This is a genomic window from Streptococcus sp. DTU_2020_1001019_1_SI_AUS_MUR_006, assembly GCF_032340315.1.
Taxonomy (GTDB): Bacteria; Bacillota; Bacilli; order Lactobacillales; family Streptococcaceae; genus Streptococcus.
In genome coordinates, this window is record NZ_CP135436.1 from 1288874 (window position 1) to 1346544 (window position 57671).

51 protein-coding genes, 1 tRNA gene, 1 pseudogene and 1 other annotated feature (2 of these 54 running past the window's edge) are annotated in these 57671 nt (G+C 39.1%); of the genes and pseudogenes, 44 read left to right on the top strand and 9 right to left on the bottom strand.

Annotation, left to right across the window (positions count from 1 at the left end; translation table 11 throughout):
• Together atpD and RRU92_RS06215 are read left to right on the top strand one after the other, a co-directional pair.
• Positions 1-1000: the 3' portion of a F0F1 ATP synthase subunit beta gene (atpD, locus tag RRU92_RS06210; RefSeq protein ID WP_000094353.1), read on the top strand. It extends 407 nt beyond the left edge of the window; only the last 1000 of its 1407 coding nucleotides appear in the window; its start codon lies off the left edge, out of view; its stop codon occupies positions 998-1000.
• A gap of 10 nt (positions 1001-1010) precedes the next feature.
• Positions 1011-1430 (top strand): F0F1 ATP synthase subunit epsilon, encoded by a 420-nt coding sequence (locus tag RRU92_RS06215; protein WP_049503620.1) that lies wholly within the window; start codon positions 1011-1013, stop codon positions 1428-1430.
• A gap of 41 nt (positions 1431-1471) precedes the next feature.
• Here RRU92_RS06215 and RRU92_RS06220 read toward each other — a convergent pair whose 3' ends face one another.
• Positions 1472-2479 carry a lactonase family protein gene (locus RRU92_RS06220; RefSeq protein ID WP_315638981.1) on the bottom strand — a complete coding sequence of 336 codons (1008 nt, stop codon included), beginning with the start codon at positions 2477-2479 and terminating at the stop codon, positions 1472-1474.
• Positions 2480-2688: 209 nt separating this feature from the next.
• Here RRU92_RS06220 and RRU92_RS06225 point away from each other — a divergent pair, with 209 nt between their 5' ends.
• The 5 genes from RRU92_RS06225 (at position 2689) to RRU92_RS06245 (ending at position 7135) form a co-directional block, all read left to right on the top strand.
• Positions 2689-3852: an AI-2E family transporter gene (locus tag RRU92_RS06225; RefSeq protein WP_223139852.1), complete on the top strand. Its 1164-nt coding sequence runs from the start codon at positions 2689-2691 to the stop codon at positions 3850-3852.
• Complete coding sequence (locus RRU92_RS06230) at positions 3842-5071, top strand: tetratricopeptide repeat protein (protein WP_315638982.1); 1230 nt, start codon at positions 3842-3844, stop codon at positions 5069-5071. Before RRU92_RS06225 ends, RRU92_RS06230 begins: the two co-directional genes overlap by 11 nt.
• A gap of 182 nt (positions 5072-5253) precedes the next feature.
• Positions 5254-6090: a DegV family protein gene (locus tag RRU92_RS06235; RefSeq protein ID WP_061863182.1), complete on the top strand. Its 837-nt coding sequence runs from the start codon at positions 5254-5256 to the stop codon at positions 6088-6090.
• 106 nt (positions 6091-6196) lie between these two features.
• Positions 6197-6472 carry an HU family DNA-binding protein gene (locus tag RRU92_RS06240; protein WP_001284633.1) on the top strand — a complete coding sequence of 92 codons (276 nt, stop codon included), beginning with the start codon at positions 6197-6199 and terminating at the stop codon, positions 6470-6472.
• 342 nt (positions 6473-6814) lie between these two features.
• On the top strand, positions 6815-7135 hold the full coding sequence (locus tag RRU92_RS06245; RefSeq protein WP_315638985.1) for a heavy metal-binding domain-containing protein: 321 nt from the start codon (positions 6815-6817) through the stop codon (positions 7133-7135).
• A 45-nt stretch (positions 7136-7180) separates the two neighbouring features.
• Here RRU92_RS06245 and RRU92_RS06250 read toward each other — a convergent pair whose 3' ends face one another.
• On the bottom strand, positions 7181-7423 hold the full coding sequence (locus RRU92_RS06250; protein ID WP_000710764.1) for a type B 50S ribosomal protein L31: 243 nt from the start codon (positions 7421-7423) through the stop codon (positions 7181-7183).
• A gap of 96 nt (positions 7424-7519) precedes the next feature.
• Positions 7520-8455 carry a bifunctional oligoribonuclease/PAP phosphatase NrnA gene (locus RRU92_RS06255; protein ID WP_315638986.1) on the bottom strand — a complete coding sequence of 312 codons (936 nt, stop codon included), beginning with the start codon at positions 8453-8455 and terminating at the stop codon, positions 7520-7522.
• Positions 8456-8558: 103 nt separating this feature from the next.
• Here RRU92_RS06255 and RRU92_RS06260 point away from each other — a divergent pair, with 103 nt between their 5' ends.
• The 6 genes from RRU92_RS06260 to RRU92_RS06285 all read left to right on the top strand — a co-directional run bounded on the left by RRU92_RS06260 (position 8559) and on the right by RRU92_RS06285 (position 10659).
• The gene (locus RRU92_RS06260; RefSeq protein WP_001162134.1) at positions 8559-9002 is read left to right on the top strand and encodes a flavodoxin; all 444 of its coding nucleotides are present in this window, start codon (positions 8559-8561) and stop codon (positions 9000-9002) included.
• Between the two features lie 116 nt (positions 9003-9118).
• Positions 9119-9385 (top strand): chorismate mutase, encoded by a 267-nt coding sequence (locus tag RRU92_RS06265; RefSeq protein ID WP_153224979.1) that lies wholly within the window; start codon positions 9119-9121, stop codon positions 9383-9385.
• Entirely contained in the window at positions 9382-9756 is a 375-nt protein-coding gene (crcB, locus tag RRU92_RS06270; RefSeq protein ID WP_153224978.1) for a fluoride efflux transporter CrcB, read from the top strand. Before RRU92_RS06265 ends, crcB (RRU92_RS06270) begins: the two co-directional genes overlap by 4 nt.
• Complete coding sequence (gene crcB / locus RRU92_RS06275; protein WP_153224977.1) at positions 9750-10079, top strand: fluoride efflux transporter CrcB; 330 nt, start codon at positions 9750-9752, stop codon at positions 10077-10079. The genes crcB (RRU92_RS06270) and crcB (RRU92_RS06275) overlap by 7 nt, the downstream gene beginning before the upstream one ends.
• 118 nt (positions 10080-10197) lie before the next feature.
• Positions 10198-10545, top strand: coding sequence for a 50S ribosomal protein L19 (gene rplS, locus RRU92_RS06280; protein WP_001068669.1), 348 nt, complete (start codon positions 10198-10200; stop codon positions 10543-10545).
• Positions 10546-10587: 42 nt separating this feature from the next.
• Positions 10588-10659 (top strand) — tRNA-Arg (locus tag RRU92_RS06285).
• 54 nt (positions 10660-10713) lie between these two features.
• Here RRU92_RS06285 and yidA read toward each other — a convergent pair.
• Together yidA and RRU92_RS06295 are read right to left on the bottom strand one after the other, a co-directional pair.
• Entirely contained in the window at positions 10714-11520 is an 807-nt protein-coding gene (gene yidA / locus RRU92_RS06290; RefSeq protein ID WP_153224976.1) for a sugar-phosphatase, read from the bottom strand.
• A 12-nt stretch (positions 11521-11532) separates the two neighbouring features.
• Positions 11533-12837, bottom strand: coding sequence for an HD domain-containing protein (locus RRU92_RS06295; RefSeq protein WP_315638990.1), 1305 nt, complete (start codon positions 12835-12837; stop codon positions 11533-11535).
• Between the two features lie 71 nt (positions 12838-12908).
• Between RRU92_RS06295 and RRU92_RS06300 the strand changes: the two genes are divergently transcribed.
• Positions 12909-13286 carry a DUF1934 domain-containing protein gene (locus RRU92_RS06300; protein ID WP_248034866.1) on the top strand — a complete coding sequence of 126 codons (378 nt, stop codon included), beginning with the start codon at positions 12909-12911 and terminating at the stop codon, positions 13284-13286.
• Between the two features lie 114 nt (positions 13287-13400).
• Here the strand turns inward: RRU92_RS06300 and RRU92_RS06305 are convergent, their stop codons facing one another.
• The gene (locus RRU92_RS06305; protein WP_315638993.1) at positions 13401-14483 is read right to left on the bottom strand and encodes a DEAD/DEAH box helicase; all 1083 of its coding nucleotides are present in this window, start codon (positions 14481-14483) and stop codon (positions 13401-13403) included.
• Complete coding sequence (locus RRU92_RS06310; RefSeq protein ID WP_315638994.1) at positions 14480-15457, bottom strand: Gfo/Idh/MocA family oxidoreductase; 978 nt, start codon at positions 15455-15457, stop codon at positions 14480-14482. Before RRU92_RS06310 ends, RRU92_RS06305 begins: the two co-directional genes overlap by 4 nt.
• Positions 15458-15602: 145 nt before the next feature.
• Here RRU92_RS06310 and RRU92_RS06315 point away from each other — a divergent pair, with 145 nt between their 5' ends.
• From RRU92_RS06315 to RRU92_RS06340, 6 genes are all read left to right on the top strand, one after another.
• A complete protein-coding gene (locus RRU92_RS06315; RefSeq protein ID WP_315638996.1) occupies positions 15603-16289 on the top strand; it encodes a YoaK family protein in 687 nt (228 codons plus the stop codon).
• Positions 16290-16353: 64 nt separating this feature from the next.
• Positions 16354-16533, top strand: a sequence feature (ribosomal protein L21 leader region).
• Between the two features lie 34 nt (positions 16534-16567).
• Positions 16568-16882: a 50S ribosomal protein L21 gene (rplU, locus tag RRU92_RS06320; protein WP_000109141.1), complete on the top strand. Its 315-nt coding sequence runs from the start codon at positions 16568-16570 to the stop codon at positions 16880-16882.
• A 15-nt stretch (positions 16883-16897) separates the two neighbouring features.
• A complete protein-coding gene (locus RRU92_RS06325; protein ID WP_075229048.1) occupies positions 16898-17242 on the top strand; it encodes a ribosomal-processing cysteine protease Prp in 345 nt (114 codons plus the stop codon).
• A gap of 16 nt (positions 17243-17258) precedes the next feature.
• Positions 17259-17552 (top strand): 50S ribosomal protein L27, encoded by a 294-nt coding sequence (rpmA, locus tag RRU92_RS06330; protein ID WP_075229047.1) that lies wholly within the window; start codon positions 17259-17261, stop codon positions 17550-17552.
• A gap of 306 nt (positions 17553-17858) precedes the next feature.
• Positions 17859-23870, top strand: coding sequence for a ZmpA/ZmpB/ZmpC family metallo-endopeptidase (locus RRU92_RS06335; RefSeq protein ID WP_315639000.1), 6012 nt, complete (start codon positions 17859-17861; stop codon positions 23868-23870).
• Between the two features lie 41 nt (positions 23871-23911).
• Entirely contained in the window at positions 23912-29665 is a 5754-nt protein-coding gene (locus RRU92_RS06340) for an SIALI-17 repeat-containing surface protein (RefSeq protein ID WP_315639002.1), read from the top strand.
• 50 nt (positions 29666-29715) lie between these two features.
• On the opposite strand, the pseudogene RRU92_RS06345 reads toward RRU92_RS06340, so the two are convergent.
• Positions 29716-30456: pseudogene (locus tag RRU92_RS06345) on the bottom strand (transposase); the annotation flags it as partial.
• A gap of 181 nt (positions 30457-30637) precedes the next feature.
• Here RRU92_RS06345 and RRU92_RS06350 point away from each other — a divergent pair.
• The 6 genes from RRU92_RS06350 to sdbB all read left to right on the top strand — a co-directional run bounded on the left by RRU92_RS06350 (position 30638) and on the right by sdbB (position 36021).
• Positions 30638-31897 (top strand): UDP-N-acetylglucosamine 1-carboxyvinyltransferase, encoded by a 1260-nt coding sequence (locus tag RRU92_RS06350; protein ID WP_315639003.1) that lies wholly within the window; start codon positions 30638-30640, stop codon positions 31895-31897.
• Between the two features lie 15 nt (positions 31898-31912).
• Positions 31913-32464 carry a GNAT family N-acetyltransferase gene (locus RRU92_RS06355; RefSeq protein WP_315639005.1) on the top strand — a complete coding sequence of 184 codons (552 nt, stop codon included), beginning with the start codon at positions 31913-31915 and terminating at the stop codon, positions 32462-32464.
• Positions 32457-33734, top strand: a complete 1278-nt coding sequence (spxR, locus tag RRU92_RS06360; RefSeq protein ID WP_315639006.1) for a CBS-HotDog domain-containing transcription factor SpxR — start codon at positions 32457-32459, stop codon at positions 33732-33734. The genes RRU92_RS06355 and spxR overlap by 8 nt, the downstream gene beginning before the upstream one ends.
• Before the next feature lie 15 nt (positions 33735-33749).
• On the top strand, positions 33750-34610 hold the full coding sequence (locus RRU92_RS06365) for a methionyl aminopeptidase (RefSeq protein ID WP_248034388.1): 861 nt from the start codon (positions 33750-33752) through the stop codon (positions 34608-34610).
• 127 nt (positions 34611-34737) lie between these two features.
• Positions 34738-35445, top strand: coding sequence for a thiol-disulfide oxidoreductase-associated membrane protein CcdA2 (ccdA2, locus tag RRU92_RS06370; RefSeq protein WP_281334904.1), 708 nt, complete (start codon positions 34738-34740; stop codon positions 35443-35445).
• Between the two features lie 12 nt (positions 35446-35457).
• Positions 35458-36021 (top strand): thiol-disulfide oxidoreductase-associated lipoprotein SdbB, encoded by a 564-nt coding sequence (sdbB, locus tag RRU92_RS06375; RefSeq protein WP_281334903.1) that lies wholly within the window; start codon positions 35458-35460, stop codon positions 36019-36021.
• A gap of 57 nt (positions 36022-36078) precedes the next feature.
• On the opposite strand, the gene RRU92_RS06380 is transcribed toward sdbB, so the two are convergent.
• On the bottom strand, positions 36079-37065 hold the full coding sequence (locus tag RRU92_RS06380; protein ID WP_000176425.1) for an L-lactate dehydrogenase: 987 nt from the start codon (positions 37063-37065) through the stop codon (positions 36079-36081).
• A 193-nt stretch (positions 37066-37258) separates the two neighbouring features.
• On the opposite strand from RRU92_RS06380, the gene gyrA reads away from it, so the two are divergent.
• The 18 genes from gyrA to guaC all read left to right on the top strand — a co-directional run.
• Complete coding sequence (gene gyrA, locus RRU92_RS06385) at positions 37259-39727, top strand: DNA gyrase subunit A (RefSeq protein WP_315639007.1); 2469 nt, start codon at positions 37259-37261, stop codon at positions 39725-39727.
• Complete coding sequence (locus RRU92_RS06390; protein ID WP_075232433.1) at positions 39727-40470, top strand: class A sortase; 744 nt, start codon at positions 39727-39729, stop codon at positions 40468-40470. Before gyrA ends, RRU92_RS06390 begins: the two co-directional genes overlap by 1 nt.
• Before the next feature lie 155 nt (positions 40471-40625).
• Entirely contained in the window at positions 40626-41702 is a 1077-nt protein-coding gene (locus RRU92_RS06395; RefSeq protein WP_315639008.1) for an aspartate-semialdehyde dehydrogenase, read from the top strand.
• A 50-nt stretch (positions 41703-41752) separates the two neighbouring features.
• The gene (gene dapA, locus RRU92_RS06400; RefSeq protein ID WP_000121596.1) at positions 41753-42688 is read left to right on the top strand and encodes a 4-hydroxy-tetrahydrodipicolinate synthase; all 936 of its coding nucleotides are present in this window, start codon (positions 41753-41755) and stop codon (positions 42686-42688) included.
• A 107-nt stretch (positions 42689-42795) separates the two neighbouring features.
• Positions 42796-43653, top strand: a complete 858-nt coding sequence (dprA, locus tag RRU92_RS06405; protein WP_152904343.1) for a DNA-processing protein DprA — start codon at positions 42796-42798, stop codon at positions 43651-43653.
• A 118-nt stretch (positions 43654-43771) separates the two neighbouring features.
• Positions 43772-45859 carry a type I DNA topoisomerase gene (topA, locus tag RRU92_RS06410; RefSeq protein ID WP_315639009.1) on the top strand — a complete coding sequence of 696 codons (2088 nt, stop codon included), beginning with the start codon at positions 43772-43774 and terminating at the stop codon, positions 45857-45859.
• A 258-nt stretch (positions 45860-46117) separates the two neighbouring features.
• Positions 46118-46477 (top strand): YbaN family protein, encoded by a 360-nt coding sequence (locus tag RRU92_RS06415; RefSeq protein WP_045763427.1) that lies wholly within the window; start codon positions 46118-46120, stop codon positions 46475-46477.
• Positions 46478-46570: 93 nt separating this feature from the next.
• A complete protein-coding gene (locus RRU92_RS06420; protein WP_315639010.1) occupies positions 46571-47203 on the top strand; it encodes a copper homeostasis protein CutC in 633 nt (210 codons plus the stop codon).
• Between the two features lie 43 nt (positions 47204-47246).
• Positions 47247-47903: an MmcQ/YjbR family DNA-binding protein gene (locus RRU92_RS06425; RefSeq protein WP_315639011.1), complete on the top strand. Its 657-nt coding sequence runs from the start codon at positions 47247-47249 to the stop codon at positions 47901-47903.
• A gap of 314 nt (positions 47904-48217) precedes the next feature.
• A complete protein-coding gene (locus RRU92_RS06430) occupies positions 48218-49780 on the top strand; it encodes a 2-isopropylmalate synthase (RefSeq protein ID WP_315639012.1) in 1563 nt (520 codons plus the stop codon).
• A gap of 11 nt (positions 49781-49791) precedes the next feature.
• Entirely contained in the window at positions 49792-50829 is a 1038-nt protein-coding gene (gene leuB / locus RRU92_RS06435) for a 3-isopropylmalate dehydrogenase (RefSeq protein WP_315639013.1), read from the top strand.
• Positions 50826-51095 (top strand): DUF1294 domain-containing protein, encoded by a 270-nt coding sequence (locus RRU92_RS06440; protein ID WP_315639014.1) that lies wholly within the window; start codon positions 50826-50828, stop codon positions 51093-51095. The genes leuB and RRU92_RS06440 overlap by 4 nt, the downstream gene beginning before the upstream one ends.
• A 3-nt stretch (positions 51096-51098) precedes the next feature.
• Positions 51099-52481, top strand: a complete 1383-nt coding sequence (gene leuC / locus RRU92_RS06445; RefSeq protein WP_315639015.1) for a 3-isopropylmalate dehydratase large subunit — start codon at positions 51099-51101, stop codon at positions 52479-52481.
• A gap of 9 nt (positions 52482-52490) precedes the next feature.
• The gene (leuD, locus tag RRU92_RS06450) at positions 52491-53084 is read left to right on the top strand and encodes a 3-isopropylmalate dehydratase small subunit (RefSeq protein WP_315639017.1); all 594 of its coding nucleotides are present in this window, start codon (positions 52491-52493) and stop codon (positions 53082-53084) included.
• Positions 53085-53111: 27 nt separating this feature from the next.
• Positions 53112-53891 carry an L-threonylcarbamoyladenylate synthase gene (locus RRU92_RS06455; protein ID WP_315639018.1) on the top strand — a complete coding sequence of 260 codons (780 nt, stop codon included), beginning with the start codon at positions 53112-53114 and terminating at the stop codon, positions 53889-53891.
• A 212-nt stretch (positions 53892-54103) separates the two neighbouring features.
• Positions 54104-56092, top strand: a complete 1989-nt coding sequence (locus tag RRU92_RS06460) for an McrB family protein (protein WP_315639020.1) — start codon at positions 54104-54106, stop codon at positions 56090-56092.
• Positions 56079-57383: a 5-methylcytosine restriction system specificity protein McrC gene (locus RRU92_RS06465; protein ID WP_315640914.1), complete on the top strand. Its 1305-nt coding sequence runs from the start codon at positions 56079-56081 to the stop codon at positions 57381-57383. Before RRU92_RS06460 ends, RRU92_RS06465 begins: the two co-directional genes overlap by 14 nt.
• A 172-nt stretch (positions 57384-57555) precedes the next feature.
• Positions 57556-57671, top strand: the 5' end (the start) of a protein-coding gene (guaC, locus tag RRU92_RS06470; protein WP_075229023.1) for a GMP reductase. The gene runs 868 nt beyond the window's last position; the window shows 116 of its 984 coding nt (coding positions 1-116); the start codon lies at positions 57556-57558; its stop codon lies beyond the right edge, outside the window.

Sequence of the window (57671 nt, forward strand, 5' to 3'; positions counted from 1 at the left end):
TAAGGTTATCGACCTTCTTGCCCCTTATCTTAAAGGTGGTAAGGTCGGACTCTTCGGTGGTGCCGGAGTTGGTAAAACTGTCTTAATCCAAGAATTGATTCACAACATTGCCCAAGAACACGGTGGTATCTCAGTATTTACCGGTGTTGGGGAACGTACTCGTGAAGGGAATGACCTCTACTGGGAAATGAAAGAATCAGGCGTTATCGAGAAAACAGCCATGGTATTTGGTCAGATGAATGAACCACCAGGAGCACGTATGCGTGTTGCCCTTACTGGTTTGACAATCGCTGAATACTTCCGTGATGTAGAAGGCCAAGACGTTCTTCTCTTTATTGACAACATTTTCCGTTTCACACAAGCTGGTTCAGAAGTATCTGCCCTTTTGGGTCGTATGCCATCAGCCGTTGGTTACCAACCTACCCTCGCAACAGAAATGGGTCAATTGCAAGAACGTATCACTTCAACTAAGAAAGGTTCTGTAACCTCTATCCAGGCTATCTACGTGCCAGCGGATGACTATACTGACCCAGCGCCAGCAACAGCCTTCGCTCACTTGGATTCAACTACCAACTTGGAACGTAAATTGGTTCAATTGGGTATCTACCCAGCCGTTGATCCACTTGCTTCAAGCTCTCGTGCTTTGGCACCTGAAATTGTTGGAGAAGAGCACTACGCAGTTGCGGCTGAGGTTAAACGTGTTCTTCAACGTTACCATGAGTTGCAAGATATCATCGCTATCCTTGGTATGGATGAACTTTCTGATGAAGAAAAGACTTTGGTTGCTCGTGCCCGTCGTATTCAGTTCTTCCTTTCACAAAACTTCAACGTTGCGGAACAATTTACTGGTCAACCAGGTTCTTATGTTCCAGTAGCGGAAACAGTTCGTGGATTTAAGGAAATTCTTGACGGAAAACACGATCATCTCCCAGAAGACGCCTTCCGTGGAGTAGGTTCAATCGAAGATGTCATTGCTAAGGCTGAAAAAATGGGATTTTAAGAGGTGATCTATGGCTCAGTTAACTGTCCAGATCGTGACACCAGATGGCCTCGTCTATGATCACCATGCCAGCTTTGTATCGGTTCGAACTCTGGATGGTGAGATGGGGATCTTGCCACGACATCAAAATATGATTGCGGTATTAGCAGTTGATGAAGTTAAAGTCAAACGTATTGATGATGATTCTCATGTCAACTGGATAGCAGTAAACGGAGGAATCATTGAGATTGCTAATGATGTCATTACCATTATTGCAGACTCAGCTGAGCGTGCTCGTGATATCGATATTAGCCGTGCAGAACGTGCCAAACTTCGTGCAGAACGTGAAATCGAAGAAGCGCAAGACAAACACTTGATTGACCAAGAGCGTCGTGCTAAGATTGCATTACAACGTGCTATTAACCGAATCAATGTCGGAAATAAATTATAAAAAAATGAACTTGATTCTCAAATCAAGTTCATTTTTTATGTTTAAAATGTGACGCAAACCGCTTCGGGAACGTGGAAATCATTGGAAAGTTCTGCAAGACGACCAGTCTCTGGATTACGTTTAAAGACAGTTGTATTATCAGAATCCTGGTGAACGGCGATGAGGAATTCTTGGTCTGGTGAGAGAATAAAGTCACGAGGAGTTTTTCCGTTTGTAGGAACGAATTCCAACAATTCTAAACTACCATCAGCGAGAATAGTGTAAACTACAATAGAATCGTGACCACGGTTTGATGCATACAGATATTTTCCATCTTGTGAGAGACGAATGGCAGCAGTTCCATTAAAGTCATTAAATCCTTCAGGAAGAGTAGAAATAACTTGCATTTTTTCAAATGCACCAACACCATCATAAATCAATACTTCAATTGTACTATTGAGTTCACAGATGAGATAAGCAATCTTGTAGTGGTTGTGAAAAACAAGGTGACGTGCACCAGCACCGGGACTACAATTGTAGGTAGTTAGCTTATTTAGTTTTCCTTCTGGATTGACATCATAAGTAGTAACCTCATCAGTACCTAAGTCGCAAGTGACTAAATATTGATCTGGTGTTAAATCTGTAAAGTGTACATGTGGAGAAGTTTGATTTGCATGAGGACCATGGCCACTATGTTGGTCCATGTCAGTCAATACAAGACTGCCATCCTCTTTTCGTTTATAGACCAAAACTTGTCCCTTGTGGTAGTTGGCACCATATACTAGGCCACGTTTCTCATCGACAGCAACATAACAGTGAGGGGCACCTTCTTCGACTACATGATTTAGTAAAGTACCATCAGTCTGATAAGCAGCGATACCACCTTTCCCGTCTTTACTACCTACTGAATAGAGGTGATTTTTTTGATCAAATGCAAGATAGGTCGGACTCGGCTCAGCAGCAAATAGTTTAAGATTGGATAGTTGCCCAGTTTCTGTATCAAAATCAGCTTGATAAATCCCTTGGGATAAACGACGTGTGTAAGTTCCGAAATAAATTGTTTCAATCATAGCTATACCTCTAAATAAAGATGTTTCTATTATATCATAAATTGGGAGACCTGAAGAAAATAGTGAAAAAAGTATGAAACATCTAAGTATAAAATTAGTAAAAAGCAAGGTCGCTTTGTTAAAGTTCTCAATCGTCACCTCAACACTTTAAAAACAGTTTATTCCCTATAAAAATGGTATAATGAAAGGACAAAGGAAAGGAAGTAGATATGGAACAAAAAGAGAAACATTTTAATTTATCTTGGTTTTTTAAATGGTTTTTAGATAATAAGGCTGTTACAGTTTTTTTGGTAGCCTTGTTACTAGGTCTGAATATTTTTATTTTAAGTAAGATTAGTTTTTTATTTATCCCTGTCGTTGATTTTTTATCAGTGGTTATGTTGCCTGTTATTTTATCAGGATTACTTTTTTATCTCTTAAATCCACTGGTGGATTTGATGGAGAAGTATAAGATAAATCGTGTCTTAGCCATTAGTATTATCTTTGTCATTATTGCCATACTCTTGATTATTGGTCTGGCCGTTGCGATTCCAAATCTTCAACGTCAAGTAGTTATTTTTGCGAAAAATGTACCAAATTATCTCGAAGATGCTGACAGAGTTATTGATGATCTTGTAACTAAGCGGTTACCAGATGACTTTAGACCTCAACTAGAACAGGTTCTGGCTCAATTCTCAACACAAGCAACTGCTTGGGCAAGTAATATTTCATCAAAAGCTGTGAACTGGGTGAGTGCTCTTATTAGTGGAACGTCACAAGTTATTGTTGCTTTGATTATCATGCCCTTTATGCTCTTTTATCTCCTTAGAGATGGAAAAGGTTTGAGAGATCATATCACTCAATTCTTACCAAATAAATTGAGAGAACCAGTAGGTAAGGTTCTAACGGATGTGAACCAACAACTTTCTAACTATGTTAGAGGACAAATTACTGTTGCTGTTATCGTAGCAATTATGTTTATCATCTTCTTTAAGATTATTGGTTTGAGATATGCAGTGACTCTTGGAATTACTGCTGGGGTTTTAAATCTTATCCCTTATCTTGGAAGTTTCCTTGCCATGCTACCAGCTCTGGTCTTAGGTTTAATTGCTGGACCAGTTATGCTCTTGAAAGTTATTATCGTTTTTATCGTAGAGCAGACAATTGAAGGTCGTTTTGTATCTCCATTGATTTTAGGTAGTCAATTAAACATCCATCCAATCACTATTCTATTTGTTTTGTTGACGTCTGGTTCTATGTTTGGTGTTTGGGGAGTCCTACTAGGAATTCCTGTTTATGCTTCAGCAAAAGTTGTTATTTCAGCGATTTTTGAATGGTATAAAAAAGTTAGTGGTCTGTATGAGTTAGAAGAGGAGGTTGAAGGTGAGCAATAGTCAAGAAATGCTTGAAGCTTTGGATCAGCAAGATTTAACAAGAGCTGATCACTATTTTCAAAAAGCCTTGGTAGAAGACTCGGATGATCTTCTTCTGGAACTGGCTTATTATCTAGAAAGTATTGGTTTTTATCCACAAGCTCGTCAAATCTATGAAAAACTAGCTCCAATATTTCCAGAAGTTAATCTCAATCTAGCTAGTATCGCAAGCGAAGACGGACAAATTGAAGAAGCGTTTGCCTATCTAGAAGAAATTCAACCCAATAGCGATTCTTATGTATCTGCGCTTGTTTTAAAGGCTGATTTCTATCAAATGGAAGGATTGACGGATGTAGCTCGAGAGAAGCTCTTAGAAGCTCTTAATTACTCTGATGATCCTTTATTGATTTTTGGGCTAGCAGAATTAGATAGTGAACTTGGAAATGATTTAGAAGCGATTAAGGGCTATGCTCAACTGGATAATCGTGAAATATATGAGCAGACAGGGATTTCGACCTATCAACGAATTGGCACTGCCTATGCTCGACTTGGAAAGTTTGAATCAGCCATAGAGTTTTTAGAAAAAGCTTTAGAGTTAGAGTATGAAGATCAGACTGCATTTGAATTAGCAAGTCTTTACTTTGATCAAGAGGAATTTCAAAAGGCAGTTTTATATTTTAAACAGCTGGATACTATATCTCCAGATTTTGAAGGGTATGAATATGGTTATAGTCAGGCTCTACATAAGGAACATCAGACTGAGCAAGCCTTACTGATTGCTCAACAAGGTTTGGAAAAAAAACCATTCGAGACACGTTTACTACTCCTTGCTTCACAATTATCTTACGAATTGCATCAACCTGAACAGGCAGAGGCTTATCTTCTTCAAGCCCAAGAAGATGCGGAAGACCAAGAAGAAATCCTCTTGCGACTAGCAACCATGTATCAGGAGCAAGAACGGTATGAGGATATTCTAGCCTTAGAAGTATATGAGCCAGAAAATCTCTTGACTAAGTGGATGATTGCACGGAGTTACCAAGAAACTGAAGATTTGGATGCTGCCTATGAATCTTATCAGGCATTGGTTCCAGAACTCAAGGAAAATCCTGAGTTTTTAGAGCAATACATTCATCTATTACGCGAACTTGGAAGGTTTGAAGAAGCAAGAGAACAGATTCAACACTATCTCAAGTTGGTTCCTGATGACATACAAATGCAAGATTTGTATGAACGTTTATGATAAATGAACAGTAGTCGTCTTAGCAGGCGACTATTTTTATAAAAATAAAGATTTAAAAATCTATAAATTCCATCATAAAAATGAATAGATACAGTATGAATTTTTAGCTTTTTTTTGATATAATTGTTATAGTTAAATTGAAAAAACTCACTCAAAAAGTGAAACATAGAAAGATTTGAATTATGACACAAGTAAAAATCGTAACAGATTCTTCTGTTACTATTGAACCAGAAGTGGTCAAAGAATTAAATATTACCGTCGTTCCGCTCTCTGTAATGATTGATAGTGTTCTTTATTCGGATGCTGATCTTGAAGAAGGGGAATTTCTTCGCTTGATGAAAGAGAGTAAAAATCTGCCTAAAACAAGTCAACCTCCTGTTGGACTCTTTGCTGAGATTTTTGATGAGTTGAGTAAAGACGGTAGTCAAATTTTAGCCATTCATATGTCTCATGCCTTATCAGGAACTGTCGAAGCAGCTCGTCAGGGTGCAAGTTTGTCAACGGCTAATGTGACCGTATTGGATAGTTCCTTTACTGATCAAGCCCTAAAATTTCAAGTGGTTGAAGCAGCTAAGTTAGCTCAAGAAGGACAAGATATTGAGACAATTGTGGCTCATGTTGAAGAAGTGAAGAAGAACACAGAGCTCTATATTGGTGTTTCTACCTTGGAAAACCTTGTTAAAGGTGGTCGTATTGGCCGAGTGACAGGTCTTTTAAGCTCTCTATTAAATATCCGAGTAGTCATGCAGATGAAAGATGATGAATTGCAACCAATCGTTAAAGGACGTGGAGCTAAAACCTTTAAGAAATGGTTGGATGAACTAGTTGCAAAACTGTCAGAGCGTTCTGTTGCAGAAATTGGTATTTCCTATTCTGGAACTCGGGACTGGGCAGAAGAGATGAAAGAAATCCTACAACCATTCGTTGAAAAACCAATCTCTGTACTTGAAACAGGTTCTATTATCCAGACCCATACAGGTGAAAATGCTTGGGCTATTTTGGTCAGATACGAGTCCTAAAAAAATAAAGAAAATAGCAAGAAATAGCATTTTTGACTTGACCTACAAGAGAATTTAGGATATGATTGTAATTGTTAATTAGAAAATATTTGGAGGAATTATTAACATGGCAAACAAACAAGATTTGATCGCTAAAGTAGCAGAAGCTACAGAATTGACAAAGAAAGACTCAGCAGCAGCAGTTGATGCTGTATTTGCAGCAGTAGCTGATTACCTTGCAGCTGGTGAAAAAGTTCAATTGATCGGTTTTGGTAATTTCGAAGTTCGTGAGCGTGCAGCACGTAAAGGTCGCAACCCGCAAACTGGTAAAGAAATCACTATCGCAGCTTCAAAAGTTCCAGCATTCAAAGCTGGTAAAGCTCTTAAAGACGCTGTTAAATAATGAATTTAGAAAAAGCCTATTGTATCAAGCTTTCTAGCTTGGTCAATAGGCTTTTTTTGTAGTTTTGGGGCAAAAAAGGGGCAGGAAAGAACAGTATTTTCTATACCAGTCATAGATTTTAAGCTCTACTATTGGTAAGAATAGTGAGGCTGAGAAGCCTATCTCAAGTTTGACTTGCAAAGAAAAGATTTAGGCCACCATCCATACAATTGTCACTAAATGGATAGCAAACAAGGATGGTGAGAAGAGTTTCCTTTCAACCACTGATTCCTTTATAGAATTTCTTGACAGAGTTAGTGAGAGGGTTTACAATTAAATAAAAGAAGTTAGGAGGAAAGGAAGATGATTATTTCAACTACGGGAATTGAAGGGAAGAAAATCCTAGCCTACAAAGGAATCGTCTTTGGTGAAGTGGTTGCTGGCGTTAATATGTTCAAAGATATGGCTGCTGGCTTCCGTAATGTTTTTGGAGGACGAGCTGGTAGTTATGAAGGCGAGTTGACTCAAGCAAGAGAAGAAGCTCTAGCGGAAATGATGGAGCGTGCAAGTGAACGTGGAGCAAATGCTATTATAGGTATAAAAATGGACTATGAAACTTTAGGTGCTGAAAATGGTATGCTAATGGTCACTTGTAGTGGTACAGCAGTTGTGGTTGACTCCTAATTTGAAGAAACAAAAAAAGAACAGTCGGAACTGTTCTTTTTATGATTATTTGAGACCGTATTTTTTGTTGAAACGATCCACGCGTCCATCTGCTTGAGTGAACTTTTGACGTCCAGTGTAGAATGGGTGTGAGTCTGATGAAATTTCCACACGGATCAATGGGTAAGTTTCGCCTTCGAACTCAACAGTTTCGTTAGAGCGTTTTGTTGAACCGCTAAGGAATTGGTAACCAGTAGTTGTGTCCATGAAGACAACTGGGCGATATTCTGGATGGATATCTTTTTTCATTTTGCAATATTTCCTTTCTGCCATGGTCTCTTTGCGAGCCATAGATTGTTACCATACTAGTCTATCAGATTCTGATAAGTTTGGCAAGCTTTTTATCTATTTTTTCAGTAAGTTTTTTAATTTTTGGTAGATGACTTCATTTTCCTCTAGGCTATAGGAGTTAGCACCACTTGCAAGTGGGTGACCTCCACCATCATGTTCTTTTGCAACACCATTGATTGGAACGAATTTACTGCGAAGTCGAACGCGATAGTGGCCATCTGCTTGTTCCACAAATATTCCCCAAAGATTAACTGTATCGATACGGCCTGGAGCTCCAACAATGGCTGCTGTTTCAGAATCTGTTACTTGATATGTTTTTAGAATTTCTTGAGTCAGTATGACACGTGCGACACCATTTTCATCAACTTCTAGGTGATCATAGACATAACCTTGAAGTTTAGCAATTTTAAAGCTCATGGTATCCATTTTACGTGTTAATTCAGCATAGTCAAAGTTATGTTCTCTTAGTTTACTAGCAATTCGAAGGGTACGAGCAGAAGTAGACGGATAAAGGAAACGGCCGGTATCACCAATAATTCCAGCACAGAGCATTTTAGCAGCGTAGTCGGATAATTCTAGGTTAGTTGCTTCAGCAAAGAGAGCAATCATCTCACTGGCACTGCTAGAGTTGGTATCTACCCAAACAAGATCTCCATAGACTTCGTCATTTGGATGGTGATCAATTTTAATAATGGTTTCAGCATTAGTATAACGTTTATCATCGATACGAGCGGTATTTGCTGTATCACAGATGATAGCAAGCGCACCTTGATAATCCTTGTCTTCTACCTGATCCATCTTTGTAAGCCATGTTAAGGTTGGCTCATCATAACCGACTACCCTGATATTTTTTTCTGGGAAATGGTGTTCCAGAAGTGCTTTGAGTCCAGCCTGACTTCCCAAGGCATCAGGGTCTGGTTTCATATGACGATGAATGATAATCGTGTCGTATTCTTTGATTTTTTCTAAAATTTGGTGGCAAATTTCCATAAGTGACCTCAATTCTTTCTTATTTCATTTTAGCACAAGAGTTTTTATTTTTAAAATGAAAAAGATGTGATATAATGGAGAAAGATAAATTGAGGAGGACGATATGGCATTAGCAAAAATTGTATTTGCCAGTATGACCGGTAATACCGAAGAAATTGCAGATATTGTAGCAGATAAATTGCGTGAATTGGGCTTAGAGGTGGATGTTGATGAGTGTACAACTGTTGACGCATCTGACTTTCTTGAAGCAGATATCGCAATCGTTGCAACCTACACTTACGGTGATGGAGAGTTACCAGATGAGATGATGGACTTCTACGAGGACCTAGCAGATCTTAATTTGAGTGGTAAAATCTACGGTGTAGTAGGATCAGGTGATACTTTCTACGATGAGTTCTGTAAAGCTGTTGATGACTTTGATCGTGTATTTGTGGCAACAGGAGCTGAAAAGGGATCAGAGTGTGTCAAAGTGGATCTCTCTGCAGAAGAAGAAGATATCGAACGCTTGGAACAATTTGCAGAAGAATTGGCTGCTAAAGTAGGATAAGCATGAAGTTGCACTGATGAAAGTTGTCAGTGCAGTTTTTGTTAGATAACCCTAAGAATGTACTGGCCCATTTAGAAGCTTTTTGATACAATCATTCAAATAATGAAGGAGACTCTATGGATTTAGATATTATTAGACAAGAAATCGATCAAATTGATGACCAAATCGTAAAACTCTTAGAAGAAAGAATGCATCTAGTTGAGGGGGTAGTTGCTTATAAAAAAGCTTCAGGAAAAGCTATTCTCGATACTAAAAGAGAAGAAGCCATCTTTGAGAAGGTCAGAAGTCATGTCAGAAATAAAAAATACGAAGAGACAATCGTTGAGACTTTTTCTGATATTCTCAAACGTTCACGCGATTATCAGGATAAAAACATCAAATGAAAAAAGAACAATTTTACCCACTAGGAATCTTTCTAGCTGCCATGCTAGGAGGACTTATCCGATATCAGATTTCGAGATGGTTGCCAGCTAGTCCAGGCTTTCCATGGGGAACTCTCTTTGCTAACTATCTAGGAATTTTCTGCTTAGTCTATCTTGTCAAAGGTTATTTGGTTTATAAGGGAAGCAGTAAAGGTGTCATTTTAGCGCTTGGAACTGGCTTCTGTGGAGGATTAACGACTTTTTCAAGCCTCATGTTAGATGGCGTAAAATTGCTGGATAGAGGTTCTTACCTAAGTCTAGTAGTCTATCTAGTTCTGAGCATTGGTGGTGGACTTTTATTGGCTTATTATTTAGGGAGGAAGAAATGGTAGTATTATATCTAGCACTTGCTTGTGGATTAGGTGCTCTCGTGCGTTATTTCTTTTCACGTTATAATCAGGGTTCAGTACTGCCTCTAGGAACTCTCATAGCTAATCTACTGGGCTGTTTTTTGATCGGCTTATTTTACAATCATGTGGAGTCTAAAGAAGTATATCTTATCCTTGCCACAGGATTTTGTGGAGGTCTAACCACTTTTTCAACCTTGAATGACGAACTCCAAAGGTTGCTAAGCGATAAGAAGGTATTTTATTCTTACCTGATTTTGACCTACCTAGGTGGTTTAGTTGCGATTTTTTTAGGAATTCTGCTATAAATTTCTTTACTTTTTTGTGGAAATTTGGTAAACTGTATCTTGTGTGTAATGGACGCACAAAAATACAGTTTATCCGCTGAGGAAGATTCCTCAAGATTGACAAAGATAGGAGAATAAAATGAATCCATTAATCCAAAGCTTGACTGAAGGTCAACTTCGTACAGATATCCCATCATTCCGTCCTGGTGACACTGTTCGTGTACACGCGAAAGTTGTCGAAGGTAACCGTGAACGTATCCAGATTTTTGAAGGTGTTGTTATCGCACGTAAAGGTGCTGGTATCTCAGAAAACTACACAGTTCGTAAAATCTCTAACGGTGTAGGTGTTGAGCGTATCTTCCCAATCCACACTCCACGTGTTGAAAAAATCGAAGTTGTACGTTACGGTAAAGTACGTCGTGCGAAATTGTACTACTTGCGTGCACTTCAAGGTAAGGCAGCTCGTATCAAAGAAATCCGTCGTTAATTCGACTAAAGAACTCTGCTCATTCAGCAGAGTTTTTATCTAGCTCCCTTAGTTCAATGGATATAACAACTCCCTCCTAAGGAGTAGTTGCTGGTTCGATTCCGGCAGGGGGCAGTAATCAGACATCAAAAACCGCTCGGCTGAGCGGTTTTCATCTATTCTTTCCTTTTACAACACCCAAGTTCGAATGGCATGGGCTACGCCAGATTCATCATTTGTTTTGGTGATGTATTTGGCGATTTTTTTGAGTTCTGGATTTCCATTTTCCATAACAACTGGGTTACCTACTACTTCAAGCATAGCACGGTCATTTTCTTCGTCTCCGATAGCCATGGTTTCATCCTTGCTTAGTCCAAGTTTTTCAGCTAGGTGAGTGATAGCTGAGCCCTTGTCTACATTCTTTTTAAGGAGCTCAAGGTAGAAAGGAGCAGATTTGTTGATGGAGTAGCGCTCATAAAATTCTGCAGGAATCTTTTCAATAGCGGCATCCAGAATTTCAGGCTCATCGATAAACATACACTTGACGATTTCCTTGTCAGCCATTTCTTCAGGTGTACGGTAGAAAATAGGCATGCTGACGAGGGTTGATTCGTGAACGGTATATTTTCCGATATTACGATTGGCAGTATAGATGCCGTCCTTGGTAATAGCGTGCATATGGACGCCAAGTTTGCGGCTAAGGAATTCCATATCCAGATAATCCTCATAAGTCAAGGATTCGCTGATAATTTCATGTCCTGTAGCTGTTTCTTGAACAAGGGCACCGTTGAATGTAACAACGTAGTCACCTTGGTCTCTCAACTGCAAGTCATCCAGAAGTTTGGCAACACCTGCGATAGGGCGGCCAGTTGCAATCACGACTTTGACATCAGCTTTTTTGGCATCTTGGATGGCAGAAAAGACTTCAGGAGTGATTTCCTTTTGGCTATTGACTAGGGTTCCGTCAATATCGACGGCGATTAGTTTAATACTCATAAATTTCCTCTTCTAGTTTTTATTTGGAGTAAAATGATCATTCTCAATCAAGTGTAAAAATTGCTGGGTAATGCTTGCAAAAATGCTATTTTGGTCCAACATTTCTTTCGGGAAATAAAAACGATTATCTCCGTGGCGACTGCCAGCAAGGGATTGAACGATAGGCGAAAGGCTAGAAAGTTCTGCTAGTTCACCATTTTTCTGTAAAATCTCAATCTGTGTCCGTGGGTTTTCTGATTCGGGCCGATAGATATCATAAGGAAGGTCAAAGTTCTTATGAATAGCTGTGTAATAGTCAGGATCAAAGCCGATATCTTCTACCAGTTTTCTCATAGATGCAAGCTGTTCTTGATCCTCTTGAGAAAAGGTGATGGATTTAAAGACCTTGCGATTGACAAAGCGTTGCGATAAGTCTGCGAGAATCTTGTCAGGACTAGTCATCCAGAGCTGGAAATAGGTATTCATAACTCCGTCATCCAAAGACAAATAGTCAGTCAAGCTAACATTCTTTTCGAAAAATGGCAGTAGATGCGGGGATGTAAGAGTAAAGAAGTCCTTATTGTCTGGATAAAGTTCTTTAGCACGTTTCAAAAGATTCTGCAGAAGGACTTCCATAGCACGTGTGGCAGGATGGAAATAAACCTGCATATACATTTGATAGCGACTAAGAACATAGTCTTCGATGGCATGCATCCCGTTTCGTTGAAAGGCAATTCCGTTCTCGATAGGGCGAATAACTCGTAAGATACGTGTTAGGTCAAATTCCCCATAAGAAGCCCCTGTAAAATAGGAGTCACGTAAGAGATAGTCCATGCGGTCTGCATCGATTTGACTCGAAATCAATTGAACCACCTGCTTATTTGGATAAGTGTGGTCTATAACGCTAGCTACCTTTTCAGGGAAATCTGGAGCTACCTGTAAAAGAACCTGGTGAATCTCTGTTTCAGGACGTTGTATAATTTCCTGCGTAATCGCCTCATGATCGGTATCAAAGAGATTTTCAAAGGTATGCGAGTAGGCACCATGTCCTAAGTCATGAAGGAGGGCTGCAGTCATGGTTAGGAGGGACTCCGAGGAATCCCATTCTTTAGGATACTTTTCCTCAAAAATCTCGGTGATACGGCGTGCAATCTCGTAAACACCCAGACAGTGAGAGAAACGACTATGTTCTCCACCATGAAAGGTGTAACTGGATGTTCCTAGCTGCTTGATACGACGAAGCCGTTGAAATTCTTTGGTATTGATTAAGTCATAGATAATCTGATTATCAACATGGATATAATTGTGAACAGGGTCACGAAATACTTTTTCATTCATAAAACCATTATAGCAAAAAGCCACAGTTTTTGGTAAAATAGTAGGATAAGAGTGAAGAAAGAGGACTTGAAGTGAAGATTCGAATGAGAAATACCATCCAATTTGATGAACAATTGGAAGTGATCGACCAACTTTATGATGTTGAGTTACGTGAGAAAGGTGATTTTTCCTATCTCTTTTTTTACAATGAAGAGAAGGAAAAAGTGGTACTCAAGTTTAATGATACAGAGTTGGTGATGTCTCGATTTTCCAACCCTAAGACCATCATGCGTTTTCTGAAGGAAGCTGATAGTTTAGCCTATATTCCTACACCAATGGGGATACAGGAGTTTATCATCCAAACAAGCCATTATCAAGTTGAACAACAAAAGATTGAACTAGCCTATCAACTACAAAACAAAGAAGGAAATCCATTTGCGGACTATCGCTTAGAAATTACTTGGGGATAAGAAAGTCGGTGGAGGAGAAATCGATAGACAAAGTCTCGATTTCCTAGTTCCAAATCAGCTAGCAGGTCAAATTTTTTTGCTAAAAAAATGAGGTTGGAATTTTTATCCCAGCCTCTATTTGATATATAGTTCCTGATTTTTTAGGACGATTTCACGTACACTTGCAAATTTCTTAAGTTTTTTAAGATCTTCTGGATGTGTAACAAGGGTAATAACATATCCCTCTTTACCCATACGACCTGTACGTCCAGCACGGTGAGTATAGGTTTCAATATCTCTAGGGACGTCAAAGTTGAGCACACATTCCAGGCTATCAATGTCGATACCACGAGCTAGAAGGTCTGTCGCAAGAAGTAGTGTTAGCTGATTATCTTTGAATTTTTCTAAGATAACTTTTCTAAATTTGACGTTGACATCGCTAGCTAGTGAAACAGCTAAAACATCACGATACTGCAATTTTTCCTCAGCGCTTCCGAGGTCTGACAAACTATTAAAGAAGACTAGGCCACGGAAATCCTCGACATGTGCCAGTTTTCTAAGCATATCAACTCTGTGTCGTTGGTCTACTTGCATGTAGAAGTGTTGAATGTTGTCCAACTTTTGATCAGAGAGGTCGATGGTGCGCGTGTTGGGCGCAATCTTATCTTGGTCAAATTTGGTAGTCGCACTCATATAAATTAGTTGATGATCTCGAGGAGCGTAGTGAGTAATCTTTTCTACAAAGTGGATTTGAGAATCATCTAGCAACTGGTCAAATTCATCAAGTATGATAGTCTCCACATTCATCATCTTGATTTTCTTCAATTTGATCAGTTCAAAGATACGCCCAGGAGTTCCAATCAGAATTTCTGGTCCTTTTTTCAGTCGTTCGATTTGACGTTTCTGACTCGAACCAGAAAGGAAGAGCTGAGCAGTCAAGCCGATAGCTTCACCCCAAGTTTTAGTTACCTCAAAAATCTGACCAGCCAGTTCAGTATTTGGTGCTAAAATCAATAGTTGCTGCGCTTTTTTCTTTTGGAGACGGAGAAGACTTGGTAGGAGATAAGCTAAAGTCTTACCTGTACCAGTTGGACTGACTCCAAGGAGGGTTTGACCGTCTAAAATCGGATCAAAAAGCTGAGTTTGGATGGGTGTGAATTCTTGGAAACCAAGTTGGTCAAGGAGTTCTAGCCATTCAGTTGGTAGTTTGGTTTTCATTTTTCTGCCTCAAATCTAATGCCAGCAGTCTGGCGCATGGTGTAAAGTAGCTTATGGACGTCGGTTGCATCATCCAGCCAATCTTGGTAGAGTTTTTGGTTTGGCTGTTTGATCATGTTAGCAAAAGCAGCGACCTCCTCAGTCATGGTATGAGGTGCCTGCTGAATTGGTAGATGTGTTTCATTACCTTGATGATCTGTAAAAATAGCTGAGCGAACATGTTCAATAGTGTTGAGCATCAAGGTTCCATCTGTTGTATATATTTCACAAGGCAGATTAGAAGTAATGTTTTTACCAGCCTTGATGTGAACTTGATATTCAGGATAAGATAAGATACCATCTCCATTTAAATCAATGGTGTTGTAAAGTTGCTGAGCTTGATAGGTCGCATCAAGTGCCTTTCCAAACAAGCGAACCGCAGCATAGATCGGATAAATTCCCAAGTCCATGAGAGCCCCACCAGCAAAACGGTCTGAAAATACATTCGGAGTGTTTCCAGAAAGAAGGTCAGACATCTTAGAAGAATACTTGGCATAGTTAAAATCTGCACCTAAAACTTGCTTATCTGCTAAAAAGTTTTTAATAACGGTGAAGGCTTCCTCATGATAGTTTCTTGCTGCTTCAAAGATGAAACGGTGATTCTCCTGAGTTATTTCAACTAAATCCTGCCATTCTTGGGGTTGAGTCACCGCTGGTTTTTCAAGGATAACATGTTTGCCAGCAGATAAAGCGGCCTTGGCTTGAGTAAAGTGCAGAGAATTTGGACTTGCGATATAGACAACATCAAATTCAGATTGGAAGAAATCCTCTAAATTATCAAATAGACTAACATCTGTATAGGAACTAGCAAATTGCTGAGCAGTCGTGAGCTTTCTTGAATAAACAGCCACTAACTGGAATTCCTGACTAGTATGAGCAGCTTCTATAAAGTGGTGACTGATTGCACCAGTACCGATAATACCGAGTTTAAGCATGAAATCTCCTTTTCTACAAGTAATGACTGCTTTCATTATATCACAGATAGACTAAACTAGCCAAAGGGAGACAATTCTTTTATTTGACACTTCGAATTTTCCTCAAAAAATGGTACAATAGATTTAGAAAAATTAGGAGTGTAGTATGAGATTATTACCTATGAGAAAAATTTCTCGTCATTCAAAAAGATTGGCGCTTTTTTTGACTTTTTGTGCGGGTTATGTAGATGCCTATACCTTTATCATACGTGGAAATACTCTAGTTGCAGGCCAAACGGGAAATGTCGTTTTCCTTTCCGTTGGTCTCATTCAAGACAATGTTTCAGATGCCAGCGCCAAGGTAATGACCTTGATTTCCTTCATGGTGGGTGTCTTCCTTTTGACAGTCTATAAAGAAAAGTTGAGGATTGTAAGAAAACCAATTCTATCCCTTATTCCACTAGCAATTTTATCTTTGATAATAGGATTTGTTCCCTTGACGGTTGATAATATATACATAGTACCACCGTTAGCATTTTGTATGGGACTTGTAACAACAGCATTCGGAGAAGTTTCAGGAATTGCCTATAACAATGCTTTTATGACGGGAAATATTAAACGAACTATGTTGGCTTTCGGGGACTATGTTCGAACCAAACATACCCCTTTTTTGCGAGAAGGTCTAATCTTTGTTAGTTTGCTATCGAGTTTTGTTCTTGGAGTTGTTTTCTCAGCTTATTTGAGTATTTTTTATGAAGAAAAAACAATTTTAGGGGTTCCACTCATGATGAGCATTTTTTATCTAAGTATGCTTTTTGCTGCTTGGAGGAAAAAAGTCGGAGAAAAAGCTTAATTTTGATGATAAATGCTTGTCAAAAAAAAGGATTCATGCTATACTTGTAGAGTTGACTATGCACGATCCTGTGCAACCGCACGAACATCGTTGCTCGTCGTATAACAAATTTAAACTTCGTCATTATCGCCTTGCCTAACATAAGTTATGTCTTTGGCTCAATTCCTAGTTTATTCTTTGTTATACTTAGAGCTCTTCTTTTAAGTGGTTCGTCCCACGATGCTAGGCGAGTCTTCACAAAAATACGGGGAAACCCAAAAAATCATAGGAGGTGCATAATGAGCACATACGCAATTATCAAAACTGGCGGAAAACAAGTTAAAGTTGAAGTTGGTCAAGCAGTTTACGTTGAAAAATTGAACGTTGAAGCTGGTCAAGAAGTTACTTTTAACGAAGTTGTTCTTGTTGGTGGTGAAAACACTGTTGTCGGAACTCCACTTGTTGCTGGAGCTACTGTAGTTGGAACTGTTGAAAAACAAGGAAAACAAAAGAAAGTTGTTACTTACAAGTACAAACCTAAAAAAGGTAGCCACCGTAAACAAGGTCACCGTCAACCATATACTAAAGTTGTCATCAACGCAATCAACGCTTAATTTTAAGGAGAACACATGATACAAGCAGTCTTTGAGAGAGCCGAAGATGGCGAGCTGAGGAGTGCGGAGATTACTGGACACGCCAAAATTGGCGAAAACGGCTTTGACGTCGTGTGTGCATCGGTTTCTACGCTTGCCACTAACTTTGTCAATTCTATTGAGAAATTTGCAGGCTATGAACCAATCTTACAATTAAACGAAGATGAAGATGGTTATCTAATGGTGGAAATTCCTAAAGATATCCCTTCACATCAGAGAGAAATGACTCAGTTGTTTTTTGAATCATTTTTCTTAGGAATGGCAAACTTATCGGAGGACTCTTCTGAGTTCGTCCAAACCAGAGTTATCACAGAAAACTAACACGGAGGAAAACATTATGTTAAAAATGACTCTTACTAACATGCAACTTTTCGCCCACAAAAAAGGTGGAGGTTCTACATCAAATGGACGTGATTCACAAGCGAAACGTCTTGGAGCTAAAGCAGCTGATGGACAAACTGTAACAGGTGGATCTATCCTTTACCGTCAACGTGGTACACACATCTATCCAGGTGTAAACGTTGGACGTGGCGGAGACGATACTTTGTTCGCTAAAGTTGAGGGCGTAGTACGCTTTGAACGTAAAGGTCGCGATAAAAAACAAGTTTCTGTTTACCCAATCGCAAAATAAAAAGGTCCAGTGAACCTTTTTATCCCGAGCCTTGAAATGTAAAGGTGAGGAAGCTAGAAGTAGCATTAAATAAGGCTTTCCGAGTTTTCGGAGAGCCTATTTTTTTATCCCAAAAGAATATAAGAAATTAAAACCCTGTTAATTCGTATTTTATATATAAAACAAAGTATGAAAGCGCATCTCAATTTTAAGACTTTTTGGCAAATTAAGAGTATAATCAAAGTGTGTTACATTTTTATAAGATAACAAGCTAATATAATAAAGTTCAGCTTGCATATTTTTAAAATTTTATTTCAAGGAGGAATAATGGAAAAGTATTTTGGTGAAAAACAGCAGCGTTTTTCATTTAGAAAATTATCAGTAGGACTTGTATCTGCAACGATTTCAAGTTTATTTTTTATGTCTGTATTAGGTAGTTCATCTGTAGAGGCTCAAGAGACTAAAGGTGTTCACTATAAATATGTGACAGAGTCAGAGCTATCATCAGATGAAAAGAAGCAGCTTGTCTATGATATTCCGACATACATGGATAATGATGATGAGACTTATTATCTTGTTTATAAATTAAATTCCCAAAATCAACTGGGAGACTTACCAAATACTGGAAGTAAGAATGATATGCAAACCCTAGTTACAGGTGCTAGCTTAGCGGCTCTGGGAATTTTAATTTTTGCCGTTTCTAAGAAAAAGGTTAAGAATAAAACAGTATTACATTTAGTATTGGTTGCAGGAATAGGAAATGGTGTCTTAGTTTCAGCTCATGCTTTAGAAAATAATCTCTTACTGAATTACAATACTGACTATGAATTAATCTCAGGAGAAAAATTACCTCTTCCTAAAAATATTTCAGGTTACACTTATATTGGATATATCAAAGAGGGAAATATAACTTCTGAATCTAAAGTGAGCAATCAAGAGAAATCAGCAGCCACTCCTACAAAACAACAAAAGGTGGATTATAGTGTTATACCGAATTTTGTCGAGAATCCATCAACAGTACAAGCTATGCAGGAACAAACACCTGTTTCTTCAACTAAGCCGACAGAAGTTCAAGTAGTTGAAAAACCTATCTCTGCAGAATTAACCAATCCAAGAAAAGAAGAGAAACAATCTTCAAATTCTCAATCACAATTAGCAGAACATAAGGATGTACAAGCTGGAGCTTTGATAACAGACAAAGGCACCCCAGAAGTCCAACCCGTCTTGCCAGAAGCTGTGGTAAGTGATAAAGGCAAACCTGAAGTTCAACCTGCGTTATCCGAAGCAGTAGTAAATGATAAGGGCGAACCTACAGTCCAACCTGCCTTACCAGAAGCTGTAGTAACCGACAAGGGAGAGCCTGCGATCCAGCCAGAGTTACCAGAAGCAGTTGTATCCGATAAAGGAGAACCAGCAGTCCAACCCGCCTTGCCAGAAGCTGTGGTAAGTGATAAAGGCGTATCGGAAGTTCAACCTGCGTTACCAGAAGCAGTAGTAACAGACAAAGGCGAATCTGAAGTTCAACCAACGTTACCAGAAGCAGTTGTAACTGACCAGGGCGAACCAGCGGTCCAGCCAGAATTACCCGAAGCAGTTGTTACAGACAAGGGTGAGGCAGAAGTTCAAGCAACGTTGCCGGAAGCAGTAGTAAGTGACAAGGGTGAGCCTGCAGTCCAACCCGCCTTGCCAGAGGCTGTTGTAAGTGATAAAGGCGTACCGGAAGTTCAACCTGCGTTACCAGAAGCAGTTGTTACTGATAAAGGAGAACCGGAAGTTCAACCTGAATTGCCAGAAGCTGTTGTAACCGATAAAGACAAACCGGAAGTTCAACCTGAATTGCCAGAAGCAGTTGTAAGCGATAAAGGAGAACCAGCAGTCCAACCCGCCTTACCAGAAGCAGTTGTGACTGACAAAGGTGAGCCTGAAATTCAGCCTGAATTACCAGAAGCAGTTGTAAGCGCCAAAGGTGAACCGGAAGTTCAACCTGAATTGCCAGAAGCTGTAGTAACTGACAAGGGTGAGCCTGCGGTCCAACCAGAGTTGCCAGAAGCTGTTGTTACTGATAAAGGTGAACCTGCGGTCCAACCAGAGTTGCCAGAGGCTGTAATAACCAACAAGGGTGAGCCTGCGATCCAGCCAGAGTTACCCGAAGCAGTTGTAAGTGATAAAGGTGAACCCGCAGTTCAGCCTGAATTGCCAAAAGCAGTTGTAACCGATAAAGGTGAACCGGAAGTTCAACCTGAATTGCCCGAAGCTGTTGTAAGCGATAAAGGCGAACCTGCAGTCCAACCCGCCTTGCCAGAAGCTGTAGTAAGTGACAAAGGTGAACCTGAAGTTCAACCTGAATTGCCCGAAGCAGTTGTAAGCGCCAAAGGTGAGCCGGAACAGGTAGCCCCACTTCCAGAATACACTGGTAATATTGATCAAGTAAAGCCGGATATTCCGACTGAAAAAACGAAAGAACAGGATCCAGAAAAAACACTCGAATTAAGAAATGTTTCGGATATTGAGTTGTACAGCCAGACGAATGGGACTTATAAACAACATATCTCATTGGATGGAATTCCAAAGAATACGGATAATTACTTTGTCAAGGTAAAATCTTCGGCATTTAAAGATGTCTATCTGCCAGTCGCCTCAATAACTGAAGAGGAAAGAAATGGTCAGTCAGTTTATAAAATTACAGCTAAGGCTGAGAAACTCCAGCAAGAACAGAACAATAAATATGTCGACCATTTCACCTTCTACCTCGATAAGAAGTCTAAAGAGGAAAATACAAACTTTACTTCCTTTAGTAATCTGGTCAAAGCTATAAACCAAAATCCCTCTGGAACCTATCATTTAGCAGCTAGCCTGAATGCTAACGAAGTGGAGCTTGGTTCTGATGAAAAATCCTATATCAAGGGCACCTTTACTGGTCATTTGATTGGAGAAAAAGATGGTAAGAAGTATGCTATCTATAATTTGAAAAAACCTCTGTTTGAAAACTTGAGTGGTGCTACAGTAGAAAAACTGAGTCTAAAAAATGTTACTATTTCAGGGAAAAATGATATTGCTTCACTGGCAAATGAAGCTCAGAATAACACAAAAATTAAGCAAGTTCATGTGGATGGTGTACTCGCCGGTGAACGTGGTATCGGTGGTTTGTTGGCTAAGGCAGACCAATCAAGCATCACAGAGAGTAGTTTCAAGGGAAGAATTGTCAATACCTATGAAACAACTGCTGCCTATAATATCGGTGGCCTGGTCGGTCATTTAACAGGAAAAAATGCGTCTATTGCTAAATCCAAAGCGACAGTAGCCATTTCATCCAACACCAATAGTTCAGATCAGACTGTTGGTGGGCTAGCAGGTCTAATAGACCAAGATGCGCATATACAGGATAGCTATGCTGAAGGTGATATCAATAATGTCAAGCACTTTGGTAGAGTCGCGGGTGTAGCAGGATATTTGTGGGATCGAAAAACAAATGAGGAACAGCATGCAGGAAGATTGACCAATGTACTAAGTGATGTCAATGTAACCAACGGGAATGCCATTACCGGTTACCACTACAATGGAATGAAGGTGAAGGACACATTCAGCAGCAAGGTGAACAGAGTATACAATGTCACCTTGGTTAGGGATGAAGTCATCAGCAAAGAATCCTTTGAAGAAAGAGGAACAATGCTAGATGCTTCTGAAGTGACTAATAAAAAAGCAGAAATCAATCCTCTCACTCCTCCAACAGTGGAGCCCCTTTCAACAAGTGGTAGTAAAGAAAGTGATTTTTCTAAGGTGAAGCATTATCAAGCTAACCGTGCTTTGGTTTATAAGAACATTGAAAAATTGTTACCTTTCTATAACAAGGCGACCATCGTGAAATACGGAAACCTGGTCAAGGAGAACAGTCTCTTATATCAAAAAGAACTCTTGTCCGCAGTTATGATGAAGGATGACCAAGTAATCACAGATATTGTTTCTAACAAACAGACTGCAAATAAACTCTTACTTCACTATCAGGACCATTCATCTGAGAAGCTCGATCTCAAGTACCAGACTGATTTTGCCAAGCTAGCAGAATATAGTTTAGGGGATACAGAACTCCTCTACACTCCAAATCAATTCTTGTATGACCAAGACTCTATCATTAAGCAAGTCTTACCTGACTTACAAAAGGTTGACTATAAGTCGGATACTATCAGAAAGACACTCGGAATTTCTCCAGATGTCAAGCAAACTGAGCTCTATCTGGAAGACCAGTTCGCCAAAACAAAACAAGATTTGGCAAACAGTTTGAAAAAACTTTTATCAGCAGATGCTGGACTTGCTGGTGACAACTCAGTTACCAGAGGCTATCTTGTAGATAAAATCAAGAACAATAAGGAAGCCTTACTACTCGGTTTAACTTATTTAGAACGTTGGTATAACTTTAGCTATGGTCAAGTGAATGTCAAAGACCTATTTATGTATCATCCGGACTTCTTTGGTAAAGGAAATACTTCACCACTAGATACTCTGATTGAGTTAGGTAAATCTGGCTTTAACAATCTTCTTGCTAAAAACAATGTCGATACTTATGCTATCAGTCTTGCCAGCCATCATGGAACGACAGATTTGTTTAGCACGTTGGAAAATTACCGAAAAGTCTTTCTACCAGACAAAACCAATAATGACTGGTTTAAATCACAGACCAAGGCTTACATTGTCGAAGAAAAATCCAATATCGAAGAGGTGAAAACGAAGCAAGGACAGGCTGGTACCAAGTATTCTATCGGTGTCTACGACCGTATCACTAGTGCCACATGGAAATACCGCAATATGGTACTACCTCTACTTACTCTTCCTGAAAAATCTGTATTTGTCATCTCGACCATGTCTAGTCTAGGATTTGGAGCTTATGATCGCTACCGCAACAGCGATTATAAGGCTGGAGATGAACTCAATAAGTTTGTTGAAGATAATGCGCGTGAAACAGCCAAACGTCAGCGAGATCACTATGATTATTGGTATCGCATTTTAGATAAAGAAGGACGAGAAAAACTCTATCGTACAATTCTACTTTATGATGCCTATAAGTTTGGAGATGATAGAACCTCTGGAAAAGCTACAGTTGAGGCTCAGTTTGATAGTACCAATCCGGCGATGAAGAATTTCTTTGGTCCAGTGGGTAATAAAGTAGTTCACAATCATCATGGTGCTTATGCAACTGGAGATGGCGTTTACTATATGTCCTATCGTATGTTAGATAAGGATGGAGCCATTACTTATACTCATGAGATGACCCATGATTCAGATCAGGATATTTACCTTGGTGGCTATGGTCGAAGAAGTGGCTTGGGACCTGAGTTCTTCGCAAAAGGCTTATTGCAAGCTCCTGACCAACCAAGTGATGCAACTATTACCATCAACTCTATCTTGAAACATAAAATATCAGATAGTACAGAAGGCCAGCGATTACAAGTACTTGATCCAACTACAAGATTTAATAACGCAGCAGATCTTCAGAACTACGTCCACAATATGTTTGATGTCGTTTACATGTTGGAATATCTCGAAGGGCAATCTATCGTGAAACAGTTAGATGCTTATCAGAAAATGACGGCCCTGAGAAAAATCGAGAATAAATACGTAAAAGATCCTGCAGATGGAAATGATGTTTACGCTACTAACGTTGTACAAAATCTGACAGAAGAAGATGCCAAAAAATTGACTACTTTTGATAGTTTGATTACAAATAATATCTTGTCAGCTCGTGAATATAAGTCTGGGGAATATGAAAGAAACGGTTACTATACGATTAAACTCTTCGCCCCAATCTATTCGGCTCTGAGCAGTAAGGGAACTCCGGGTGATTTGATGGGACGTAGGATTGCTTATGAACTTCTGGCTGCCAAAGGCTTTAAGGATGGAATGGTACCTTATATCTCAAACCAATACGAAGAAGATGCCAAACAAAACGGTAAAATCATCAATCTCTATGGTAAAGAACGAGGATTGGTGACAGATGATCTTGTTTTGGAAAAGGTATTTGAAGGGAAGTATTCTTCTTGGGCGAATTTCAAGAAAGCTATGTACCAAGAACGGGTGGATCAGTTTAGAAACTTGAAGCAGGTTACCTTCAACGATCCAACTAAATCTTGGGCAAGTTTTGCAAGAAAGACGATTCATAGTGTAGAAGAACTGCAGCGATTAATGGACGAAGCTGTCCGTAAGGATGCAGATGAGAATCGTTATTCTTGGGACAACTATAATCCAGAATATGATAGTGCAGTTCATAAGTTAAAGAGAGCAGTATTTAAGGCCTATCTAAATCAAACTGATGATTTTAGAAGTTCAATTTTTAATAATAAAAAATAGTGTTTCCTATTAGGAAATAAAATTAAAGAAGGTGATTATGCTTGTCATTATTTAAAAAAGAACGATTTTCGATCCGAAAAATCTGTGGGATTGTTGGTTCATTTTTACTCGGAAGTATCTTGGTTGCACCGTCAGTCATTCATGCTTCTACCTATCATTACATTGAAAAAAGCGCTCTTACAAAGGAAGAACAAAGCAAGATTCAAGCAGGAATTCCTACTGATAATGAGGTAACTTATGCTCTTATTTATCAGCAGGAAACTCTTCCTGCGACAGGTTCATCGACTTCTGTGCTTACAGCTTTAGGTCTATTAGCTGTTGGTAGTTTCGTTCTTTTGGTTCATAAAAAGAAAAAAGTTAGTAGTTTGTTCTTAGTTACTACTATCGGACTGATTAGTCTTTCTAGTATGCAAGCTCTCGATATAAGCAATCCTTTGAAAGCTCCAAGTAATGAAGGAGTAGTTCAAATTGCTGGATATCGTTATATTGGATACTTACCTCTTGATGATGATGCAATCTCAGAAATTCAACATAAAGCTGAGGGGACAAAAAATGTTCCAGTATCTGAAATTCAAAGTATCCCTAATGAAGCGCCTAAAGCAGACAAACCAGAACATACAGCACCAGTTGGTGGTAATCTGGTTGAGCCCGAAGTTCATGAAAAACCAGGATACACTCAACCTGTGGGGATGGTTCCTGACGAAGCACCTAAAGCAGACAAACCAGAATATACTAAACCAGTTGGCACAGTGCCTGACGAAGCACCTAAATCAGAGAAACCAGAGTACACTGCACCAGTAGGCACAGTCCCAGACGATGCTCCTAAATATGAGAAGCCTGACTATACGCAACCAATAGGTACAAACCTTGTAGAACCGGAAGTTCAACCAGCGTTGCCGGAAGCTATTGTGACTGACAAAGGCGAGCCGGAAGTTCAACCGGCATTACCCGAAGCTGTTGTGACTGACAAAGGCGAACCGGAAGTTCAACCAGCGTTACCCGAAGCTGTTGTGACTGACAAAGGCGAACCGGAAGTTCAACCGGCATTACCAGAAGCTGTTGTGACTGAAAAAGGTGAGCCGGAAGTTCAACCAGCGTTACCCGAAGCTGTTGTGACTGACAAAGGCGAGCCGGAAGTTCAACCAGCGTTACCCGAAGCTGTTGTGACTGAAAAAGGTGAGCCGGAAGTTCAACCAGCGTTGCCGGAAGCTATTGTGACTGACAAAGGCGAGCCTGAGGTTCAACCAGCCGTACCCGAAGCTGTTGTGGCTGACAAAGGGGAACCTGAAGTTCATGAAAAACCAGCATACACTGAACCGGTAGGCACAGTTCCAGAAGAAGCACCCAAGTCCGAGAAGTCAGAATACACGGAACCTGTAGGTACAACAGGAGTAGATGAAAATGGCAACTTGATTGAGCCGCCTGCTATCGACATTCCAGAGTATACTGAACCAATATCTACAGTTTCAGAAGTTGCACCAGAAAGAGAAGAGTTGCCTTCTCTACATACCGATATTCGTACAGAGACTATTCCTAAAACTATCACAGAAGAATCCGATTCTAGCAAATTTATAGGTGATGATTCTATTAAACAAGTTGGTGAGGATGGCGAACGTCAAATTGTTACTAGCTATGAAGAGTTACATGGCAAAAAAATCAGTGACCCAGTTGAAACAGTAACTGTGTTGAAAGAAATGAAGCCTGAAATTCTTGTAAAAGGTACCAAAGAAAAGCCCAAAGAAAAAACGGCTCCTGTTTTGACTCTGACCACTGTATCTAAGGATGTTTTAGCTAAGTCTGCTACAATTAACTACAATCTAGAAAATCAAGACAATGCTACAATTACACGCATTGTAGCGACTATCAAAGAAGGTGGAAAAATTGTAAAAACGCTTGATTTAAAAACCGATAACTTATCTCAAGTATTAGAGAACTTAGACTATTACAAAGATTATACGATTTCAACCACTATGACTTATGATGTAGGTAAGGGTGCAGAAGTATCGACTTTGGAAGATAAACCTTTACGCTTAGATTTAAAGAAAGTTGAGTTGAAAGATATTGCAAATACCAGTCTCGTACAAGTAAACGAAAGCGGTGTCGAAAGCGATAGTAATCGTTTAACCTCTCTTCCAAGTAATGTTAACAACTATTACTTAAAAGTAACCTCCAGAGAAAACAAAGTGACTCGTTTAGCAATTGATAAGATTGAAGAGGTCATTGAGGAAGGTAAGCAGCTTTACAAGATAACGGCAAAAGCACCTGACTTAGTTCAACGTGATAAAGACGGTAAGTTAAGAGATACTTACACTTATTATCTTGAAAAACCGAGGGCTACCGAGGATAAGGTTTATTACAACTTCCATGATTTAGCAAAAGACATGCAAGCAAATCCTACCGGTGAGTTTAAACTTGGTGCAGATTTGAATGCAGTTAACGTTAAGCCAGCAGGTAAAGCTTATGTTATGGCTAAGTTTAGAGGTACTTTATCAAGTGTAGAGAATCATCAGTACACGATTCATAACTTAGAAAGACCTTTGTTTAATGAGGCTGAAGGTGCTACACTCAAAAACTTTAACTTAGGTAATGTAAATATCAATATGCCTTGGGCTGATAAAGTTGCACCTATTGGTAATATGTTTAAGAAGTCTACACTTGAGAATATCAAAGTAGTAGGTTCAGTAACAGGAAATAACGATGTAACCGGTGCTGTTAATAAGTTAGACGAAGCTAATATTCGCAATGTAGCTTTTATTGGCAAGATTAACAGTCTTGGAGATAAAGGCTGGTGGTCTGGTGGACTTGTCAGCGAAAGTTGGATAAGTAACGTTGATAAAGCTTACGTTGATGCTAAGATTAGTGCCAATAAATCTAAATATGGTGGTTTAATTGGTAAACTAGATCATGGTATTGACTCGATGACAGTAGGTAAAAAAGGATTTCTCCGAAATGCTGTAATAAAAGGTACTATGAATTTGATTCAGCATGGCGAAAGTGGAGGTGTAATTCATAACAACTTTAACTGGGGTGTTATTGAAGACGTCGTAACAATGCTTAAAGTAAATAATGGTGAAATTGTCTATGGTTCACCAGCCTTGAATGATAATGACCAATATTTTGGATTAGATAATATCAAACGTGTAAATTATGTAAATGGTGTTGCAAGTGGTTTATCTTCCTACAAACATTCAAATCGTATTACTGGTATCTCTCAAGCAGAAGCAGATGCTAAAATCGCTAAGATGAATATCACAGCCAACACCTTTACTATTCAAGATCCTGTCGTAAACAAGTTAAATCGTATCATCGATAGAGATTCTGATTATAAAGCGATTCAGGACTACCAAGAAACAAGAAACCTAGCTTATCGAAACTTGGAAAAACTGCAACCATTTTATAACAAAGAGTGGATTATAAACCAAGGGAATAAGTTAACAGATGATTCCAATCTTGTTAAGAAAACTGTTCTGTCTGTAACAGGTATGAAAGCAGGGCAATTTGTCACTGATTTATCAAGTGTGGATAAAATCATGATTCACTATGCCGATGGAACCAAAGAAGAATTTGGGGTATCTGCGGTTTCGGACTCTAAGGTAAAACAAGTCAAAGAATATAATGTAGATGGTTTAGGTGTAGTTTACACTCCTAATATGGTTTATAAGAACAGAGATTCCTTGATTACGAAAGTTAAAGAGAAGTTGAGTTCTGTTGCTTTAGACTCTGCTGAGGTTAAAGCTATTACAAATAACCCTTCATCTCTATACCTAGAAGAAAGCTTCGCTGAGGTTAGAGAGACGTTAGATAAGTTAGTGAAGTCCTTGTTAGAAAATGAAGACCATCAACTGAACAGTGATGAAGTGGCTGAGAAGGCGCTTCTCAAGAAAGTTGAAGATAATAAAGCTAAGATTATATTAGCCTTGACTTATCTAAATCGTTATTATGGTATCGACTATGATGGCTTGAACTTTAAGCATTTGATGATGTTTAAACCAGACTTTTATGGTAAAACACCAAGTATTTTAGATTTCTTGATTCGTATAGGTTCAGCAGAAAAGAATTTAAAAGGAGATAGAAGTTTAGAAGCTTATCGTGAAGTTATTGGTGGTACTATTGGAAAAGGTGAATTAAATGGCTTGTTAGGCTATAACATGCGTTTATTCACTAAGTACACCGACTTAAATGACTGGTTTATTCATGCTGCAAAGAACGTTTATGTTTCTGAGCCTGAGACGACTACAGAGGATTTCAAAGACAAGCGCCATCGTATCTATGACGGTTTGAACAATGACGTGCATAGTCGCATGATTTTACCGTTACTCAACTTGAAGAAAGCACATATTTTTGTCATTTCTACTTACAACACGTTGGCATTCAGTTCTTTTGAAAAATATGGGAAGAATACGGAAGAAGAACGAAATGCTTTCAAAGAGGAGATAAACAAAGTAGCGAAAGCTCAACAAAGATATTTAGACTTTTGGTCTCGTTTAGCTTTACCAAAAGTTCGTAATCAGCTCTTGAAGAGTCAAAACTCCGTACCAACGCCTGTTTGGGATAATCAAAATTATAGCGGTATTAAGAATGCTAGTCGCCGTGGTTATGGTTCAGATGGCAAGGTTGCAACTCCTATTCGTGAGCTATTTGGCCCAACTGATCGTTGGCATCAAGTTAACGGAGCGATGGGAGCGATGGCAAAAATTTATGAACGTCCATGGAAAGATGATCAGGTTTACTTCATGGTAACTGACATGATTAGTCAGTTTGGTATTTCAGCCTTTACACATGAAACAACTCACATAAACGACCGTATGGCTTACTATGGTGGAGATTGGCATCGTGAAGGTACTGACTTAGAAGCCTTTGCTCAAGGTATGTTACAAACCCCTGATAAATCTACTCCGAATAGTGAGTATAAAGCTCTGGGTATCAACATGGCTTATGAGCGTAAAAATGATGGTGAGCAGTACTACAATTATGATCCAGCTAAGTTAGACAGTCGAGACAAAATTGATAGTTATATGAAAAACTACAATGAGTCTATGATGATGTTAGATTACTTAGAAGCTACTGCCGTTATTAAGCAGAAGTTATCTGATAACTCTAAGTGGTTCAAGAAGATGGATAAAGAGTGGCGTACAAATGCGGATAGAAATCGTTTAATTGGAGAACCACACCAGTGGGACAAATTACGTGATTTGACGGAAGAAGAGAAGAAATTACCAATTGATAGCATTGACAAGTTGGTAGATAATAACTTTGTAACTCTTCATGGTATGCCAAATAACGGTCGCTTCCGTACGGAAGGTTTTGATAGTGCTTATCAAACGGTCAATATGATGGCAGGTATCTTTGGCGGGAATACGAGTCGAAGCACCGTAGGTTCTATTTCCTTTAAACACAATACTTTCCGTATGTGGGGTTACTATGGTTATGAGAACGGCTTTATCCCTTATGTTTCTAACAAGTTAAAAGGTGATGCCAACAGAGAAAATAAAGGGCTTTTAGGTGATGATTTCATTATCAAGAAAGTTTCTAATAATCAATTCCAAAACCTCGAAGAGTGGAAGAAACATTGGTATCATGAAGTGTATGCGAAAGCACAGAAAGGCTTTGTTGAGATTGAAGTAGACGGTTCTAAGATTTCAACTTACGCTCAACTTCAAAACTTATTTAACACTGCTGTTGAGAAAGACTTGAAAGAAGGTGGTTTCAAGCATACCGAAGGCCTCAAGTGGAAAGTTTATAAGAAATTATTACAAAACACAGATGGTTTCTTAAATCCATTGTTTAAAATATAAAAGGGACAAGTTTTTTGGCTCTTTGTCAACTGTAGTGGGTTGAAGAAAAGCTAATCTCGAGAAAGGACAAATTTCGTCCTTTCTTTTTTGATGTTCAGAGCGATAAAAATGCGTTTTTTGAAGTTTTCAAAGTTCTGAAAACCAAAGGCATTGCGTTTAATAAGTTTGATTAGATTATTAGTGGCTTCCAGTTTGGCGTTAGAATAGGGTAGTTGAAGAGCGTTGACAATTTTCTCTTTGTCCTTTAGAAAGGTTTTAAAGACAGTCTGAAAAAGAGGATGAACCAGCTTTAGATTGTCCTCAATGAGTCCAAAGAATTTCTTCGGCTCCTTATTCTGAAAGTGGAAAAGCAAGAGTTGATAGAGATGATAGTGGTGTTTCAAGTCTTCGGAATAGCTCAAAAGCTTGTTTAGGATTTCCTTATTGGTTAAATGCATACGAAAAGTAGGGCGATAAAAACGTTTATCACTCAGTTTACGACTATCCTGATTGATTCATAATTTGGACACGCACACGACTCATAGCACGGCTTAGATGTTGTACAATGTGAAAGCAATCCAGAACGATTTTAGCGTTTGGGAGTGAAACAGTCTCGTAGACTGTTTCAGCCTGAGCCTAGAAATTCGAAAGCGAAGTTGTCTAGTCAAGTCATAATAAGGGATAAACATATCCATAGTAATGATTTTGACGCGACTTCGGACAGAACTCTCATATTTAAGAAAATGATTTCGGATGATAGATTGTGTTCTACCTTCCAGAACTGTGATGATGTTGAGATTGTCAAAATCTTGAGGGTAATTTCTCAAAGTAACTTCCACTTTCCTGACCAAAGTGGAAATTAGTCTAAAACGGATTTTTATGGTGGAATTAAGTGTGAGACGTTTGTTAATTATTTTATAGGATTGGCTATTAGTAAGAAATATGGTATAATATAGGGTGAGACCTTCTTAATAAATAGTGAAAGAGTATAAAATGAAAAAAATTGTCATTAACGGCGGGAGACCATTGAAAGGTGAAATTACAATCAGTGGTGCTAAAAATAGTGTCGTTGCCTTGATTCCTGCCATTATTTTATCAGATGATGTTGTGATTTTGGATTGTGTTCCAGACATCTCTGATGTAGCTAGTCTTATTGAGATTATGGAAATCATGGGAGCTAGTGTCAAGCGTTATGACGATGTTCTTGAGATTGATCCTCGTGGTGTTCAAAATAAACCAATGCCTTATGGTAAAATTAATAGCTTGCGTGCGTCTTATTATTTCTACGGTAGTCTTTTAGGACGTTTTGGTGAAGCAACTGTAGGTTTGCCTGGAGGGTGTGACCTAGGGCCACGTCCGATTGATTTGCATTTAAAAGCATTTGAAGCTATGGGAGCTAAGACAACCTACGAGGGAGATAATATGAATCTCTCAACCCAAGGATCAAGTCTACATGGTGCGCATATCTATATGGATACTGTTAGTGTTGGTGCAACAATCAATACGATGCTAGCAGCAGTAAAAGCTAAAGGTCGAACAGTTATTGAAAATGCTGCTCGTGAACCTGAAATCATTGATGTGGCTACATTATTAAACAATATGGGAGCTCACATTCGTGGCGCAGGTACGGATATGATTACTATTGATGGTGTAGATAGCCTTCATGGAACACGTCACCAAGTCATCCCAGACCGTATTGAAGCAGGTACTTATATTTCAATGGCTGCTGCAGTAGGCCATGGGATTCGAATTAATAATGTACTTTATGAGCATTTAGAAGGATTTATTGCTAAACTTGAAGAAATGGGTGTTCACATGACTATTTCTGAAGACAGTATTTTCGTCGAAGAGCAAACAAATCTAAAGGCTGTTAATATCAAAACAGCTCCTTATCCAGGTTTCGCAACAGATCTTCAACAGCCTATTACTCCTTTGCTATTAAAAGCAGAGGGGCGTGGAACATTGATTGACACCATTTATGAAAAACGTGTCAACCATGTTTTCGAGTTGGCAAAAATGAATGCAGATATCTCCACAACAAACGATCACATCATTTATAAAGGAGGCAATCCTTTACACGGTGCAAATGTCAAGGCGACAGACCTACGTGCAGGTGCAGCACTGGTGATTGCTGGTTTGATGGCTGAAGGAAGAACGGAGATTACCAATGTTGAATTTATCCTTCGAGGCTACTCAAATATTATCGAGAAATTACGGAACCTCGGAGCAGATATTGAACTAATCGAAGAGTAATCTTAGAGGATTAATATGAATATCTGGACAAAATTAGCAATGTTTTCTTTCTATGAGACGGAACGATTATATTTCCGTCCCTTCTTTTTTGCCGACGCTGCTGACTTTCATGCTCTAGCATCTGATCCGGAGAATCTACAATTTATCTTTCCAGTTCAAGCCAGTCTTGAAGAAAGTCAATATGCCCTTGCCAACTATTTTATGAAGTCACCTTTGGGAATCTGGGCGATCTGCGATAAGAAGGATGAGAAGATGATTGGTTCCATCAAGTTTGAGAAACTTGATGAGATTAAGAAGGAAGCGGAAATTGGCTATTTTTTAAAGAAAGAGTATTGGTCTAAGGGATATATGACAGAAGCGGTAACTAAGTTATGTGAACTGTCAATGGATCAATTTGGCTTAAAGCAATTATCAATCGTAACGCATTTGGAAAATAGTGCTAGTCAGAAGGTAGCGCAAAAGTCAGGTTTTAGTCTTTATCGTCGCTTTAAAGGCAGTGATCGCTATACCCGAAAGATGCGAGATTATCTAGAATTCCGCTATACTAAAGGAGATCTGAATGAGTAAACATCAAGAAATTTTAGCTTATTTAGAAGAATTACCAGTCGGAAAACGGGTCAGTGTTCGAAGTATTTCAAATAGGCTGGGAGTGAGTGATGGTACAGCTTATCGTGCTATTAAAGAGGCTGAGAACAGAGGTTTGGTTGAAACCAGACCACGCAGTGGAACAGTTCGGGTAAAATCTAAAAAAGTAGCAATTGAAAAATTAACCTTTGCAGAGATTGCAGAAGTCACAGGATCAGAAGTTTTGGCAGGTCAGGATGGGTTAGATAGAGAATTTAGCAAATTTTCCATCGGTGCCATGACTGAAAAGAATATTCTATCCTATCTTCACGATGGTGGACTCGTCATTGTTGGAGACAGAACGCGAATCCAATTATTGGCACTTGAAAACGAAAATGCCGTTCTAGTAACAGGTGGATTTGAAGTTCACGAAGATGTTTTAGAATCTGCCAATAAGAAAAATATCCCAGTTTTACGTAGTAAACACGACACATTCACGATTGCGACCATGATTAACCGAGCCTTGTCAAATGTTCAGATTAAGACAGACATTTTGACGGTTGAAAAAATCTATCGTACTAGTCATGAATATGGATTTCTACAGGAAACGGATACTGTCAAAGATTATCTAGACTTGGTTCGTAAGAATAGAACGAGCCGTTTCCCTGTTATTAATCAGCATCAGGTTGTTGTTGGTGTAGTTACTATGCGTGATGCTGGGGATAAATCACCTGGTACAACGATAGATAAGGTCATGACAAGGACAGTCTACATGACTGGTTTAGCTACGAATATCGCTAACGTTAGCCAGAGAATGATTGCTGAAGACTTTGAAATGGTGCCTGTTGTTCGTAGCAATCAAACCTTACTTGGTGTTATTACTAGACGGGATGTCATGGAAAAGATGAGCCGCTCTCAAGTTTCAGCATTACCAACATTTTCAGAACAGGTTGGTCAGAAGTTATCTTACCACCATGATGAAGTCGTCATTACGGTTGAACCATTTATGTTGGAAAAAAATGGAGTCCTTGCAAATGGAGTTCTTTCAGAAATTTTGACCCATATGACGCAGGATCTGGTCGTGAATAGCGGACGTAATCTCATCATTGAACAGATGTTGATTTACTTTTTACAGGCTGTTCAGATTGATGATATCTTGCGAATTCAGGCTAGAATTATTCATCATACGAGAAGGTCAGCTATTATTGACTATGACATTTATATCAATCATCAAATCGTATCAAAAGCAAATGTTACTGTAAAAATTAATTAGAAACTAGGAGAAAACATGATTACATTAAAATCAGCTAGAGAAATCGAAGCAATGGATAAGGCTGGCGATTTTCTTGCCAGTATTCACATCGGTTTGCGTGACATCATCAAACCAGGTGTAGATATGTGGGAAGTAGAAGAATATGTGCGTCGTCGTTGTAAAGAAGAAAATTTCCTCCCTCTTCAAATTGGTGTTGATGGGGCAATGATGGATTATCCATACGCAACTTGTTGTTCGCTTAATGACGAAGTAGCCCATGCTTTTCCACGCCACTATATTTTGAAGGAAGGCGATTTGCTGAAGGTAGATATGGTTCTTGGTGGGCCAATCGCTAAGTCTGACCTCAATGTTTCTAAACTAAATTTTAACAACGTTGAGCAGATGAAAAAATATACTCAAAACTTTACGGGCGGCTTGGCAGATTCTTGTTGGGCTTACGCTGTTGGAAAACCATCAGAAGAAATTAAAAACTTGATGGATGTTACCAAAGAAGCTATGTATAAGGGAATTGAGCAGGCTGTTGTAGGAAATCGTATTGGAGATATTGGAGCTGCTATTCAGGAATATGCTGAAAGTCGTGGTTACGGAGTTGTTCGTGATCTTGTAGGACACGGAGTTGGTCCAACTATGCATGAAGAACCAATGGTGCCTAACTATGGTATCGCAGGTCGTGGTCTCCGCCTTCGTGAAGGCATGGTCTTAACCATTGAGCCTATGATCAATACAGGTGATTGGGAAATCGATACAGATATGAAAACAGGCTGGGCACATAAAACTATCGACGGTGGTCTATCATGTCAGTACGAGCATCAGTTTGTTATTACAAAAGATGGGCCTGTAATTTTGACAAGTCAAGGTGAAGAGGGAACTTATTAATCAAAAAAGGAGCTGAGCTCCTTTTTTTGATTCTCTCAAGTTGAAAATAAATTTACGTAGCAGATATCTTACAAACGTTTTCTTTTATAGTAAAATAAAAGATGACTATATGAAAGAAGGTTCTTAATTGGAAAGTATTTTATTTTTTATTTCTGTCTTTATAGCTGGGGTCTTGTCATTCTTTTCTCCCTGTATCTTTCCCTTGTTACCAGTCTACGCAGGTGTTCTGCTAGATGATCAAGAGGAGTCAAAGACATTTCGTTTTTTGGGTAAAGATGTTGCCTGGTCAGGATTGATTCGTACCCTCTGTTTTATTGCGGGTATCTCTCTCATTTTCTTTATTCTTGGATTTGGAGCAGGATTCCTTGGGAATTTACTTTATGCTGACTGGTTCCGTTATGTCATGGGAATCATGATTATTATACTGGGATTGCATCAGATGGAAATTCTTCATCTACAAAAATTAGAGGTACAAAAAACAGTAACATTTAATCAAAAACAGTCTAGCAAATATTTGTCGGCCTTTTTACTGGGTATCAGCTTCAGCTTTGGCTGGACTCCATGTATAGGTCCAGTTTTAAGTTCTGTTTTAGCACTGGCTGCCTCAGGAGGAAATGGAGCTCTTCAGGGGGCCTTATTAACCCTCATTTACACTCTCGGAATGGCACTTCCATTTTTAGTTCTGGCCTTGGCGTCAGGTCTTGTCATGCCTTATTTTAGTAGAATCAAATCCCACATACTTTTATTGAAGAAAATTGGTGGTTTATTGATCGTTCTCATGGGAATTTTATTAATGTTGGGACAGTTAAATGTTTTATCTGGAATATTAGGATAAAAGGAGTTATCTATGAAAAAAATTATCTATTTTGGACTTAGTTTCTTGTCTCTCTTTCTTCTGATTGCTTGTGGCAAGGAAGAGAAAAAATCAAGTCAAGAAAATCCAACGACTAAGACACAGCAGCAAACAACTGTGAAGCAAGTAGCAATTGGAGCAGAAGCACCTGATTTCACCCTTCAATCTATGGATGGAAAAGAAGTGAAATTATCTGATTTTAAAGGTAAAAAAGTTTATCTTAAATTTTGGGCATCTTGGTGTGGACCATGCAAGAAGAGTATGCCAGAATTGATGGAGCTTGCTGCTAAGGAAGATCGTGGTTTCGAAATTTTATCTGTCATTGCGCCAGGGCTTCAAGGTGAAAAAACTGTAGATCAATTTCCAAAGTGGTTTGAAGAACAAGGTTATAAAGATATCCCCGTTTTATATGATACAAAAGGAGCTGTTTTTCAAGCCTATCAAATTCGAAGTATCCCTACAGAGTATCTAATTGATTCACAGGGTAAAATTGCTAAGATTCAATTAGGTGCGATTAGTAACGCAGATGCAGAAGCAGCTTTTGCTCAAATGAAATAAAGTAATGAAATATAAAAATGTCTAGACAAATCGTCTAGACATTTTTTCTAACTTAAATTAGTTTTTTGAAGCTGCTTGGAATTCAGGGTTTTTCCAAGCTTCATCAATAATAGCTTGTAATTCTTTAGCTGAAGCTTGCATTTTTTGAGTTTCAGCATCGTTCAATGGGATGTTAACTGGACGAACGATACCGTGTGCACCAACGATAGCTGGTTGACCGATAAAGACGTTTTCAACTCCGTATTGACCTTCTTGGAATACTGAAAGTGGAAGAACAGCATTTTCATCATCAAGGATAGCTTTTGTAATACGAGCAAGGGCTACTGCGATACCATAGTATGTTGCACCTTTTTTGTTGATGATTGAGTAAGCAGCATCACGAACTGAGATGAAGAGTTCTACAAGGTCAGCTTCATCCAAGTCACGGTTAGCTTGCAACCATTGTTCCAATTTTACACCGGCAACGTTAGCGTGTGACCAAACAGCAAACTCAGAGTCACCGTGTTCACCCATGATGTAGGCGTGAACTGAACGAGCATCAACGCCGATTTTTTCAGCAAGTGCTTGACGGAAACGAGCTGAGTCAAGTGAAGTACCTGAACCGATAACACGTTCTTTAGGGAAACCTGAGAATTTCCAAGTTGAGTAAGTCAAAACGTCAACTGGGTTAGCTGCAACAAGGAAGATACCGTCGAAACCAGAAGCAACAACTTGTTCAACGATTGATTTGTTGATAGCAAGGTTTTTACCAACAAGGTCAAGACGAGTTTCACCTGGTTTTTGTGGAGCACCAGCAGTGATAACTACAAGGTCAGCGTCCGCACAATCTTCATACTTAGCTGCATAAATTTTCTTAGGTGAAGTAAAAGCAAGCGCGTGGCTAAGGTCTTCAGCATCACCAACAGCTTTTTCAAACAATTGAGGAATTTCAATGATACCAAGTTCTTGTGCAATTCCTTGGTTAACAAGAGCAAAAGCGTATGATGATCCTACGGCACCGTCACCGACAAGGATAACTTTTTTGTGTTGTTTAGTTAATGTCATTTGTCTAAACATCTCCTTCATTTTTTAAGGGCTTCCCCTGTTTAGTTTCATTCTATCACTTTTAAATAGCTTTGTCACGGATATAACATCCACTTAGCCATGTAAACGTTTTAGTCGGATTGGAAGACTGAAATCTAGGTCAAACTATGGTATAATATATCTAGTTACTAATAGTGAAATGAGGCATTTGTTAATGCAAGATAAAAATTTAGTGAATGTCAATCTGACAAAGGAGATGAAGACCAGCTTTATCGACTACGCCATGAGTGTTATCGTATCGCGGGCCCTTCCTGATGTTCGAGATGGGTTGAAACCAGTTCATCGCCGCATTCTATACGGTATGAACGAATTGGGTGTGACACCAGATAAACCTCATAAGAAATCTGCCCGTATTACAGGGGATGTCATGGGTAAATACCACCCACACGGTGACTCATCTATCTACGAAGCTATGGTTCGTATGGCGCAATGGTGGAGTTACCGTTACATGCTTGTAGATGGGCATGGGAACTTTGGTTCCATGGATGGTGATGGTGCTGCCGCGCAACGTTATACCGAAGCACGTATGAGTAAGATTGCTCTTGAAATGCTTCGTGACATCAATAAAAATACCGTTGATTTTGTTGATAACTATGATGCCAATGAACGTGAACCTGTTGTTTTACCAGCTCGTTTTCCAAATCTTTTGGTCAATGGAGCTACAGGTATCGCTGTTGGTATGGCGACCAATATTCCACCACATAACTTGGGTGAAACCATTGATGCGGTTAAGTTGGTTATGGATAATCCAGAAGTTACAACCAAGGAATTAATGGAAGTTCTTCCAGGTCCAGACTTCCCAACTGGTGCCCTTGTTATGGGGAAATCAGGTATTCATAAGGCCTACGAAACTGGTAAAGGATCGATTGTGCTTCGTTCTCGTACTGAAATCGAAGAAACTAAGACTGGTCGCGAACGTATCGTTGTAACAGAATTTCCATACATGGTTAATAAGACCAAAGTCCATGAACATATTGTGCGTTTAGTTCAAGAAAAACGTATCGAAGGTATTACAGCTGTTCGTGACGAATCTAACCGTGAGGGTGTTCGCTTTGTTATCGAAGTGAAGCGTGATGCTTCTGCCAATGTTATCTTGAACAACTTGTTCAAGATGACTCAAATGCAAACTAGCTTTGGATTTAACATGCTAGCTATCCAGAATGGTGTACCAAAGATTCTCTCACTTCGTCAAATCTTGGATGCTTATATTGAGCACCAAAAAGAAGTGGTGACTCGTCGTACTCAATTTGACAAAGAGAAAGCTGAAGCGCGTGCCCACATCTTAGAAGGTTTGTTGATTGCTCTGGACCATATTGATGAAGTTATTCGCATTATTCGTGCCAGTGAAACGGATGCAGAAGCCCAAGCTGAATTGATGAGCAAGTTCAAACTATCTGAACGTCAAAGTCAGGCAATTCTTGATATGCGTCTCCGTCGATTGACAGGTTTGGAACGTGACAAGATTCAGTCAGAGTATGATGAGCTTATTGCCTTGATTGCTGACTTGGCAGACATTCTTGCAAAACCAGAACGTGTAGCGCAAATCATCAAGGAAGAATTGGATGAGGTCAAACGTAAGTTTGGCGATCCACGTCGTACTGAGTTGATGGTTGGTGAAGTCTTGACTCTTGAAGATGAAGACTTGATTGAAGAGTCTGATGTTCTCATCACTCTATCAAATAAAGGTTACATCAAACGTTTGGACCAAGACGAATTTACAGCTCAAAAACGTGGTGGACGTGGCGTTCAAGGAACTGGAGTTAAGGACGATGACTTTGTGCGTGAATTGGTTTCAACCAGCACTCATGATCATTTGCTATTCTTTACTAATAAAGGACGTGTTTATCGTCTTAAGGGATATGAAATTCCAGAATACGGTCGTACAGCCAAAGGTTTGCCAGTTGTCAATCTTTTAAAACTAGATGAAGGTGAAAGCATTCAAACCATTATCAATGTTGAATCAGAACGTAGTGATGATGCTTACCTCTTCTTTACAACTCGAGCAGGTATTGTTAAGAGAACCAGCGTTAAAGAATTCGCAAACATTCGTCAAAATGGTTTGAAAGCCTTGAATCTGAAAGATGAGGATGAGTTGATTAATGTCTTACTAACTGAAAAAGATACGGATATCATCATCGGAACCGAATTAGGTTATGCAGTTCGTTTCAATCAGTCTTTAGTTCGTAGTATGAGTCGTATCGCCACTGGTGTAAAAGGGGTAAACCTTCGTGAAGGTGATGCAGTAGTAGGAGCGAGAGTGATTACTGATCAAGATGAAGTCCTTATCATTACTGAGAAAGGATACGGTAAGCGCACAGTTGCGACTGAATACCCAACAAAAGGTCGTGCTGGTAAAGGAATGAAAACAGCTAATGTTACCGAGAAAAATGGTCCTCTGGCTGGTCTCTTAACAGTAAAAGGGGACGAAGATCTGATGATTATCACTGACACAGGTGTTATGATTCGAACCAATGTTGCCAATATTTCACAAACGGGACGTTCAACTATGGGAGTAAAAGTGATGCGTCTAGATCAAGATGCTAAGATTGTGACTTTTACAAGTGTTGCAGCAGCAGAAAAAGAAGAAGTTGGGGCAGAACAGGAAACAGAAAGTGAAGCATAATGTCTAAAAAAATTAATAAAAAGAAAAATAAACGAAAAAATCTGTTGATCAATATATTGGCAGGATTTCTGATACTACTATCAATCGCTTTGATTTTTAACGCTAAAATCCGTGATATCTTTATGGTTTGGAATACTAATAAGTACCAAGTTAGTCAGGTATCAAAAGAAAAATTAGAAGAAAATCAGGACACAGAAGGAAATTTTGATTTCGATTCAGTAAAGGCAATCTCATCTGAAGCGGTTTTATCCTCCCAGTGGGATGCCCAACAACTCCCTGTTATTGGAGGAATTGCCATTCCTGAAGTAGAGATTAATTTACCTATCTTTAAAGGCTTGGATAATGTGAATTTGTTCTATGGAGCAGGAACCATGAAACCAAATCAAAAAATGGGAGAGGGAAATTATTCTCTCGCTAGTCACCATATTTTTACAGCTGAAAATGCCAGTCAGATGCTCTTTTCACCTTTGGTCAATGCTAAAGAAGGGATGAAAATTTATTTGACTGATAAGGAAAAGGTTTATACCTATGTCATTCGTGAAGTCAAACACGTTACACCTGACCGCGTTGATGAAATAGAAGACCGTGAGGGAATCAAAGAAATTACTTTGGTAACCTGTGTAGACTATAATGCCACAGAACGGATTATCGTGAAGGGTGATTTCAAAGAAGTGAAACCTTATGCAGAAACTCCATCAGATGTCTTAGAAGCCTTTAATAAGCCTTATAAGCAAAGATATTAAGAGATAAGATTATTAAAAAAGGTTTGCTAGTATTAGCGAACCTTTTTCTTGTCAATTTCAGAAAATAGATAGGAAAAAGACTTTTCAATTTTGGTAAAAAGTAGTATAATGTTTCTATTATAGAAATTTTTAGAAAATTCCGAAAGAGGTTTGTTATGGGATACACAGTTGCTGTTGTCGGCGCTACAGGTGCCGTTGGTGCTCAAATGATCAAAATGTTGGAAGAATCAACTCTTCCGATCGATAAGATTCGTTACCTTGCGTCTGCACGTTCTGCAGGAAAGGTCTTGCAATTCAAAGGTCAAGATGTGACCATTGAAGAAACAACAGAAGACGCTTTTGAAGGGGTTGATATTGCTCTTTTCTCAGCTGGTGGATCAACTTCTGCAAAATACGCACCTTATGCTGTTAAAGCAGGTGCAGTCGTCGTAGATAACACATCTTATTTCCGTCAAAATCCAGATGTACCATTGGTTGTTCCTGAAGTGAATGCCCACGCCCTTGATGCTCACAACGGAATCATCTCTTGTCCTAACTGTTCAACAATTCAAATGATGGTGGCTCTTGAGCCAGTTCGTCAAAAATGGGGCTTGGACCGTATTATCGTTTCAACTTACCAAGCTGTTTCAGGTGCTGGTATGGGAGCAATTCTTGAAACCCAACGTGAGCTTCGTGAAGTCTTGAATGATGGCGTAAATCCACGTGATTTGCATGCGGAAATCCTACCTTCAGGTGGAGATAAGAAACACTATCCAATCGCCTTCAACGCTCTTCCACAAATTGATGTTTTCACTGACAATGACTACACTTACGAAGAGATGAAGATGACGAATGAAACCAAGAAAATCATGGAAGACGATAGCATTGCCGTATCAGCAACATGTGTACGTATTCCAGTCTTGTCAGCTCACTCTGAGTCAGTCTATATTGAAACAAAAGAAGTAGCACCAATTGAAGAAGTGAAAGCTGCTATTGCTGCATTCTCAGGTGCAGTTCTTGAAGATGATGTTGCTCACCAAATCTATCCTCAAGCAGTTAATGCTGTTGGTTCACGTGATACTTTCGTCGGACGTATCCGTAAAGATTTGGATGCAGAAAAAGGTATTCATATGTGGGTGGTTTCTGATAACCTTCTTAAAGGTGCTGCTTGGAACTCAGTTCAAATCGCTGAGACTTTACATGAACGTGGTCTAGTACGCCCAACAGCTGAATTAAAATTTGAATTGAAATAATGTGTAGGAGTTCATTTGAACTCCTTCTTTAAAATAGAAAGGTGTTTTGTATGTCTTATCAAGATTTAAAAGATTGTAAAATTATCACAGCCTTTATTACTCCTTTTCATGAAGACGGGTCAATCAATTTCGATGCCATTCCAAAGTTGATTGAACATTTATTAGCACATCATACAGACGGAATTCTCCTAGCAGGAACAACTGCTGAGAGTCCGACTCTAACTCACGATGAGGAGTTGCAGTTGTTTGCAGCTGTTCAAAAGGTTGTCAATGGCCGTGTTCCTTTAATTGCCGGTGTTGGTACCAATGACACACGTGACTCTATCGAGTTCGTCAAAGAAGTAGCAGAGTTTGGTGGTTTTGCGGCTGGTCTTGCGATTGTTCCTTACTATAATAAACCATCCCAAGAAGGTATGTATCAACACTTTAAAGCTATTGCAGATGCTTCTGATTTGCCAATTATTATTTATAACATTCCAGGACGTGTAGTTGTCGAAATGACTCCTGATACTTTACTTCGTTTGGCGGAACATCCAAATATTATCGGTGTCAAAGAATGTACCAGTCTTGCCAATATGGCTTACTTGATTGAGCATAAACCAGAAGAATTTTTGGTTTATACTGGTGAAGATGGAGATGCCTTCCATGCTATGAATCTAGGTGCAGACGGAGTTATCTCTGTTGCTTCCCATACAAATGGGGATGAGATGCATGAAATGTTCACTGCAATCGAAGAAAGTGATATGAAGAAAGCGGCAGCTATTCAACGTAAATTTATTCCTAAAGTCAATGCACTCTTCTCTTACCCAAGTCCAGCACCTGTTAAGGCAGTACTCAACTATATGGGATTCGAAGCTGGGCCAACTCGTCTACCTTTGGTTCCTGCGCCTGAAGAGGATGCTAAACGCATTATCAAGGTTGTTATTGATGGGGATTACGAAGCAACCAAGGCAACTGTCACTGGAGTCCTTCGCCCGGATTACTAAGATAACTAATATAAAAAAACTTTCTAAACAAGTCAAATTGTTGGAAAGTTTTTTTCTTTTTCTACGAATAAATAGATAGAGAGAAAAACAAGGAGTCTATCATGAAAATTAAGATTGATAATTTTGAGATTTATAAGTTGAAACAAGCAGGTTTAAGTAATCAACAGGTTTTAAAGGTACTTCAATATGGAGAAATCTATGATCAAGAATTAACCCTAGAAACGATAGCAGAAGCATCTGAGTGTAGAAATCCAGTAGTTTTTATGGAACGTTACCATAAACTCACCTTTGAAAGTATGGAGAGATTAAGAAGTGACTTTGAAAAATTTCCCTCATTTTCAATTCTGGACGATGTTTATCCCTTTGCTCTCAGTGAAATCTATGATGCTCCAGTATTGTTATTTTATAAGGGCGATTTAAATCTTTTAAAGTTACCTAAGATTGCGGTTGTAGGCAGTCGCTCTTGTAGTCAAACAGGGACAAAATCAGTTCGTAAGGTTATTGAAGAACTTGAGAATGAGCTGGTGATTGTGAGTGGGCTTGCTAGAGGGATTGATACTGCAGCGCATATGTCTATTCTTCAAGGTGGTGGAAAAACTATTGCAGTTATAGGGACTGGCTTGGATGTCTATTATCCTCGATCTAATAAACGACTGCAGGACTACATCGGTGAATATCATTTGCTACTGAGTGAATATGGACCTGGTGAAGAACCCTTAAAATATCACTTTCCAGCACGAAATCGGATTATTGCTGGCCTATGTATGGGTGTTATCGTTGCTGAGGCAAAGATGAGATCTGGTAGTTTGATTACCTGTGAGCGAGCTATGGAAGAAGGAAGAGATGTTTTTGCTATTCCAGGTAGCATTTTAGACGGTCGTTCAGATGGTTGTCATCACTTGGTTCAGGAAGGTGCAAAACTTGTTTCAAGTGGTCAGGATGTGCTAGCAGAATTTGAATTTTAAGAACTAACAAGGTTTTATCAGTTAAACTTTTCTTCTATATATAGGAGTTAAGTCTTGACAGGTTTTTAAAAATGGTTTACACTTTATAAAGTTTATTACTTTGAAAAGGTGTGATACTGTGGCTACGGCAACAAAGAAGAAAAAATCAACAGTTAAAAAAAATCTAGTAATCGTGGAGTCGCCTGCAAAGGCTAAAACGATTGAAAAATACCTGGGTAGAAATTATAAGGTTTTAGCCAGTGTTGGTCATATTCGTGATTTGAAAAAATCCAGTATGTCAGTCGATGTAGAAAATAATTATGAACCCCAATATATCAATATTCGTGGGAAAGGTCCTCTGATCAATGACTTGAAAAAAGAAGCTAAAAAAGCCAATAAAGTCTTTCTCGCAAGTGACCCGGACCGCGAAGGAGAAGCAATTTCTTGGCATTTAGCTCATATTCTTAATCTAGATGAAAATGATGCTAACCGTGTTGTTTTCAACGAGATTACCAAGGATGCGGTAAAAAATGCCTTTAAAGAACCTCGTAAGATTGATATGGATTTGGTGGATGCCCAACAAGCCCGTCGTGTCTTGGACCGCTTGGTAGGTTATTCTATTTCACCGATTTTATGGAAAAAGGTCAAAAAGGGCTTGTCAGCTGGCCGTGTTCAGTCTGTTGCTCTCAAGTTAATCATTGACCGTGAAAATGAGATCAATGCTTTTCAACCGGAAGAATATTGGACTATTGATGGAGTCTTCAAAAAGGGGACTAAGCAATTCCAAGCATCCTTCTATGGAATGAATGGCAAGAAGATGAAATTGACAAGCAATGAAGAGGTCAAAGAAGTCTTGTCTCATCTATCCAGCAAAGACTTTACAGTTGATCAGGTAGATAAAAAAGAACGCAAGCGTAACGCTCCACTCCCTTATACTACCTCAACTATGCAGATGGATGCAGCTAATAAAATCAATTTCCGTACTCGAAAGACTATGATGGTTGCCCAGCAACTCTATGAAGGGATTAATATTGGTACGGGCGTCCAAGGTTTGATCACCTATATGCGTACAGACTCGACTCGTATCAGTCCAGTTGCTCAAAATGAAGCAGCAAACTACATTAACGAACGTTTTGGCAGTAAGTATTCTAAGCATGGCAGCAAGGTAAAGAATGCGACTGGTGCACAGGATGCCCATGAGGCTATCCGCCCATCAAGTGTCTTTAACACACCAGAAAAAATTGCTAAGTATTTGGATAAAGATCAACTTAAGCTTTATACCCTTATCTGGAATCGCTTTGTAGCGAGTCAGATGACGGGTGCTATCTTTGATACCATGGCTGTGAAGCTCTCTCAAAATGGAGTTCAGTTTGCAGCGAATGGTAGTCAGGTCAAATTTGACGGTTACTTGGCCATTTACAATGATTCAGATAAGAATAAGATGTTGCCGGATATGGTAGTTGGTGATGTCGTCAAGCAGGTCAATAGTAAGCCTGAGCAGCACTTCACTCAACCGCCAGCACGTTATTCGGAAGCGACACTGATTAAAACTTTGGAAGAAAACGGAGTCGGTCGCCCATCAACTTATGCACCTACCATTGAAACTATTCAAAAGCGCTATTATGTGCGTTTGGCAGCCAAGCGTTTTGAACCAACAGAGTTGGGAGAAATTGTTAACAAGCTCATCGTTGAATATTTCCCTGATATCGTCAATGTAACCTTTACAGCTGAAATGGAAGGTAAACTGGATGATGTCGAAGTTGGAAAAGAGCAGTGGCAACGAGTCATTGATGAATTTTACCAACCCTTCTCTAAAGAGGTTGCCAAAGCCGAAGAGGAAATGGAAAAAATCCAAATCAAGGATGAGCCAGCAGGATTTGATTGTGAAGAGTGTGGCAGTCCGATGGTTATTAAACTTGGTCGTTTTGGTAAGTTTTATGCTTGTAGCAATTTCCCAGATTGCCGTCATACACAAGCAATCGTGAAAGAAATTGGTGTGGAGTGTCCAAGCTGTCATCAAGGTCAAATTATTGAACGAAAAACTAAGCGTAATCGTATCTTTTATGGTTGCAATCGCTATCCAGAGTGTGAATTCACTTCTTGGGACAAGCCTGTTGGACGAGATTGTCCAAAATGTGGCAACTTCCTCATGGAGAAAAAAGTCCGTGGTGGCGGTAAGCAGATCGTTTGTAGTAATGGTGATTACGAAGAAGAAAAAATCAAATAAAAAAAATGAGTCCTGAAAGTAAATTTCAGGCTCTTTTGATTAGTGCTTGACAAAATTCATCATTGTATGCGAAACTAGAAGAAGATTATTTTATACTCAATGAAAATCAAAGAGCAAACTAGGAAGCTAGCCGCAGGCTGCTCAAAGCACTGCTTTGAGGTTGTAGATAGAACTGACGAAGTCAGTAACATATATACGGTAAGGCGACGCTGACGTGGTTTGAATTTAATTTTCGAAGAGTATTAACTAGGAGAAGTTATGCGTATTATCTATCTGATTATTGGATTTCTGTCATTAGCTCTGGCTATTGTTGGAGTTGTCTTGCCCTTGTTGCCCACGACTCCTTTTCTTTTGTTGTCTATTGCTTGTTTTTCCAGAAGTTCCAAGCGTTTTGAAGATTGGCTTTATCATACCAAACTTTATCAGACTTACGTGGCGGACTTTCGTGAGACCAAGTCTATTGCGCGTGAACGTAAGAAAAAAATTATTGTATCGATTTATATCTTGATGGGAATTTCCATTTATTTTGCGCCTCTTTTACCAGTCAAAATCGGTTTGGGATGTTTAACCATCTTTATTACCTACTATCTTTTTAAGGTGATTCCTGATAAAGAATAACTTTAATAAGTAACGATTTTCCTTGATAAAAACAAAAACATATTCGAAATAATATGATATAATAAATTTAAAGTAATCTTCAAGGAGAATCAAATGATTTACGAATTTTGTGCTGAAAATGTAACCTTGCTTGAAAAAGCTATGCAGGCAGGAGCTCGCCGTATCGAGCTCTGTGACAATCTAGCAGTTGGTGGAACAACTCCAAGCTACGGAGTGACCAAGGCAGCTGTGGAACTGGCTGCCGACTACGATACGACCATTATGACTATGATTCGACCACGTGGTGGTGATTTTGTCTACAATGATTTAGAAATTGCCATCATGCTTGAGGATATTGTTCTAACTGCTCAAGCAGGAAGCCAAGGTGTCGTCTTCGGTGCCTTAACAGCTGATAAGAAGTTGGACAAGGTCAATCTTGAAAAATTGATTGCTGCATCTAAAGGTATGGAAATTGTTTTCCATATGGCTTTTGATGAATTGAGCGACCAAGATCAGTTGGAAGCCATTGATTGGCTCAGCCAAGCTGGAGTGACACGCATCCTGACTCGTGCTGGTGTATCTGGCGACTCGTTAGAGAAACGCTTTGCTCACTATCACAAAATTTTAGAACACGCTGCAGGAAAGATTGAAATTTTACCTGGTGGAGGCATTGACATGGACAACCGTCAAACCTTTATTGACCAACTGGGTGTGACACAATTACATGGAACTAAGGTCGTCTTTTAATAAATAGAAAGGAACTGCTAGCTTTTGGTAGCAGTTTTCGCTTATGTTTGAAATTTTTAAAGCTTATCAGTTTAATAGTAAAAAGGCTAAAGAGTATGGATTTGTAGAAAATCAAGGCGTATGGAACCATAGTTCGACTATCTTGCACGGAGATTTTCTCATGAGAGTTATAGTTGTGGACGGAGACTTATCTTTTCAAGTTTTTGACAAGGAAACTGGTGATCTTTATCCTCAAGTTCACATGGAAAGTATGAGAGGTACTTTTGTTGGAACTGTTCGAGAGGCTTGTTTAGAAGTTCTTTATGACATTCGAAAGGCCTGTTTTGACGTGCAGGGATTTCTCTGTCCACAGACTAAGAGAATTATGGCAGTTGTTCAAGAAAAGTATGGAAATCAATTGGAATATCTATGGGAGAAATCCCCTGATACAGCTGTTTTGCGCCATGAGGACAATCAAAAGTGGTATGCTGTTTTGATGAGAATCTCTTGGGATAAGCTTGAAAAGGGGAGAGAAGGACTAGTGGAAGCAGTCAATCTCAAGCAGGATCAAGTATCTGATTTGTTGGTAAAAAAAGGGATTTATCCAGCCTTTCATATGAACAAGCGCTACTGGATTAGTGTGCCACTTGATGACAGTTTATCAGATGAAGAGGTGCTAGAATTGATCGAAAAAAGTTGGAACTTGACCTTGAAAAAGTAATTAGATTTACTTGATTTTTCAAATACTTTCAATTAGCAAAATATTCTTTACTGAAGAAATTTTCAGAAAATATTGGATTTTTTCTTGACATGTGTTTTTTCCTATGCTAAAATACTAAACAAGATATCAAACGAAGGAGAAAGTCAAACATGAAAACAGCTAAGTTTAATCAATTTGCTTTGTTGTTGAGGTACTCGGACTAGTGCAAAAGCATTAGTCCTGTTTGGCTTACCAAGCGGGAGTAAATCAACATCTCGCTTGGAACTCCGAGCGAGATGTTTTTTTAAAACCGAATTTAGAAAAGGGGAAATCTTATGAGAACAGTTGAATTTCTAGATACTAGCCTTCGAGATGGTGAGCAGACACCAGGTGTTAATTTTTCGATCAAGGAAAAGATTGCCATTGCAAGACAATTGGAAAAATGGGGAATTTCGGCAATTGAAGCTGGTTTTCCAGCAGCTAGTCCAGACTCATTTACTGCAGTTCAGGAAATCGCAAAAGTTTTGAAGAAAACAGCGGTGACTGGTTTAGCTCGCTCTGTTAAATCAGATATTGACGCTTGTTATGAAGCACTGAAGGATGCTAAGTATCCACAAATCCATGTTTTTATCGCTACTAGTCCTATTCATCGTGAATTTAAGTTGAATAAAAGCAAAGAGGAAATATTGGAAGCTATTAAAGAGCATGTTTCCTATGCACGGAGTAAATTTGAAGTGGTAGAATTCTCTCCTGAAGATGCGACTAGAACTGAGCTGGATTTCCTCTTACAAGTCGTTCAAACAGCGGTAGACGCAGGTGCAACCTATATCAATATTCCTGACACGGTTGGTTTTACCACACCAGAGGAATATGGGAATATCTTTAAGTATCTGATTGACAATGTTAAAACCGACCGTCAGATTATCTATTCGCCTCACTGTCACGATGACCTTGGAATGGCAGTTGCAAATAGCCTTGCTGCTGTTAAGAATGGTGCGGGGCGTGTTGAAGGAACCATTAATGGTATTGGAGAACGAGCTGGGAATGCTGCTTTAGAAGAAATAGCGGTGGCCCTCAATATTCGCCAAGATTATTACCAAGCAGAGACAAGTATTGTCCTAAACGAAACGATTAATACGTCTGAAATGGTTTCTCGTTTCTCAGGAATTCCAGTTCCAAAAAACAAGGCGGTTGTTGGAGGAAATGCCTTCTCTCACGAATCAGGTATTCACCAAGACGGTGTTCTTAAAAATCCTCTCACTTATGAAATCATCACACCTGAATTGGTTGGTGTCAAGAGTAATAGTCTTCCGCTCGGTAAATTGTCTGGTCACCATGCCTTTGTAGAAAAACTGAGAGACTTAGCCCTAGATTTTACAGACGAAGACATCAAACCACTTTTTGCTAAGTTCAAGGCCTTGGCAGACAAGAAGCAAGAAATCACAGATGCTGATATTCGAGCTCTGGTAGCTGGCACCATGGTTGAAAATCCAGAAGGCTTTCACTTTGATGACTTGCAACTTCAAACCCATTCTGAAAATGATATTGAAGCGACAGTTAGATTAGCTAATTTTGATGGTGAGAAAGTTGAATTTAATGCAACAGGTCAAGGCTCTGTTGAAGCTATTTTCAATGCTATTGATAAATTCTTTAATCAATCTGTTCGCTTGGTATCCTATACGATTGATGCGGTAACGGATGGGATTGATGCCCAGGCACGTGTATTGGTCACTGTTGAAAACAGAGATACAGAGACTATCTTTAACGCAGCTGGACTTGATTTCGATGTGTTGAAGGCTTCGGCTATTGCCTACATTAATGCCAATACCTTTGTTCAAAAAGAAAATGCTGGTGAGATGGGAACAACAGTTTCCTATCGCGACATGCCTACCGTATAAAGGAGAAAGCTATGACAAGAAAAATAGTTGCCCTAGCAGGTGATGGTATAGGCCCAGAAATCATGGAAGCTGGTTTAGAAGTTTTGGAGGCTCTAGCTGAAAAAACAGGTTTTGACTATGAGATTGACAGACGACCTTTTGGAGGGGCGGGTATTGATGTTGCAGGACATCCCTTGCCAGACGAAACGCTCAAGGCTTCTAGAGAAGCGGATGCTATTCTACTCGCTGCAATCGGTAGTCCTCAGTATGATGATGCTCCATTTCGACCCGAACAAGGGCTTCTGGCCCTCCGAAAGGAACTCAATCTCTATGCCAATATTCGCCCGGTTAAAATCTTTGAGAGTCTCAAGCATTTGTCACCTCTGAAGCCAGAACGAATAACTGGTGTTGACTTTGTGGTAGTGCGTGAGTTGACAGGTGGGATTTACTTTGGAGATCATATCCTTGAAGAGAAATCGGCACGTGATATCAACGATTATAGCTATGAGGAAGTAGAACGGATTATACGTAAGGCTTTTGAAATTGCAAGAAGTCGGAGAAAAATCCTTACCAGTATTGATAAGCAAAATGTTTTGGCAACATCAAAACTCTGGCGGAGAGTTGCTGATGAAGTCGCAAAAGATTTTCCAGATGTAACCTTGGAACACCAGTTGGTCGACTCAGCTGCCATGCTCATGATTACAAATCCAGCCAAGTTTGATGTTATCGTAACAGAGAATCTTTTCGGAGATATCTTATCTGATGAATCAAGCGTTCTATCTGGTACACTCGGGGTTATGCCATCAGCCAGCCACTCTGAAGATGGTCCGAGTCTCTATGAACCGATTCACGGTTCGGCGCCTGATATAGCAGGCCTAGGAATCGCCAACCCTATTTCTATGATTTTATCAGTTGCTATGATGTTGCGAGATAGTTTTGGGCGATATGAGGATGCTAAACGTATCGAAGATGCAGTTGAAGCAACTTTAGGTGCCGGAATTTTAACGAGAGATATAGGAGGACAGGCTTCGACCAAGGAAATGACGGAAGCCATTATCGCAAGACTATGAAACTAAACGAAGGAATTACTTTTACCCTCCTGATTTGGAATCTCATCATTTTCTTGATATATGGCATTGACAAATTTAAGGCAAGAAGAGATGCTTGGCGAATACCTGAAAAATATTTATTATCATTTGCATTCTTATGTGGTGGCTTTGGTGCTTGGTTGGCAGGAATCGTTTTTCATCACAAGACTAGAAAATGGTATTTTAAAACAGTTTGGTTCCTAGGAATAGTGACTACACTAGTAGCTTTGTATTTGATATGGAGGTAATGAATGGCAGGAAAGTCGATTTTTGATAAATTATGGGACCTCCATGTGATCACAGGAGAAGAGGGACAACCTCAACTCATGTATGTGGATCAGCACTACATCCATGAAGTGACCAGTCCTCAAGCTTTTCAAGGATTACGAGATGCAGGGCGTAGATTGAGAAGACCGGATTTAACATTTGGCACTTTTGACCACAATGTCCCGACGGTCAATATCTACGATATTCGAGATGTAATTTCCAAGGCGCAAATTGATAAGTTAGCTGAAAATGTTGAGGAGTTTGGGATTGAACATGCGGCCCACGGTTCTGAAAAACAGGGAATCGTGCACATGGTAGGTCCAGAAACAGGAAGAACTCAACCAGGAAAATTCATTGTCTGTGGAGATAGCCATACGGCAACCCATGGAGCTTTTGGAGCCATCGCCTTTGGGATTGGGACTAGTGAGGTTGAGCATGTCTTCGCTACCCAGACCCTCTGGCAGGTTAAACCTAAGAAAATGTTGGTTGAATTCACTGGAGTTCCTCAAAAAGGAGTTTATTCCAAGGATTTCATTTTAGCCTTGATTGCCAAGTACGGCGTTGCTTGTGGTGTTGGATACGTGGTTGAATATCGTGGACAAGCTATTGATGCACTGAGCATGGAAGAGCGAATGACCATCTGCAATATGTCCATCGAGTTTGGTTCTAAGATGGGAATCATGAATCCGGATCAAACTACCTATGATTATCTCAAGGGACGGGAATGTGTTCCAGAGGACTTCGAAGAGGCAGTGTTGGATTGGAAAACAATTGTCAGTGATGAGGATGCCGTTTACGATAAGGTTATCCGAATGGATGTCTCAGACCTTGCTCCTATGGTGACCTGGGGGACCAACCCTGCTATGGGGGTTGACTTTGATTCTAGCTTCCCAGAAATTAAGGATATGAATGATGAACGAGCCTACAATTATATGGATTTGGAACCAGGTCAAAAGCCAGCAGATATTGAACTAGGTTATATCTTTATCGGCTCTTGTACAAATGCTCGTCTCAGCGACTTGCAACTGGCTGCGCGATTTGTCAAAGGAAAGAAAATAGCCCCTAATCTAAAAGCAATCGTGGTTCCAGGCTCTCGTCCTGTCAAACGAGCTGCTGAGAAGTTGGGCTTGGACAAGGTTTTCCTAGATGCTGGCTTTGAGTGGAGAGACCCGGGTTGCTCCATGTGCCTAGGGATGAATCCTGACAAGGTACCTGATGGTGTCCACTGCGCCTCAACCAGCAACCGTAACTTTGAAGACAGACAAGGATTTGGTGCAAAAACCCATCTTTGCAGTCCAGCCATGGCAGCTGCGGCAGCTATCGCAGGGCGATTCGTAGATGTTCGGCAAATGCCAGAAGCCCAGTAAGGAGAGGATATGGAGAAATTTACAGTTTATACGGGAACGACCGTTCCTCTTATGAATGATAATATCGACACCGACCAAATCCTACCCAAGCAGTTTCTCAAGTTAATTGATAAAAAAGGCTTTGGTAAGTACCTCATGTATGCTTGGAGATATTTGGACGATAAGTATACTGAGGATCCAGACTTTGTCTTTAACCGACCTGAATATCGGAAAGCTAGTATTCTCATCTCAGGGGATAACTTTGGGGCAGGGTCTTCGAGGGAACACGCAGCTTGGGCTCTAGCTGACTATGGTTTTAAGGTCGTGATTGCGGGGTCTTTTGGGGATATTCATTACAATAATGAACTCAATAATGGAATGTTGCCAATTGTTCAGCCCAGAGAGGTTAGAGAGAAACTAGCCAACTTGAAACCAAGCGACCAGGTAACTGTGGACTTGGAACAACAAAAAATCATTTCACCAGTTGGGGAATTCACTTTCGAAATTGATAGCGAATGGAAACACAAGCTCTTAAATGGTTTGGATGATATCGGTATTACCATGCAGTACGAAGATTTGATTGCTGCTTATGAAAAACAACGCCCAGCCTATTGGCAGGATTAGAATAAATATAGAAAAGGAAATAGAACTATGACAAAACACATTCAATGGGACGGAACACTTTCACAAGAAGGCTACGACATTTTAAAAGGTGAGGGCGGATGTATCGTTTGTCCTACTAAAGTCGGTTACATTATCATGACTAGTGACAAGGCTGGACTTGAACGTAAGTTTGAAGCCAAAGAACGTAACCGTAACAAACCAGGTGTTGTTCTCTGTGGTAGCATGGATGAGCTTCGCGCTTTAGCACAACTCAATCCAGAAATTGAAACCTTCTACCAAAAACATTGGGACGAAGACATTCTCCTTGGTTGTATTCTTCCTTGGAAACCAGAAGCTTTTGAAAAATTGAAAGCATACGGTGATGGACGTGAGGAACTCATGACTGACGTTCGTGGAACGAGTTGTTTTGTCATCAAGTTTGGTAAAGCTGGTGAACAGTTGGCTGCTAAACTTTGGGAAGAAGGCAAGATGGTCTACGCTTCATCAGCTAACCCGTCTGGAAAAGGAAATCGTGGTAAGGTGGAAGGAATCGGTCAACGTATCGAAGGAGCAGTGGATCTTGTCATTGAAGCAGACGACTATGTTGCTTCAATCCAACCTGACAAAACAATCGAAACTCGCTACGAGCAAGGTGTGATGGTATCTATGGTTGATAAAGACGGCAAGCTTATTCCAGAACAAGGAGGAGCGCGCTCAACATCACCAGCACCAGTTGTGATCCGTAAAGGACTTGACATCGATAAAATCATGATGCATCTGTCAGACACCTTTAACTCATGGGACTACCGTCAAGGGGAGTATTATTAATATTGAAAAGAAGTCTAGTGTTAAGAGACATTGAAGCTCCTAACGCTGGGCTTTTTCTTTAGAAATTCTTTTCATTTTTTGATAGATATGATATGCTAGATGCAGAATATATTAATAGAATGTAGTTTCGTTCAAAGTAAAATATCTTACTTTGAACGAAACAAATATAATTTAAGTCTAACAATAAATTTTTAATAAGCAAGGAAAACACAATGGTTTCAAAACAAACTTTCATTGACAGGATAAAAAAAGAATTCCCAGATGCAATTGAAAATCAAACAAAAAGTTATATTTCTTTTCAGGTTAAAAATAGGAAAGGGAAGTTACAAAATTTTATAGAGATTAATTTTCAAAATAAAGGAATAAAGATTGCCGTTCTCTCTAAGAGTCTTCATGATTCAGATATTTTGTTGTTTAATAAGAAGCCTGATTCATTCGGTTGGACACTTGATGCTGAGTATTTTATTGAGGATGAAAATTCATTAAATGAGATTTTACCTTTTATAAATAAATCTTATGAATTTGTAAAAAGTGGAATTAAATCAGAGTGTTATAAAGACTTCAAAGAATTTTTGTCTAAATTTGTGAATCAAGCAAATATCTATAATTCAAAAGATATAGAAATTAAACGTTCTCAAAAATTAGATGGAGCTGAACATATTTACCCTGCTCTGACTATTGAGGGTATTCCGTACAAAGTTGAAATGCTTAACACAGGTCATTTTGGTCCAAAGAGTGGTAATGGATATATTAAATCACCTTACTTTGGTTATCGGCTGAGTGACATGGATAACTCATGGATAAATATAAGGTGTGGTTTTCAGAGATTTAAACTCACAGAATTTAAAATAGTAAAATGGTATAGTAATAATCGAGATGAAGATTTAGATTATAAATACTTTGTCAAGGACTTAGAGTTGGAATCAACTGCTGAACCTAACGATATTTTAAAAGAGTTTTATGATAATTTCACTAGTTTTTATAGAGAATCAGAAAAGGAAGAGATAAACATGTCAGAAAATATCAACGAGTATAAGAATATCTTATTACAATCCAAAAACCTCATCCTCCGCGGTGCTCCTGGCACGGGAAAAACTTATCTTGCTAAAGAAATTGCTAAAGAATTAACGGATGGAAACGAAGATCAAATCGGCTTTGTACAGTTTCATCCATCTTATGATTATACGGATTTTGTTGAGGGTTTAAGACCGGATTCAAATGAGGATGGCAGTATATTTTTTAAATTAAAAGAAGGTATTTTTAAGAAGTTTTGTCAGGATGCTATAGATTCTAAGAAGATTGGAGGTCAAGATAATTTTGATGAAGCTTGGGATCTTTATCTTGAGTATGTAAATAACAGAGATGAAAAAGAATATTTGACAGAATTTTCCTATCTAACAGTAAATAGTCGAAATAATTTTAATATCAATTATGAAACTAAAGCCCAAGGAACTGTCTTAACAAAATCTTATGTTTATGAACTATATAAAGATGAAAACTATCTGAAACAGCCCTATTATCATAACCAAGGAAAAAAAGTCCTTGAAACTTTAAAGAAAAGATTTGGTTTGAAAGACTATATTTCTCCAGAAGAGGTTGAAATAGACAAGAATTTTGTCTTCATCATCGATGAGATCAATCGTGGGGAGATTTCTAAGATTTTTGGCGAACTCTTTTTCTCTATCGACCCTGGCTATCGTGGTGAAAAGGGAAGTGTTTCTACTCAGTATGCTAACTTACACAAGACTGATGACAAGTTCTATATTCCAGAGAATGTCTATATAATTGGAACAATGAATGATATTGACCGCTCGGTGGACACCTTTGATTTTGCTATGCGTCGTCGTTTCCGTTTTGTTGAAGTTACTGCTGAAAGCCAATTAGGTATGCTCGATACTGCTCTTGGTGATAAAGCTGAAGAAGCAAAAATTCGTCTAAGAAACTTGAATGCTGCTATTGAAAATATTCAAGAATTAAACAGTCATTACCATATCGGACCAAGTTATTTCCTTAACTTGAAGGATGTAGATTTTGACTATGAATTACTCTGGTCTGATTATCTCAAACCGCTTTTGGAAGATTATGTACGGGGTACTTATGAGGAATTTGAAACTCTGGAAACTTTGAAAAAAGCATTTGATCTGATAAATAACGAGCGAACAGAACCGCAAGATATTGGTGATAATGATGCGGATAACTGATAATCAGCATAGAATTGCTAAGGAAGACTTTGTCGCAGAATATCCCAAACTAAGTCAAGCAGTTCTTGATAGAACACTGGATAACCTTTCTAAAGAGGACAATATTTTTATTTTTCCAAATGATTTGATGAATTCTCCTGATTTAGACAAGGACCAAAAGATTTTGGAAACAGTTAATCAGGAAATCAAGACAGGAAACGTGATTGGTTTTCTTGGATATGGTCAGGAAAGATTAACGCTTTCCTCTCGTTTTTCTGATGGAAGTAACGACCACTTTTTGCATTATCTCTTACAAAAGGTACTCAATATCAATCTGACTAGTTTGGATGTTGGTTTATCTCCTGAAGACAAACTCTATCAACTCTTGGTTTACCTCTTTCCCAAGTATCTGCAAGCTGCTCTCCGAAAAGGTCTCTATAAGGAATACCAGAGATTTTCTCATAATGACAGTCATGTAAAGGGAGTGATAGATGTTGGAAATCATCTTAAAAGAAATGTTCCTTTCACGGGAAATATTGCCTACACAACGAGAGAGTTTACCTATGATAATCCCCTCATGCAGTTGATTCGGCATACGATTGAGTACATAGAGACTCAAAAAAGTTTTGGAGCACTACTCGATAATAATCGTGAAACTATGGCTGAAGTTACGCGTGTAACCCCTTCTTATAAATTAGCCGATCGTGCTAAATTTATAAGAATAAATAAAACCAAACCTCTTCGTCATGCCTATTTTCGAGAGTATAGAAAATTGCAAGAACTTTGCCTGATGATTCTAAATAGAGAAAAGCATGGTTTAGGATACCAAGAGCAAAAAATCCATGGTATTCTTTTTGATGTTGCCTGGCTTTGGGAAGAGTATGTTTATACCTTGTTGCCAAAAGATTTCATCCATCCACGAAATAAGGATAAGACGGACGGTGTTTCGGTATTTTCTGATCGTAAACGAAAAGTTTTCCCAGATTTTTATAATAGAGAACTAAGAACAGTTTTAGATGCTAAATATAAAAAACTAGAATTTACTGAAAAAGGAATTAAACGTGAGGACTTGTTCCAGCTGATTTCCTATTCTTATATTTTAGAAGCTGAGAAAGCTGGACTAATTTTTCCTAGTATAGAGCAGTCAGTAAATAGAGAAATAGGAAAACTAGCTGGCTATGGAGCTCAATTGAAGAAGTGGTCTATTCAAATCCCTAAGAATGCTTCATCTTACAATGAATTTTATAAAATGATGGAAATCTCTGAAGAAATTTTTAAAAGGAATATTGATAAGGAAGTGGGGAGACAATAATCTTTCCTCTTTCTTTTGTTATTTATACAAAAAATCCGAACATTATATTTTAATTTATAAAATTATTTGACAAAAACTGTACTTTGATTTATACTTAATTAAGGAAACGTCATAAAAGACGTAGGGATGCGCAAGCATAGGTAGGTCATTACAAAAGAAACGAGACATCGATATGTTAAACGAATTTCCAATCTTTGACTATGAAGATATTCAGCTAATCCCAAATAAGTGTGTCCTTCAAAGTCGAGCAGAAGCTGATACACATGTGACCTTGGGAAAACATACCTT

What these genes read in the sequence shown, in the direction of transcription:
- RRU92_RS06225 (WP_223139852.1), top strand. Translation starts at nt 2,689, where the DNA reads ATGGAACAAAAAGAGAAACATTTTAATTTATCTTGGTTTTTTAAATGG.
- RRU92_RS06260 (WP_001162134.1), top strand. Translation starts at nt 8,559, where the DNA reads ATGGCATTAGCAAAAATTGTATTTGCCAGTATGACCGGTAATACCGAA.
- rplU (WP_000109141.1), top strand. Translation starts at nt 16,568, where the DNA reads ATGAGCACATACGCAATTATCAAAACTGGCGGAAAACAAGTTAAAGTT.
- crcB (WP_153224978.1), top strand. Translation starts at nt 9,382, where the DNA reads ATGAAAAAAGAACAATTTTACCCACTAGGAATCTTTCTAGCTGCCATG.
- gyrA (WP_315639007.1), top strand. Translation starts at nt 37,259, where the DNA reads ATGCAAGATAAAAATTTAGTGAATGTCAATCTGACAAAGGAGATGAAG.
- RRU92_RS06265 (WP_153224979.1), top strand. Translation starts at nt 9,119, where the DNA reads ATGGATTTAGATATTATTAGACAAGAAATCGATCAAATTGATGACCAA.
- RRU92_RS06295 (WP_315638990.1), bottom strand. Translation starts at nt 12,837, where the DNA reads ATGAATGAAAAAGTATTTCGTGACCCTGTTCACAATTATATCCATGTT.
- RRU92_RS06355 (WP_315639005.1), top strand. Translation starts at nt 31,913, where the DNA reads ATGAATATCTGGACAAAATTAGCAATGTTTTCTTTCTATGAGACGGAA.
- dapA (WP_000121596.1), top strand. Translation starts at nt 41,753, where the DNA reads ATGTCTTATCAAGATTTAAAAGATTGTAAAATTATCACAGCCTTTATT.
- RRU92_RS06250 (WP_000710764.1), bottom strand. Translation starts at nt 7,423, where the DNA reads ATGAAAAAAGATATCCATCCAGAATATCGCCCAGTTGTCTTCATGGAC.
- RRU92_RS06335 (WP_315639000.1), top strand. Translation starts at nt 17,859, where the DNA reads ATGGAAAAGTATTTTGGTGAAAAACAGCAGCGTTTTTCATTTAGAAAA.
- RRU92_RS06425 (WP_315639011.1), top strand. Translation starts at nt 47,247, where the DNA reads ATGTTTGAAATTTTTAAAGCTTATCAGTTTAATAGTAAAAAGGCTAAA.
- RRU92_RS06310 (WP_315638994.1), bottom strand. Translation starts at nt 15,457, where the DNA reads ATGCTTAAACTCGGTATTATCGGTACTGGTGCAATCAGTCACCACTTT.
- spxR (WP_315639006.1), top strand. Translation starts at nt 32,457, where the DNA reads ATGAGTAAACATCAAGAAATTTTAGCTTATTTAGAAGAATTACCAGTC.
- yidA (WP_153224976.1), bottom strand. Translation starts at nt 11,520, where the DNA reads ATGAGTATTAAACTAATCGCCGTCGATATTGACGGAACCCTAGTCAAT.
- RRU92_RS06245 (WP_315638985.1), top strand. Translation starts at nt 6,815, where the DNA reads ATGATTATTTCAACTACGGGAATTGAAGGGAAGAAAATCCTAGCCTAC.
- RRU92_RS06415 (WP_045763427.1), top strand. Translation starts at nt 46,118, where the DNA reads ATGCGTATTATCTATCTGATTATTGGATTTCTGTCATTAGCTCTGGCT.
- RRU92_RS06420 (WP_315639010.1), top strand. Translation starts at nt 46,571, where the DNA reads ATGATTTACGAATTTTGTGCTGAAAATGTAACCTTGCTTGAAAAAGCT.
- RRU92_RS06215 (WP_049503620.1), top strand. Translation starts at nt 1,011, where the DNA reads ATGGCTCAGTTAACTGTCCAGATCGTGACACCAGATGGCCTCGTCTAT.
- RRU92_RS06380 (WP_000176425.1), bottom strand. Translation starts at nt 37,065, where the DNA reads ATGACATTAACTAAACAACACAAAAAAGTTATCCTTGTCGGTGACGGT.
- RRU92_RS06325 (WP_075229048.1), top strand. Translation starts at nt 16,898, where the DNA reads ATGATACAAGCAGTCTTTGAGAGAGCCGAAGATGGCGAGCTGAGGAGT.
- RRU92_RS06350 (WP_315639003.1), top strand. Translation starts at nt 30,638, where the DNA reads ATGAAAAAAATTGTCATTAACGGCGGGAGACCATTGAAAGGTGAAATT.
- crcB (WP_153224977.1), top strand. Translation starts at nt 9,750, where the DNA reads ATGGTAGTATTATATCTAGCACTTGCTTGTGGATTAGGTGCTCTCGTG.
- leuD (WP_315639017.1), top strand. Translation starts at nt 52,491, where the DNA reads ATGGAGAAATTTACAGTTTATACGGGAACGACCGTTCCTCTTATGAAT.
- rplS (WP_001068669.1), top strand. Translation starts at nt 10,198, where the DNA reads ATGAATCCATTAATCCAAAGCTTGACTGAAGGTCAACTTCGTACAGAT.
- RRU92_RS06430 (WP_315639012.1), top strand. Translation starts at nt 48,218, where the DNA reads ATGAGAACAGTTGAATTTCTAGATACTAGCCTTCGAGATGGTGAGCAG.
- RRU92_RS06365 (WP_248034388.1), top strand. Translation starts at nt 33,750, where the DNA reads ATGATTACATTAAAATCAGCTAGAGAAATCGAAGCAATGGATAAGGCT.
- RRU92_RS06455 (WP_315639018.1), top strand. Translation starts at nt 53,112, where the DNA reads ATGACAAAACACATTCAATGGGACGGAACACTTTCACAAGAAGGCTAC.
- RRU92_RS06465 (WP_315640914.1), top strand. Translation starts at nt 56,079, where the DNA reads ATGCGGATAACTGATAATCAGCATAGAATTGCTAAGGAAGACTTTGTC.
- RRU92_RS06240 (WP_001284633.1), top strand. Translation starts at nt 6,197, where the DNA reads ATGGCAAACAAACAAGATTTGATCGCTAAAGTAGCAGAAGCTACAGAA.
- sdbB (WP_281334903.1), top strand. Translation starts at nt 35,458, where the DNA reads ATGAAAAAAATTATCTATTTTGGACTTAGTTTCTTGTCTCTCTTTCTT.
- leuC (WP_315639015.1), top strand. Translation starts at nt 51,099, where the DNA reads ATGGCAGGAAAGTCGATTTTTGATAAATTATGGGACCTCCATGTGATC.
- RRU92_RS06235 (WP_061863182.1), top strand. Translation starts at nt 5,254, where the DNA reads ATGACACAAGTAAAAATCGTAACAGATTCTTCTGTTACTATTGAACCA.
- rpmA (WP_075229047.1), top strand. Translation starts at nt 17,259, where the DNA reads ATGTTAAAAATGACTCTTACTAACATGCAACTTTTCGCCCACAAAAAA.
- leuB (WP_315639013.1), top strand. Translation starts at nt 49,792, where the DNA reads ATGACAAGAAAAATAGTTGCCCTAGCAGGTGATGGTATAGGCCCAGAA.
- RRU92_RS06255 (WP_315638986.1), bottom strand. Translation starts at nt 8,455, where the DNA reads ATGGAAATTTGCCACCAAATTTTAGAAAAAATCAAAGAATACGACACG.
- RRU92_RS06395 (WP_315639008.1), top strand. Translation starts at nt 40,626, where the DNA reads ATGGGATACACAGTTGCTGTTGTCGGCGCTACAGGTGCCGTTGGTGCT.
- RRU92_RS06390 (WP_075232433.1), top strand. Translation starts at nt 39,727, where the DNA reads ATGTCTAAAAAAATTAATAAAAAGAAAAATAAACGAAAAAATCTGTTG.
- RRU92_RS06220 (WP_315638981.1), bottom strand. Translation starts at nt 2,479, where the DNA reads ATGATTGAAACAATTTATTTCGGAACTTACACACGTCGTTTATCCCAA.
- RRU92_RS06315 (WP_315638996.1), top strand. Translation starts at nt 15,603, where the DNA reads ATGAGATTATTACCTATGAGAAAAATTTCTCGTCATTCAAAAAGATTG.
- RRU92_RS06440 (WP_315639014.1), top strand. Translation starts at nt 50,826, where the DNA reads ATGAAACTAAACGAAGGAATTACTTTTACCCTCCTGATTTGGAATCTC.
- RRU92_RS06460 (WP_315639020.1), top strand. Translation starts at nt 54,104, where the DNA reads ATGGTTTCAAAACAAACTTTCATTGACAGGATAAAAAAAGAATTCCCA.
- RRU92_RS06305 (WP_315638993.1), bottom strand. Translation starts at nt 14,483, where the DNA reads ATGAAAACCAAACTACCAACTGAATGGCTAGAACTCCTTGACCAACTT.